Source organism: Alteromonas sp. CNT1-28, assembly GCF_022348345.1.
Taxonomy (GTDB): domain Bacteria; phylum Pseudomonadota; class Gammaproteobacteria; order Enterobacterales; family Alteromonadaceae; genus Alteromonas; species Alteromonas macleodii.
Genome location: NZ_JAKREZ010000015.1, coordinates 1 through 57,671, shown reverse-complemented (window position 1 = coordinate 57,671; position 57,671 = coordinate 1). Strand labels below are relative to the sequence as shown.

Genomic DNA, 57,671 nt, shown 5'->3' with positions numbered 1-57,671 from the left:
AAACCTGAAATAGTAGACAGTTACGATTTAGGTATTAAATACCAAAGCGCGAACTTCCTGTTCTCAGGTGCCATTTTCACCTACGAATACAGCGATTATCAGCAAAGCTTTACCGACGCAGAAACCTTACAGTCTATTACTGTAACGGTAGGCGACTCGACCATGTCGGGTATTGAAGGCATGGCGACCTATAACTACAGCGAGACGCTGACGCTAACAGCAAGCCTTGGTTTCCTTGATGCTGAATTTGCAGACAATATTGCTGATGGATCTGAGTTCCAATACGGTGGCAATAAGTTCCGCTTAGCGCCAGAAGTTAGCGGCGCGATAAACATCAACAAAGTATTCAATATGGACAGTTTTGACATTGATGTTAACTGGCTTACCAGCTTCCAGTCAGAAGTGTTTTTTGAAAGCAGCAATTACCCTGGTCTTTCTCAAGATACTTACTCACTGACTGATGTATCGGTGAAGCTGCTTCAAGACAACAGCGAGTTTGCCTATGAGTTTTACGTGAACAACCTGTTTGATAAAGAATTCTTGATTGATGCTGGGAATACGGGCGGTGGATTGGGTATTCCTACCTTCGTACGCGGGATGCCACGCATTGCTGGTGTGCGTGTTTATTACGAGTTTTAAGGTTGGCAAGGAGTAAACGCGCTGCATTCAATTAAGCGCGTTTACTTATTTAATTAAAAAATGACTTCATAAAGTAAAGCCGCAAGCATGCGGCTTATTCCGTCTTAATAAATAGCCTTTATCAAGCGTTTATCTCAAAGCTATGCGTGTTAACCACCTTTCCAGCCTTGGTTAAAATTGCATCCACATAGTGCCAAGTGGCTTTTGCGCTATCTTGGCTAACGGTTAAAGTCATGAACCCGCGCTGGTGGAGGTTACAGTACTGCAAATCTTCTATAAGAAGCGGTAGGTCGTCTGCAAGGGTTTTAGCTTTTTCATCCCCCATGCTTAGGTAATGTTCCATACCGGGTGACGTCACGCCTGGTGTGGCAAGTTCAACCCCTACCTCTGTACCATCTTTAAGGGTTAATTTGTTGTGCCAAGCATTATGTGTATCACCTGCAAGGGCAATAACTGGCTTGCCGATGGACTTAAGCTGCGTCAGCACCTGTTCCCGTTCAATAGGGTAGCCGTCCCATGCGTCTAAGTTGTAAGGCATTACAGTATTGATAAGCGCAAGCTCTTGCTCACTAAGTGCACCACCTTGCTTTTGTTTGCGTTTGATATTCGCGAGCCTATGTACATGATCAGGTATTGCTTTGCGTTCAACGCCGTTAAAAATCGATACAGGGAAAAGCATGCGGCCTATTAATAGCTGTTGCCCTAACACCTGCCATTTAGTCTGGCTTTGCTGCATAGACGAATGGAGCCAGTTGCGTTGAGTTTCACCGAGTAAACCGCGGTTCGGGTTGCCGATGTCTTTCATAAAGCGTGCTTGGTCAAACGCTTTAGTTTCAGCATCGCGATAGTTGGCGTATTCAAGCTGTTTGTCGCGGGCAAGAACGCGGGTGTCGAGCATATATAAGTCAAGAAGTTTACCAAAGGTAAACTGACGATAAATTTCTAAGCGCTCGGTGCCAAAAGGTGGGCGAATGGGTAGCCACTCATAATAAGCTTGTACGGCCGCTGCACGGCGTGCATAAAAATCTCCTTCATCCGCTTGGTGATTCTCAGCGCCGTCTTTATAGGTGTCGTTAGTAATTTCATGATCGTCCCATACAACAATAAACGGCTTATTTTGATGTAACGACAGCAAGCCTTCATCCGTACGATACAGCGCATAGCGGTTGCGATAGTCAGTGAGAGTGTAAAGCTCGGTGTCGTTATCAGGCGCATAGGTCCTGCCAATTTCCTTGGCGTGCTCAGTTGCGTAACCTTCGCCATCGTACTCATAAATGTAGTCACCAAGGTGTAATACATAGTCAATGTTGTCGTCTTTCGCTGCTTCCATGTAGGGTGTGAAAAAGCCAGCGGGGTAGTTGGAACAAGAAAATATGCCGAACGTGACGTTAGAAACATCGACTTCAGGTAGCGTACGGGTTTCTCCCACAGGACTTGTATTATTAGCGCTTTTGAAGCGGTAAAAATAACGACGAGCTGGACTTAGACCTGCTACGTCCACTTTTACTGTGAAATCATGGATTGCTTTGGCTTCAACAATACCGCTACTTATCACATTGGCAAAATCCGCATCGCTTGCCATTTCCCATAAAATATCGGCCTTGGCTAAAGCTGACTTTGAGCCCGTACCTGAGCCCAAATTTGCAGTGGGCACGGCGCGCGTCCAAATAATCACGGCGTCTTTTAATGGGTCTCCACTCGCCACACCATGGGTAAAGGTTGCGTTGGTTTGCGGTTGGCTGTTTGCTGAAGTGCTAACGGTACAGCCTGCTAGCCCTGTAGACACTGCTACGCTCGCGCCTGCGAGTGACGACAGCTTTATAAACGATCTTCTATCCATATGCCTGCTCTTTATAAGGTTTGTAAGGTATCCGATGATGTATTGTTTTGTTGAACGCTCATGCAACAAAAACGAAAACCCATTTTTATACTGAGTGTTTGTGACATACAGATGTCAGGCTGAGAATCCATAATAACAGTCAATGTTTTACTGCAAATACTGTTATACTGTGCAGCAAATAACCACATGAACCAAAAATGGTTTGTGTGTCTAAACAATCATATTTATGTTTTCTACAGGGCTTTGAAGAACTAAGCCACAAACGAAAACACGTTGAACAAAATACGAAAGGTAAATTTAAAATACATGAGTGATGATCCGCATTATCAGCGCGAGAAAGAGAAGTACGAAAATCCGGTAGCCAGCCGCGAATATTTAATGAGTTTATTAAAAGAGCACGACAAGCCGTTGTCGTTTCTTGATATCTGTAACTTGGTGAACGCCTTCGACGAAGAAGCGCGAATTGGAATTCAGCGCCGACTACGTGCCATGGAGCGCGAAGGTCAGGTGCAATTTACCAAGCAGAAAAAATACATTCTCCAAAACCGTGATGAACTCATTAAAGGCAGAATTATTGGTCACCGTGATGGCTACGGCTTTTTGCGTCCTGAAGATAAAAGCGGTGATTTATTTATCAGTGCTGGGCAAATGAACCTGTTCCTTCACGACGATGTGGTAGAAGCGCGCATTAGCGGAACCGATCGCCGTGGAAGAAAAGAAGCGTTTGTTACGCAAGTCATTGAGCCACGCAGCGAGCCCATTGTTGGCCGCTACTTTGTTGAGCAAGGTTTTGGCATGGTTGTGCCAGATGACAGCCGGTTGCAGCACGAAATTGTTATTCCACCAGAGAGCACACACGGTGCTCGAATGGGGCAGGTGGTTGTGGTAGAGCTTACCCAGCGTCCACGCCGTAAAATGAGTCCGGTGGGCAAAATTGTTGAAGTACTTGGTGAACATATGGCGCCAGGTATGGAAATAGAAATGGCACTTCGCACGTTTGATATTCCGCACCAATGGCCAAATGGCGTAACCAAGCAAGTGGAAAAGCTTACCGATCAGGTGCCCGATGAAGCCAAAGAAGGTCGCATCGATTTACGCCAGCTTCCGCTGGTCACCATCGATGGTGAAGACGCCCGCGACTTCGATGACGCAGTATATTGTGAACCGCTAGACGATGGTGGCTGGCAGCTGTGGGTAGCCATTGCTGATGTAAGTCATTATGTAAGAACAGGCTCAGCCCTTGATGATGAAGCGCAGCAGCGCGGTAACTCGGTTTACTTCCCTGACCAAGTAATTCCTATGCTACCGGAAGTGCTGTCAAACGGCTTGTGTTCATTAAACCCTGAAGTCGACCGCCTATGTATGGTGTGTGAAATGACCATCAGTGCAAATGGTAAACTGGAAGAATTCCAGTTTTACGAAGCAGTCATGAACTCACACGCCCGTTTAACCTACACCAAAGTGTGGAATATTCTTCAGGGCGACAAAGAGCTTCATCAGCGTTACGAGCCTCATGTACCTCATTTACGTAATCTTCACGACTTGTACCGTGCGCTCAAAAAAGCCCGTGCCAAGCGCGGGGCGATTGAATTTGAAACCCAAGAAGTGAAGTTTGTTTTCAACGCCCAGCGCAAGATTGAAAATATTGTGCCGCTGGTGCGTAACGACGCGCACAAGCTTATTGAAGAGTGCATGATCATGGCAAACGTAAGTGCGGCTCTTATGCTTGAAAAGCATGAGGCGCCTGCGCTATACCGAGTACACGATAAGCCAGATGCCGACAGACTTACCGCTTTTACCAGCTACTTAAGTGAAATCGGCATCCCGCATGGCATTGTTGAAGACGCGGAGCCTGCCGCATTTACCGATGTAGTGCTTAAAACCCGCGGTCGAGTTGACGAAGAACTAATTCAAACCATGCTGCTGCGCTCAATGAAGCAAGCGGTTTACGACGGTGACAACGTAGGTCACTTTGGGTTGGCGCTAGAAGCTTACGCGCACTTCACGTCACCTATCCGTCGCTACCCAGACTTGGTCGTGCACCGTGCGCTAAAAGGCATTATTGCTAAACAGCAGGGCAAAAAAGCAGTCAGTGGCGCGAAAAACTACACCGTTGAAGAAATTGAACAGCTAGGCGAGCAGTGTTCAATGACAGAGCGCCGCGCCGATGATGCCACCCGTGACGTGGCTGACTGGCTTAAGTGCGAGTTTATGCTCGACCACGTCGGCGACACCTTTGAAGGTGTGGTCAGCTCGGTCACTAACTTTGGTTTATTTATACGCCTTACCGAATACCACATCGACGGCCTAGTACACATTACATCGCTAGATGATGACTATTATCACTATGACGACGTAAAACAAGCGCTGGTTGGTGAGTCGGGCCATCGCCAGTTCAGGTTGGGTGATACGGTTCAAGTAACCGTAGCAGCGGTCAACCTTGATGAAAGAAAGATTGATTTATTACTCGATAAGTCTATGCTGCGCGGCACTAAGGGTAAGAAGGTAAAAGTGAGGTCTGCGAAAAAGGCTTCAGATAAACCTACTCGTTTTGATAACAAATCACGCTCTGATAAAGGCTCGCGTTCTGATAAAAAAGGGAACAAAGGCAAAGGCGGATCAAGCTCGTCTAGTCGTAGCGGTGGAAAATCGTCAAGTCGCGGCAGCGCCAAAGGCGGTAGTAGCGGCAAAACACTGTCATTGAATAAAAGAGGTAAGCGTTAAATGGCGCAGCAAGAATGGTTATACGGTTTACATGCCATGCAGTCGGTACTTGAAAAAGAACCCGAGCGTGTAATGGAAGTGTTAGTGTTAAAAGGTCGCAATGACGAGCGCCTAACCAACATTGTTAACCAAGCCCGTCGTTTCGGTATTTCCGTTCAGTTTTGTCAGCGCAAAGCGCTAGATGACAAAGTAAGCGGTGAGCAACACCAAGGCGTGGTAGCAAGAGCAAAACCAGCCCGCGTGCTAGATGAAGCTGACTTAGACAAAATTTTAGAAAGCGAAACGCAGCCTTTAATTTTGGTACTAGACGGTGTTACCGACCCGCATAATCTAGGTGCGTGCCTGCGTACTGCAGATGGAGCAGGGGTGCACGCGGTAGTAGTACCGAAAGATAAATCAGCAAGCTTAAACGGCACAGTAAGAAAGGTGGCCTGTGGTGCAGCTGAAGTGGTTCCACTTATTCAAATCACGAACCTGGCCAGAACCTTGAAGCACCTTCAAGATAAAGGCCTTTGGATTGTTGGCACAGCCGGTGAAACCGATAAGACCCTTTATGATGTAGACCTGAAAGGCCCAACTGCATTAGTAATGGGGGCTGAAGGTAAGGGCATGCGTAGGCTTACCAAAGAAACGTGCGATGAGTTAGTGAAGCTTCCTATGGCTGGCAGTGTGACAAGTTTAAACGTGTCGGTAGCAACCGGCGTGTGCTTATACGAGATCGTAAGACAGCGCAGTTTATGAGACTAAGTTGCTAGAATTGAGCCTCTAATGAGTTTTCAATTGGTTTTTAAAAAAGCGTGTACCTTTGGGTACACGCTTTTTTTATATTTAAGTAAAACTTATAAAGAGTTTAATATTTTGTTACATTTGAATTTGTGAAATTAATGTTAATTATAGTTTTTTATTCCTACCATGAATCTGCTCGTAATACACATTTGGCGCGCTCTTCATAAGTTGTGTTGTTTTTTTGTGCATTTTTAAAGGTATTAAAATGCTCACCAGGGTTAAGGCAACATACTCAACAGCCTGATTCGCCGCCTAATATGAGCTCTGTAAATAATTGGTAATACCGTTTATTTGCATACCTGACAAACGGGTAGGTCGTTGCAACGCAGTTGCGTCGGTTGTCATGGATGAGCTTTTCGTATGAGGTAATGGTTATACCTGTATGTCATTTAATAACAAATAGCTTCCAAAGCACGGAATAAAACAGTGTTGAAGTTAATAAGACAGATAAAACAGGAAATAAATTTTGAACTCAAAATTAAATAAGAAACACACATGTCTAACAGCAGCTGCTCTAGCTGTATCACTTGGCTTAATGGGTAATTCTGCAATGGCAGCAGGCGAAGGTCTGGTAAAAGTTAAAGAAAAGCCTCAAACCCTAAAACAAGCACTAGGTAAGCGATTGACTGTCGATCGTCTTGTCACCACTGACCAAGAGCGTTACATCATCAAGTTCAAAGATGAGATGACCAGTGAAACGGTTGAAGTGAGTGCATTAAAAGGTAAAGGTCAAATCTCAAGTGCCAAAGTAAAAGGTAAAAAGCCTTTCGATATCGCGTCTGCTAAATCAGAAGTAAGAAAAGCAGGTGGTGCAATTAAGAAAGAGCTTAAGAAGCATAAAATGGTAGCAGCTACAATGAGTAAGTCTGCGCTGAACAAGCTTCGTAAAAATCCAAATGTAGAAAGCATTGAAGTGGACGTTCGTCGTAAGCCTATGGCGCAGACCACGCCTTACGGCTACACCATGGTTCAGGCTAATCAATTTGCACAGTCAGATACTACGGCTCGCAAAGTATGTATCATCGATACAGGTTACAACCTGGGTCACCCAGATTTGCCTGGAACAAACGATGGCGTTACAGGTCAGGCAAACAATAGTGCTGTAGGTAACTGGTATAACGATGGTAACGGTCACGGTACCCACGTAGCGGGCACCATTGCAGCATACGATAATAACGAAGGTGTAGTTGGTGTGTATCCTGGCGTGGATATGCATATCGTTAAAATCTTTAACGACAATGGCCAATGGACTTACGCATCTGACCTTATCGATGCTATCACCCAATGTCAGGATGCCGGCTCGAACGTTGTTAACATGAGCTTAGGTGGCGGCAGTTCGTCAACTACCGAGCGAAATGCAATGCAGAGCTTCACAGATGCAGGCATGCTGTTAGTTGCGGCGGCAGGAAACGATGGTAACAGTGCGAAGTCTTACCCAGCGTCATATGATGCAGTAATGTCAGTTGCGGCAGTAGACTCAAACGAAAACCGTGCAAGCTACAGCCAATATAACGATCAGGTTGAAATTGCCGCGCCAGGTAGTGCAGTACAGTCTACCTATCCAACAAATACCTACGCTTCACTCAGCGGTACATCTATGGCAACGCCACACGTAGCTGGTGGTGCAGCACTAGTATGGAGTTACTTCCCGCAGTGTTCAAACAACCAAATTCGTAGTGCACTTAATGCAACGGCAGAAGATAAAGGCAGTGCGGGTCGTGATAACTTCTACGGTTATGGTTTAATGCAGCTTGCTGACGCCTACAACTACCTTAATACCAACGGTTGTGCCGGTGGCGGTACTGGTGGCGGTGGCGGCTCTGAGCCTGGCGTAGAACCAGTATCAGGTCAGCTAACCGGCCTTTCAGGTACGCGCAGAAACTGGGACCGCTACACTTGGACGATTCCTGAAGGTGTAACGCAGATGACTATTCGTACCTCTGGTGGTTCAGGCGATGCCGATCTATACGTGAAGTTTGGCTCACAGCCAGAAACGAATAGCTATGATTGTCGTCCTTATCAAAATGGCAACAGCGAAGTATGTACATTCGATGCGCCTGCGTCAGGCACATGGCACATTGGTATTCGCGCTTACTCTTCATACAGCGGTGTAACGCTATCATACTCGTATGAGTAAATAACCCGTTGTTCTAAAGTACAGTGAAAGCCTGCTTATGCAGGCTTTTTTTGTTTCAGTTTTGTCCGCGGTTTGCTTTCGTTTGTTCGAACACCAATGCCCTCTATCAGTATTTTTCGAAGCTTGAATGTCAAGTTTCCATAAAGAAAGGTCAGCTTTGCAAAGTTGACGTAAAGCTGCGAACTAAGCCCTATTCACATAGCCATATCGCTGTATTGTGCGTGCCAAGATCAGCACTCTTTACATGTGCCTATTTGCTTTAACGCAGGCTTTATCCAACCAAGAATAACTTCAAAGGACATTCAATTTATGCAATTGACCTCTCAATCTTTGCTTCGTGGAACATGGTTCCAAGCAGTGGCAATTGGGCTTATTGCACTGCTTGGGCTTACCGCTTGTGGTGGCTCAGGCAGCAGTAGCTCAGATTATTCGTATGCTTACATTCAGTTTTACAACGCTTCGCCTAACGGTGCCAATGTAGAAATGCGTGAAGTTGATGGCGATAGCTTTGGCTCTGCTCAATTTGGTGACACTACGTCAATGTACTCTATGGAAGATGGGGAATTAGAACTCGAGTTCATTCGAACTGATTCAGACGACCAAGAAGTTTTTATTGACGAAATTACCGTTAACTTAAAAACCGGTTATAAGACCATTGTTGTGATGAGTGGTGACTTTAGTAACCCCGTTTTTAACACCTATTCTTATCAGCGCGAAACATTGGAAGATCACTTCCGCCTATTCGCTTTATCGGTAGCAGTAGATGAATCTTCTTATGATTTCTACATGAGTGAGTCTGGCGACCCGTTTGAAGCAGCTAACTTCCTTGGCACGGCCACAACGGGTGACATGATTGAATTTGACTTCTGGGATGCAGATGATGACAGTGAATACTTCGACGAGGGCGAGTACACGATTTATTTGACCGAGCCAGGAAGTGACGATGTTGTATTTGAATCACAAACCATCGATTTTGTATACGAAACTGAGTATCTGATGACGCTGCGCGATGTCAGTGGCGCCATTCAAGAAGGACTAGTTGTAGACACTATTCTTAACTCTTCATCAGTAACGGCGCTTACAGATGTAGAAGCAGATTCACAATATCGTATTTACAATTCTACGAATCTAGATGCAGAGCTTCAGGTTACCTTTGGTGGAAATACTGATGAAGAGGACGTTAGTTTTACACTCGCGGCGGGCGAGTTGTCTGAATTTAGTACTATCCGCTATGGCGATTATCGCGTTACCGTAACCGACCCATCAGGTACAGTGACGTCACTGAGCAACAAGCTAATTACGCTTAATCAGGGTGAGAGTAAGGCTATTCTTATCTACAACACCAACAATAAATTAGGCGCAGCAACCTTTGTAGAAAGTGGTTTGCCTCAGGCCTACGACAAGACAGTAAACTTCATCAACTTAGTTAGCGACTTTGATGACGTAGACTTCTACTTGGTAAGAAATGACGAAACCATTGATACTGCTGAGTACGATATACAGAATCTTGAATTTGCTGAAAGTACCAGTGAAGTGCTGCCGTCAGACTACTATGAAGTGATTGCCGTATACGAAGATGACAACGAGGAGCAGGTGCTGCTTGATAGAACCGCGCTGTTTGGATTTACAGAGGAAGAAAACTACATAGTTACTGTTGAGCCAGCGGATACGTCAACGGGATATGAAATTAACGTGCTTTATTAATCGGTTAGTACATTTATTATACTAATTGATGAGGGTGAAAACTTTCATCTGCGTATATTTCACGTAAGTTTAAAAGGTCAACGCTAAAAACGTTGGCCTTTTTACTTGCTGTCCGGGAGGGCGAAAATCCTCATGAGTATCATTAAAGATCTACAAACCATATCAAATGACAAAGCGCTTTCATTTGATAAAAAACTCGAGAGCTTGCTAAGCATAGGAACGGAAATACTCGGGTTGGAAACAGGGATTGTAAGTAACATTCAAGGCGATAATTACCGTGTGCTTAGCGTTATTACGCCCGACAATGACATACCATTAAATGCGACCTTCGCATTACCAGACACTTACTGTGCAGACGTGGTGAACAGTGATGCTGTTGTGGCTTATCACGATATAGATACTGTGCCAGGTGCCTCGCATCCGTGTTTTGAAAAATACACCTTAAAGAGTTATCTCGCTTCTCCAGTGCGAGTACACGGTGAATTTTTTGGTACAGTAAACTTCTCGTCTCTTGGTTCACGGGATACTCCCTTTACGCCTGTAGAGATGGACTATTTACTTTTACTTGCTTCGTGGATAGGCAACGAATTAGAGCGCCAACAAGCAATAAGTAGCCTCAATGCACAAAAAGCCATATTAGAAGAGAGAAACTCGTTATTACACCAAGTGACTAACCTCGCCGGTGTGGGTACATGGGAATTAAATATTGATACCGGAGCATTGAACTGGTCGAGTGCTTTAAAGAGGATGCTGCATGTTCATAGTGAAAAGGTGGTAAAACCAAATGATGTTATTAAGTTCTTGGTCGATGAAGGCCAACGAGCTGAATACATCGAACAATTCAAGCAGATGATTAAAGATGGTGAAGATTGTTCCTATGAACTTGAAGTTCGCACCGATGCGGGAGAAATCCGTTGGTTACTAAGTCGCGCTCATCCCGTAATGGAAAACGACCGATGCGTTAAGGTAATTGGTGCTACAGTCGACATAACGCAGCAACACTTGGACAAAGCTATCTTGCAGCAAAAAACGGATATGGCAGAAAGCGCGTTGAAAGCACGAGGTGAATTCCTTGCGAATATGAGTCATGAAATTAGGACACCTATTCATGGCGTACAGGGCATGCTTGAGGCGCTTATAAGTACGTCACTCAACGCTAAACAATACGAGTATGCGAGTGTTGCAATGAGAAGTGCCGAATCACTGCTTAATATTGTCAACGACATATTGGATTTCTCTAAAATTGATTCTGGCAACATGTCTTTCGAGGAGTCGCCCATCAACCTTGCCGATGCAATTGAAGAGCAGATTCCGATGTTCTCAAAGTTGGCCCTAGAAAAAGGTATCGAACTTTCAGTAAGCACAAAGGGCGTTGAGGGTAAAACTTTTATAGCGGACAAACTAAGAGTTGGGCAGATTTTGATTAACCTATTGAATAACGCCCTCAAATTTACAAAAGAAGGAAAGGTGACGGTTGAAACTAAGTGCACGCGCTACGGGAGTGGGCGGTTTAGCGTTAAATTGATAGTGACCGATTCAGGGATAGGTATTACCGAGCAGCAGCAAAAATTCATATTTTCACCATTTATTCAAGCAGAGAGCTCTACACAGCGAAGATATGGAGGCACAGGCTTAGGCTTGTCAATAGTCAATCAAATAGCGAAGCATTATGATGGTAAAATTGAAGTGTCTAGCGATTTGGGTGTAGGAGCGCGATTTATCGTAACGCTTATGTTAGATGATGCCAACGCTGGTGCTGTTGCGGAAAAAGCATGTAGCGATAACTGTGTTTACATCCCTTCTAAACAGGAATTGAGCGCGTTTAAGGCACTAATAGTAGAAGACAATGAAATAAATCAGCTTGTCATTAAAGAGCAGCTAAAAGAGATAGGTATTACAGCCGATTTAGCAGAAAACGGTGAAGAGGCGGTAGAAAAAGTTAAAGGCTCAATAAAGGGACAGTCACCCTACGCTATCATTTTGATGGACTGTCATATGCCTGCAATGGATGGATTAGAGGCGACGAAGCTAATTAGGTCAATGGGAGACAAGGCACGGGACATCCCAATAATTGCATTAACCGCAAATGCGCTAACCGGCGACAAAGAAAAATGCTTGAAATCCGGCATGGATGACTTCATATCAAAACCTGTTGGTGTAAGCCGGTTGAAAGAGTGCCTTTACAGGCACTTGAGTAAGCAGCTTGTGAGTAATGAAAATCGCCTAAAAGATCCTGCTTGATAACCTATGACGTGGTTATCAGCCCCGACTTTTAGTCGGGGCTTTTTTATTGCTCACATAGTTTAAAAATAATTCAATTTACCGCTATCACTTCCAAATGTTTTCTGTTATTATTTCGCGCCCTTTTTATGGGGGTATGTACATAAAAGCAACGACATCCAGTTGTTTTTAGCAGCACTAACGACTCGGGAGAGTCTTAATTTAAGAGCGGAGCACTAACATGATCCAAATGCAAACTAACCTGGACGTTGCAGACAACAGCGGCGCTCGCAGGGTTCAGTGTATTAAGGTTCTTGGTGGCTCGCATCGCCGTTATGCAGGTATCGGTGACATCATCAAAGTTACTGTTAAGGAAGCAATTCCTCGCGGTAAAGTTAAAAAAGGTGACGTACTGAATGCAGTGGTGGTGCGTACTAGAAAAGGCGTTCGTCGTGCAGATGGTTCTACCATTCGTTTTGACGGTAACGCGGCTGTTATGCTTAATGCTAACAAGCAACCAATTGGTACGCGTATCTTTGGCCCGGTTACCCGTGAGTTGAGAAGTGAAAACTTCATGAAAATCATCTCATTGGCCCCAGAGGTACTATAAGGAGTCACGATAATGGCTAATAAAATTCGTCGTGATGATGAAGTAGTCGTATTAGCGGGTAAAGACAAAGGCAAACAAGGCAAAGTCCTTAAAGTGCTTATTGCTGATAACCGTGTAATTGTAGAAGGCGTTAATCTCGTTAAGAAGCACACTAAGCCAAACCCACAATTGGGCGTAGCTGGTGGCATCGTTGAGAAAGAAGCTTCTATTCACGTTTCTAATGTTGCGATTGTTAACCCGGCAACGGGCAAAGCAGATCGCGTTGGTTTCCGTTTCGAAGATGAGAAGAAAGTACGTTTCTTCAAGTCTAACGGCGAACTTGTTTAATTATATTGGAGAGTACGATGGCGAAACTGCATGATTTCTATAAAGAAACAGTAGTAGCTGAACTTGCTAAGCAGTTCGGATACAAAAGCGTCATGCAAGTCCCTCGGATTGAAAAAATCACTCTAAACATGGGTTTAGGTGAAGCAGTTGCTGACAAAAAGGTACTTGAGAATGCTCAAGCTGACATGACGGCTATCGCCGGTCAGAAGCCTGTTGTTACAGTTGCTAGAAAATCAGTAGCGGGTTTTAAAATCCGTGAAGGTTATCCGATTGGCTGTAAAGTAACCCTACGCGGCGAGCGTATGTGGGAATTCCTAGAGCGTTTGATTTCAATCGCTATCCCACGTGTTCGCGACTTCCGTGGTTTGAATCCTAAATCATTCGACGGACGTGGTAACTACAGCATGGGCGTGCGTGAGCAAATCATTTTCCCTGAAATCGATTTCGATAAAGTGGATAAGGTTCGCGGTATGGATATCACTATCACTACCAGTGCGAATACAAATGAAGAAGCACGTGCTCTGCTGGACGCGTTTAACTTCCCATTCAAAAAGTAGGGGTGTAGGGTTATGGCAAAAGAATCAATGAAGGCACGTGAAGCTAAGCGTACTAAGCTAGTAGCTAAGTATGCTGAAAAGCGCGCCGCACTTAAAGCGATTATCAGCGATGTTAACGCTTCTGAAGATGAGCGTTGGGACGCTGTTCTGAAGCTACAACAACTGCCACGTGACTCTAGTAAGTCTCGTCAACGTAACCGTTGTCGTGTTACTGGTCGTCCACATGGTTACCTACGCAAATTCGGTCTTAGCCGTATTAAGCTTCGCGAAGCAGCGATGCGCGGTGAAGTCCCTGGCCTTAAGAAAGCCAGCTGGTAAGGAGTAGCTGATAATGAGCATGCAAGATCCTATCGCGGATATGTTTACCCGCATCCGTAACGGCCAGATGGCACAGAAAGTTTCTGTAACTATGCCTTCTTCAAAACTTCGCGTTGCAATCTGTGAAGTATTGAAAGCTGAAGGTTATATTACTGACTTCGCTGCTACTGGTGACGTTAAGCCTGTTTTAGAAGTTACGCTTAAGTACTTCGAAGGCAAGCAAGTAATTGACACTATCGAACGTGTAAGCCGTCCTGGTCTGCGCATCTATAAGAAAAAAGATGAGCTTCCAAAGGTTATGGGTGGTTTAGGCGTAGCTATCGTGTCGACTTCTAAAGGTGTGATGACTGACCGTGCAGCGCGTAACGCTGGCATGGGCGGTGAGATCATCGGTTATGTAGCATAACGGAGGAGTTGAAATGTCACGTATAGCAAAAGCCCCAGTAGACGTTGTATCAGGTGTAGAAGTTTCTATCTCTGGTCAAGAAGTTACTGTTAAAGGTAGTAAAGGCACTTTGACCCGCGTTTTCAACGACGCTGTAGAAGTTGCACAGGAAGAGAACCAACTTAAAGCACTTCCACGTGAAGGTTTTGTTGACGGTTGGGCACAGGCTGGTACTGCGCGCTCTATCCTTAACGCAATGGTTCAAGGTGTTTCAGAAGGTTTTGAGAAAAAACTTCAGTTGTTAGGTGTTGGTTACCGTGCACAAGCACAAGGTAACAAACTAAACCTTACACTAGGTTTCTCTCACCCTGTAGCATACGAAATGCCTGAAGGCATTACGGTTGAAACTCCTAGCCAAACTGAAATCGTCGTTAAAGGCGCCGATAAGCAGGTGGTTGGTCAGGTTGCGGCGAACATTCGTGGTTACCGTCCACCAGAGCCTTACAAAGGTAAAGGTGTACGTTACGCTGACGAACACGTACGTCGTAAAGAAGCTAAGAAAAAGTAGGTGGGTGATACGATGGATAAGAAAACAGCTCGCATTCGTCGCGCTACTCGCGCACGAGCAAAAATTCGTGAACTGGCCGCGCATCGCTTGGTAGTTAACCGTACACCTCGCCACATCTACGCTCAGCTAATCGCTCCATGCGGTTCTGAAGTGTTGGCAGCGGCTTCAACTGTTGAGAAAGATCTTGCAAAAGATCTTAAGTCTACAGGTAACGCTGAAGCAGCGACGGTAGTCGGTAAAGCAATCGCAGAGCGCGCGCTTGAGAAAGGCATTAAAACAGTGGCTTTCGATCGCAGTGGTTTCCAATACCACGGTCGCGTTAAAGCATTAGCTGATGCAGCTCGCGAAGCTGGTCTTCAGTTCTAGGAGTTTATAATGGCTAAACAAGACGTTCAAAATGGTGAATTTCTAGAGAAATTGATCGCCGTAAACCGCGTATCTAAAGTGGTTAAAGGTGGTCGTATCTTTAGTTTCACTGCATTGACAGTAGTGGGTGACGGTAACGGTCGCGTTGGTTTTGGTTACGGTAAGGCACGTGAAGTACCTGCTGCAATCCAAAAAGCAATGGAAAAGGCACGTCGCAACATGGTTGACGTAGACCTTAACGGTCACACGTTACAGCACCCGATTAAAGGTCGTCACTCTGGCTCTAAAGTTTACATGCAGCCAGCATCTGAAGGTACCGGTATTATTGCCGGTGGTGCGATGCGTGCAGTACTTGAAGTAGCTGGTGTACAAAACGTACTTTCAAAATGTTACGGCTCTACAAACCCAATCAACGTTGTTCGTGCAACAATCAACGCGCTGACAGAAATGAACAGCCCGGCGAAAGTTGCTGCGAAGCGTGGATTGTCTGTAGAAGAAATTTTGGGGTAATCAGACATGGCAACGATTAAAGTAAAGCAAACTAAAAGTGCAATTGGCCGTCTGCCAAAGCACAAAGCTACGCTTAAAGGTTTAGGCCTTCGTAAAATCAACCATGTTCGTGAACTGGAAGATACCCCAGCCGTTCGTGGCATGATCAACCGTGTATATTACATGGTTGAGATAGTGGAGGAGTAAGACATGCGTTTAAATACAATTTCTCCAGCCGAAGGTTCAAAGCCTACTGGTAAGCGTTCTGGTCGTGGTATCGGCTCAGGTCTTGGTAAAACGAGTGGCCACGGTCACAAAGGTCAAAAAAGCCGTTCAGGTGGCCGCGTTAAGCCAGGATTCGAAGGTGGTCAGATGCCTATCCAGCGTCGTCTTCCTAAGTTCGGTTTCACTTCACGCAAGAGCTTTGTTACTGATCAAGTAACTCTTGCTGAAATCGCGAAGGTTGATGGTGATACTGCGTCTCTTGAGACTTTAAAAGCAGCTGGTATCGTTAAGAAAGAAATCCAGTTCGTTAAAGTTGTTAAGAGCGGTGAAGTTTCACGCGCTGTTACAGTAAGCGGGTTAAAGGTTACTAAAGGCGCTAAAGAAGCGATTGAAGCTGCTGGCGGTAAAGTAGAGGAATAAGCTAGATGGCTAAACCAGGATTGGATTCAGGCGCTAAAAGCGGCTTGAGTGAGCTTAAGGCAAGATTGTTGTTCGTACTTGGTGCGATTGTTGTATTCAGACTAGGTTCTTACGTTCCTATCCCTGGCATCGATCCAGCTGTACTTGCTGACTTGTTCGAGCAACAAAAAGGCACCATTGTAGAAATGTTTAACATGTTCTCTGGTGGTGCGCTTGAGCGTGCATCCGTTCTGGCTTTGGGCATTATGCCATACATTACTGCATCCATTATCATGCAGTTGCTCTCGGTGGTTCACCCACCGATGGTGGAGCTTAAAAAAGAAGGCGAAGCAGGCCGTCGTAAAATTAGTCAGTACACGCGTTATCTAACGCTTGTATTGGCTATCTTCCAATCTATTGGAATTTCGACTGGTTTGCCTAACCTGATTAATGGATTGGTGATAAACCCTGGCTTCGGATTCTACTTTACGGCAGTAGTGAGCCTAGTCACAGGAACTATGTTCCTTATGTGGTTGGGTGAGCAAATTACCGAACGAGGTATTGGTAACGGTATCTCTATATTGATTTTTGCTGGTATTGTTGCCGGTCTGCCAACAGCGATAGGTCAGACTGCGGAACAAGCAAGGCAGGGCGACATTAACTTGTTGTTCCTACTGTTGATTGGCGTGATTGTTATCGCTCTTACATACCTAGTTGTATTTGTAGAGCGCGGACAGCGCAGAATTGTGGTAAACTACGCGAAACGTCAGCAAGGCCGTCAGGTTTTTGCTGCGCAAAGCACCCATTTACCGCTGAAAGTCAACATTGCTGGTGTAATTCCACCAATCTTTGCTTCTAGCATTATTCTGTTCCCGGGTACCATCGCAGGATGGTTCGGACAGAATGAATCAACAGCGTGGTTGCAAGATGTAGCGCTTATGCTATCTCCTGGTCAACCGCTGTACGTGATGTTATATGCAGCTGCGATTATCTTCTTCTGCTTCTTCTACACGGCGTTGGTTTTCAACCCGCGTGATACAGCAGATAACTTGAAGAAATCTGGCGCGTTCATCCCAGGCATCCGCCCGGGTGAGCAAACGTCACGATACATTGATAAGGTAATGACTCGCCTTACACTGGCTGGCGCACTGTACATAACCTTTATTTGTTTAGTGCCTGAATTCATGCTAATTGCTTGGAATGTGCCGTTCTACTTCGGTGGTACGTCGCTTCTCATTATCGTAGTAGTTATCATGGACTTTATGGCACAAGTACAGACACATTTGATGTCTAGTCAATATGAGTCTGTGCTGAAGAAAGCTAACCTTAAAGGCTACGGCCGATAAGTTAGCCCCTTAATATTGATAGAAAGGGGAAAGATGTAATGAAAGTTCGTGCATCAGTAAAAAAGATTTGCCGTAACTGTAAAGTTATCAAGCGCAACGGTGTTGTGCGTGTAATTTGCAGTTCTGACCCAAAGCATAAGCAGCGTCAGGGCTAATCTAAGCGGAACAAGATATTCGCAAAGCTAAGTAAGCAGAACCTAGATAGTACTTGTCTGGTTCTGCTAGTTTTGTTTTAAAGTATTTTGAACCTTAATTTGCAATTTAGTCGACGGGTAAGTATCCTATCGGGCTTTTTAGGTCGTCGACAAATAAACAAGAGGAGTGCTGTTAATGGCCCGTATCGCTGGCATTAACATTCCTGAGCACAAGCATGCTGTAATCGCTATCCAAGCGATCTATGGCGTTGGTCCCACACGTGCGAAAAGCATTTGTGCGGGTGCTGGTGTTGCAGAAAATACAAAAATCAAAGAGCTAGACGAAGCTACTATTGATAAGCTTCGTGACGAAGTGGCTAAATTCACCGTTGAAGGTGACCTACGCCGTGAAGTCTCTATGAGCATCAAACGTTTGATGGACCTGGGTTGCTTCCGTGGTATTCGCCACCGTCGTAGCTTGCCTCTACGTGGTCAGCGCACTAAAACTAATGCGCGTACCCGTAAAGGTCCTCGTAAGCCAATTAAGAAGTAAACGGGGAGTAAGTTATGGCTAAAGCACCAGCTCGTAGCACGCGTAAGCGCGCTAAACGTCAGGTTGCAGACGGTATGGCTCATATCCATGCGTCTTTCAACAACACAATTGTGACTATTACAGACCGTTCAGGCAATGCACTAGCATGGGCGACATCTGGTGGTTCAGGTTTCCGTGGTTCACGTAAATCTACCCCATTTGCTGCACAGGTAGCTGCTGAGCGTGCAGGTGTTGCTGCACAAGAATACGGTCTTAAGAACCTTGAAGTTTTCGTTAAAGGTCCAGGTCCAGGCCGTGAGTCTGCGATCCGTGCTCTTAACGCTACAGGTTATAAGATCACAAACATTACCGATGTGACCCCTATTCCTCACAACGGTTGTCGTCCACCGAAAAAACGTCGCGTTTAATCGACGGACAGTTGGAGAAAGATCATGGCAAGATATTTGGGTCCAAAACTCAAACTTAGCCGTCGCGAAGGAACTGACCTGTTCCTAAAGAGCGGCGTTCGCGCAATCGATTCTAAATGTAAGATCGATACAGCGCCTGGTCAGCACGGTGCCCGTCGTGGCCGTCTGTCTGACTACGGTGTTCAGCTGCGTGAAAAACAAAAAGTTCGTCGTATGTACGGCGTTCTGGAAAAGCAATTCCGCAACTACTATAAAGAAGCTGCACGTCTAAAAGGCAACACAGGTGAAAACTTGCTACAGCTTTTAGAACAGCGTCTTGATAACGTAGTTTACCGTATGGGTTTCGCTAGCACTCGTGCAGAAGCACGTCAGCTAGTTAGCCACAAGGCGATCATGGTAAATGGTCAAGTTGTGAACATCCCATCGTTTAACGTTTCTGCCGAAGACGTGGTTTCTGTTCGTGAAAAGGCTAAGAAGCAAGCGCGTATCGTTGCTGCTTTGGAACTGGCTGACCAACGTGAGAAGCCAACCTGGATTGAAGTAGACAGCAGCAAAATGGAAGGCACTTTCAAGCGCGTTCCTGAAAGAACTGACCTGTCTGCGGAAATTAACGAACAGTTGATCGTCGAACTTTACTCTAAGTAAAGCTAACTAAAGAGGAAGCATTGTGGGTTCTGTGACTGAATTCCTAAAACCGAGATTAGTTGAGATCGAAAACGTTTCTCCTACTCGTGCCAAAGTAACTTTGGAACCACTAGAGCGTGGCTTTGGCCATACTCTAGGTAACGCCCTACGTCGTATTTTACTGTCATCTATGCCAGGATGTGCAGTTACCGAGGTAGAAATTGACGGCGTTCTTCACGAGTACAGCACCAAAGAAGGTGTTCAGGAAGACGTAATTGAAATCTTGCTAAATCTTAAAGGTTTAGCGGTTCGCCTTGAAGGTAAAACTGAGGCGACCCTAACTCTAGTGAAATCTGGCGCTGGCCCTGTTGTTGCTGGTGATATTCAGCATGATGGCGACGTAGAAATTACAAACCCTGACCACGTTATTTGTACTTTAACTGGCGAAGCTGAAATCAGCATGCGCATTAAAGTAGAAATGGGTCGCGGTTATGTACCAGCTTCTACCCGTCGCTCCTCTGAAGAAGATGATCGTCCAATTGGTCGTTTGTTAGTAGACGCTTCATACAGCCCAGTTGAACGTATTGCTTACAGTGTAGAGTCTGCTCGTGTTGAACAACGCACAGACCTAGACAAACTAATCATCGACATGGAGACGAACGGTACTTTGGATCCTGAAGAAGCGATCCGCCGTTCTGCTACTATCCTAGCTGAACAGCTAGATGCATTCGTAGACCTACGTGATGTGTCTGAGCCAGAAGCGAAAGAAGAGAAGCCAGAATTCGATCCGATTCTGCTTCGTCCAGTAGATGACCTAGAGCTGACAGTACGTTCTGCAAACTGTTTGAAAGCAGAAGCTATCCAGTACATTGGTGACCTGGTACAGCGCACTGAGGTTGAGCTACTTAAAACGCCAAACCTTGGTAAGAAATCGCTAACTGAAATCAAAGATGTTCTAGCATCTCGTGGTCTTTCTCTAGGTATGCGCCTAGAAAACTGGCCGCCAGAGAGCATCGCTGAAAAAGATTAATCAGGTTTTTATCAAACTGATTTGTAGAGAAGGATAAAACTATGCGCCATCGTAAGAGTGGTCGTCAGTTGAATCGCAACAGCAGCCATCGTCAAGCTATGTTCAAAAACATGGCCGGTTCTTTGGTCAAGCACGAAGTGATCAAAACTACGTTACCAAAAGCGAAAGAATTACGTCGCGTAATCGAGCCTCTAATCACTATGGCTAAAGAAGACAGCGTTGCAAACCGCCGTCTAGCTTTCGCCCGCACTGGTGACAAAGAGGTTGTAGGTAAACTATTCAACGAGCTTGGTCCTCGTTACGAAGCTCGTCCAGGCGGCTACACTCGCATTCTTAAATGCGGTTTCCGTGCTGGCGACAATGCCCCAATGGCATATGTTGAGCTAGTTGACCGTCCAGTTGTAGAAGCTGAAGAAGAAGCAGTAGAAGCAACTGAAGAGTAATTAATACTCGATTAGAAAAAGGGGCCTGAGTGAAAACTCAGGCCCCTTTTTTTGCGGCCGAAGTACGATGGGGGCAGAGTGGAAATTGAGGTGGCATATATATTACTTCTTGGAAGCTATGTTTTCATAAGTAATAAGAAAAGTTGGAAAAACACATGAGGCAGGTTAAGATCCCGAAATTGAGAATTAAAACGATTAGTTACTACTTTCTGTAGTATATGTCAGATCTGAATACGGACACAGCGAAATAAATATATGAAGACTTTCATTGTTGATAGTAGCAATCCAATGTTTGCTACCAGCGAGCCTCTTCCTTCCAATTTTCAATTGCTAACCTTTGAAAGTAATATACTAGCGGTACTCGAAGCTGAAGTGTCGGATGTATGCTGTATAGTCTACCCATCGTTAAGTCGCCTACTTGCAAACTCAATAGATGTAACCGGCCAAGTTGCACTTGCTGAGCATAGACTATTAGATGCGATTGAACAAATAATCAACTTTTATAAGCGTAATAGGAAGCGCTGCACACTTTTGTATTTATCTGATCAGAATTTAGCTTCGCTAAACTTTGATCACCGTGAAACGTTAACGAAATTGATTTCTCAAACATCTGCAAAGCCTAGTGGCGTAATGGAATTTATTGCAGCTAGTACTATGTTGGCTAACAGAGAGTTCGGTAAACGTTTAGCTGAGCTAGAGTCATGCAGTTGTGGTGATATAACTTTCGAGTTGCAAGTCAACTCCCAGTATGGTGTTGATGCTGTTCTTAAATTAAAAAATGAAAATGAGAAAAAATTAACAGATGCTGTAATCAAAAATGCGCATATCAGAGACGCTATTGCCACAGAAGAACAAGCAAAACGCGCAGAACTAGAACAAGAAAATGAACAAGTAATTAAACAATTGCATAGCCTACAGGAGTTGTTTGAAGAGAATCTAGAACAGTTTAATCTTACAAAACATAAACTAGGGGTTGCTAAAAAAGAAGTTGCGGATATTAAGATTGCCCTTACTAGTGAAAAGCAAGCAGTTCAGCAATTAAAGGAAACTGAACAAAAAGCCGCACAGGAAAAGCATAAACTATTGCAACAACAGTTGATCGAAAAAGAACAAGAAAATGAACAATTGATGGAACAACTTCATTATACCCAAGAGCTAATTGAGCTGGAATACGAAAATAAAGCCCAGCAACAAAAGCATTTTAAAGCTGTAAGTCAAGAAAGGTCTGCGTTACTTAAAAACCTTGAAGAAGCTAAGGTAGTCCAAGTATGGTTACGTAGCGCTTTAACTGAAGCTAACCAGCGGTTATGGACAAAAAGTCGTAAATTCAGAAGCGAAATTAAACGCCAGGCAAAAGTACTGCAAGAGTCGGCTGAATTTGTTGAAAGGCAGTATTTAGAAATGTACCCCGATATAAAAAATTCTTCGTTAGAACCAGCCGTTCATTATTTAGTGTTTGGAGCGATAGAAGCGAGAAATCCTTCGAATACGTTTAATAGCCTAAGGTATATTCAAAAGTACTCTGATGTAGCAGAATCGGGTTTGAATCCTTTGCTACATTATGAAAGGCATGGTCAGTATGAAGGTCGGCAACCTAATCCAATGCTAGTACAGCTACCTACTCCCAAAGACTAATGAGCTAGAATATAAAGCCTTAAAAATTTATAGTTTGCTATTGTGTTATTGCGGTTTATTAAAAGAAACATTTAGTGAAATCTATAAATCTCGATTAATGTGAGGCTAGAATAACTATTGTCTAATAGCAGGAAGGCAAGAAGGAAGAAGTTCGTGATCGATTTAAAAACTATAGATTTTAAAAATATTGACGCAGTGATTTATTTAGGGTGCGGAGATTTACAAAGATTGCCTGATTTTCCAAACGATACGTACGTAGTCTTACTAGACGCAGACTCTGCTATTATCGATTTGTTAGAAATACAGTTCAGCAACCAGCCTAAAATTAACTGTCTGCACCGAGTTGTTTCGGTAGATGGAAGTGAAAGTCAATTTAATTATTTTAACTTGAATTCCTTCAATGGTTTTTCCGAAGAAAAGGTGATAAAAGCGCTATATCCTGGAATTAAATTACGAAATTCTGAAGTGGTGAAGACATCTGACATTACAGAAGTCATTAAAGAACTGAATATAGTCTGTAATTCGAGAAATGTTTTGTTGATCGATATACCAAGTTTAAATGCTCAGTTATTACAAAAATTAAAAGAATCTGGACAACTTTATCACTTTCGATTAATTGTGGCCTGTCAGCAAGTCGAAAATTTTTTTCAAGATGAAAATTCTGCATCAGAGTTGGGAACTTGGTTTTCAGATAATGGCTTTCTAGTCCTACAACAACCTACAGCAGACCCTGATTTCGCTTTAATAACTGCACAATCTAACCTTCCATATTCATTCGATAAAGTCCTACAGAACGAAGTAAAAAATAAAGAAAAAAATGAGCCCGACCAAAAATCTGATCAAACAACAGAAAACTTACAACTAGAACTGGGGAATTCTGATTTACACAAGATAATTGAAGAAAAAGACAAAAAATTAGCAAAGCTTGCGCTTGAGATATCTAAAATCACGTCTGAGAGAGACTCTGCGAAAGACGAAAGAGATAGTCAAAGCGAACAGATGAGTCAATTAGCAAAACAGATAGAGCAAACAAATAATTTATTGAACAATAAATTATCACAATTGAGTTTTCTACAAAAGCAGTTAGTGGAACTAGAAATTGAAAACAATAGAGTTTCTTCGGAAAACGCTATTCATCAAAAAGCTCTGTCTAAAACGCGTGCTCAGTTAGACGTAATCAAAGAACTGCTAACTAATCCAAAAGTACAGCAATGAAATACATGGAAGACATAGAACTAGCCTGGAAGATAGGTGATTGGAATTTATTGTCAGGTTTAAACCTCCAAGACTTAAAATCCTCCAATTTTGAGGCGACTAAATTGCAGTCTATTGCATTAAAAAAAGCAGTGGCGCATTTTCAATTAAGTCAAATTAAGGACGCGGTTGCGTCTATACAATTCGCTGAGAAGGAAGGTGCGAACAATAGTCTTTTAGTAAAATATCTTTTGTCGGGTGTATATCACACTCTCGCAGGACATGATGTTGAGCTTCAATACAACGAATCCGCAGTAGCTAATCTGAATGCCATACATACTATCTTGAATGCACGAAATGATAGGATAGATCAACCGAAATGGTTAACAGAAGCACAAATTTCCTATAGACATTGGGAAAATAACGTTTCCAGTAAAGTCGAAGCTGTAGTTACGCAAATAATCGACTTAGGTGAAGCTTGGGCAGGAAATAGTATTAATACTGTAATATTCCGTCATCAAGGTGTATTTAGTTATAATGGATTTCAATACACTGCTTTTTATATCGATCAAGAAACGTTACGAATTATCAAACGAAGCCTAAAAAACAATAAGATTGAAAAATATGATATTAAAGGAAATTATAACCTAAAGGATGCGCATAACAGCATTAGTCTTGGTATAGACAGGCTAGGTCGTTTACATATATCTTACGATCATCATGGAAATAGGCTTAATTATCGTCGGAGCGAGAGGGCTGAGAACATTTCTGACTGGAGCGATCTTTTACCTATGACAGGTTGTAATGAAGAGCGCGTCACTTACCCAGCATTTATTTTACCAACTGAACACACGCCCTTAATGATGCTTTATCGTGATGGTAATTGGAAAAAGGGAACTGCTTATATAAAGTATTTTGATGAAAGTTTAAATCAATGGTTTGATTATCCAAAACCAATTTTAAGTGGTGCGGATAACAAACCGTGGACTAGCAACGCATATTGGAATCACCCCGTATTAGATAAATATGGTGTCCTGCATCTTTCTTATACTTGGCGAACTGATTACTTTAGTGAAGAGCAGTTAATTAACAACATCAATATTGATTATGCTAAGAGCTTTGACTCAGGGTTGAATTGGGCGACGTCGAAAAATCATCCATATAGGTTGCCAATAACCCCATCGAATACCGAAACCGTATGGCCCGTTTCTCCAGGCTCTAACCTCATAAACCAAACCAGTATGGCTCTTGATTCAAAAGGTTATCCACATATTGTTTTTTACGCCAATGACTCAGAAGAAGTTCCGCAATATCAACATATCTGGTTCGACGGCAAGTGTTGGCGGCAAACTTACGTTACGCAGCGGATTCACCCATTCAATTTGTCTGGAGGTGGAACGTTAGAGATTCCCATTAGCCGGCCTGAAATTGTAATTGACAAAGATGATACCGTTTTTATTATTTATCGCGCTTTAGAATCGGAGCAGAAATTGATTGCCAGTTATCAAACTGCTCCGAACTATCAATATCAACCAGGACATACTGTAACGCTTTGGGAAGAGCCAGTAGGGCATGCCGAACCTATTATTGACCGAGTAAGATGGCAGCAAGATAAAATTCTAACATTGTTAGTCCAATATAATGAGCAGCCGGATGGTGATTTACAACATCAAAGTATTGAGAGCAATATTCGTTTAATCGACATTCAATTTAAAAAATAATTATAAACTTCATTATGGATATATTATGAGTTACTTAAAAAAGGCCAATGAGGCTTTTAGAAAAGCTAATTACAAAAAAGCTATTGATTACTATCGATTGGCACAAGAAAAATATCCCCAACTTTTGAGTGTAATTGAATTTAATATTAAGAAGTCAATTGAAGCCTTAGATAAAGGTGCCACTTATAATGGTATGTCTTCTAATAATTTGAATTTAAGAAAAGAAAATACTGTGCAAAAGGTTAATTTAGAGAAGATTGTGAATCTAAAACTCGCAACTTCTCAATTTGAAGGAAAATGTGAATTATTCAACGAAGGCGTTTTGAAAGGTTGGGCTGTTAAAAAAGGTCACCCAGCACTAATAATTGAATTAGATATTTATGTTAATGGAAAATTTTTTTCTAAGTTAAAAAACGATCAGAGTCGGGGCGATCTAAAGCGGCACAATAAATCTGATGGGCGTGGTGGTTTTTCAATACTTTTACCCAAAGAAATATTTTCTGAGGATGAAAATAAAATCGAGCTAGTTCTCCCGGATAAAAGTATTCTCGCAGAAGTTTTTATCCCTAAAAAATGCAATAAAATCAATTTGCATTCTAATGTAAGAGTGCCAGTTGATGAAAAAGTGTCTGTGATTGTACCTATTTACAATGCTCCAGATGATCTAGAAGTTTGCATAAAAAGGCTTTTGGACTATACAAGTAAAGAAGTGGATATTATTTTAATCGATGATGCGAGCACAGACTCTAAAATTAAAAATATTCTGGGGAGCGCAGAAAAATATGAGAATGTTAGAACCTTCAGAAATGAGTCAAACTTAGGTTTTACTAGGACTGTTAACAAAGGGATTGAGTTAGCAGGCACAAATGATGTTGTGTTCCTGAACTCTGATGCACGTGTTACCCCCAGATGGTTAGAGGGGTTAAAAGCGGCTCTATCAACGGATGCCAAAATTGCAACTGTCACACCTATGTCAGATAGGGCGGGAGCATTCTCAGCACCCAACATAGGTAACGAAAATGATTTACCAGAAGGGGTAAGAGAAGAAGACTATGCGATTGCTTTTCGTCGCCGTTCCTTTGGCTTTTATCCAACAGTTCCTACTGGGAATGGGTTTTGTTTATACGTAAGAAGAAAGTGTATAGATGATATAGGCCCATTGGACGCAGAAGCTTTTCCGCGTGGTTATGGTGAGGAGAATGATTTCTGTATGCGCGCACGCGCAGCTGGATGGAGAAATGTGATTGATGACCGTACTTATATTTTTCATGATAGAAATAAAAGTTTTGGCGAGGCCAAAACTGACCTGATGGCGGCTGGACGTAAAATTGTCGATAAAAGATTTCCAGACTATAAAAAGTCAACTTCCATATTCACGAAAAGTGTTCAAATCAATTTAGCAAGATTTAGGGCTAGAATGGCGTTAAATGACGTAGAAGCAAAAGTCCTTCCAAGAGGCCTGTTTGTAATTTCGACACTTACAGGCGGAACACCTCAAACGAATAGAGATTTGATGTTAGCGGTGAGTTACGAAATAGAGCCTTGGTTATTGCACTGTGATAGTAGGGTTATATCACTTTATAAAATTCACACTGATAGAGATGATGAGTTAATTGAACAGTGCTTCCTAAACGAACAGATAGATCCATTAACTCACGTATCTGCCGAATATGACCAGGTAGTTTCAAGTTGGTTGATAAATTTTGATTTTGAGTTAGTGCACATAAGGCACCTTGCATGGCATTCATTAAATCTCCCCAAGTTGGCAAAGAAAGCAGGTGCAAGAGTCATAAAGTCTTTTCATGATTACTACGCAGTCTGCCCAACTGTCAAACTTTTAGATAACGATCGTAAATTTTGTGGTGGTCAATGCACTTTAACGTGTGGTGAGTGCCCACCTGAATTATGGGAAAAAGATTCATTCCCTTATCTTAAAGATAATTGGGTACATACTTGGCGCCGGATGTTCACAGAAGCCGTAAAGCATTGTGATGCATACATAACCACACACCAAAGTGCTAAAAATATTATCCTAGAGCAGTTAGATATTGAGGCGGAAAAGTTCCATGTGATACCTCATGGTCGAGATTTTGAAAATTTCTATCAACTATCTGCGCCATTTAAAGATGGTGATGTTTTGAGAATTCTTGTCCCGGGAAATATAAATGAAGCAAAAGGTAGTGAGATTATTGCAAACATTCTAACTCAAGATAAAAAAGGGCTATTAGAGTTTCACATTCTCGGCCGAGTGAGCGCTTCTTTAAATCAGTTTAAGCACCCACGCTTAATCATCCATGGCGAATATAAAAGAGAAGATTTTGCAAAGCGTGTCAAAGAAATTAACCCACATATTGGTGCAGTTTTATCGATATGGAATGAGACATGGTGCCATACACTAACCGAATTGTGGTCTGTTGGGTTACCTGTAGTCGTTACCGATTATCGAACTCTATCTCAGCGTGTCACAGAATGCGATGGAGGGTGGGTCTTAGAAAACAATGATTCTAATTGTTTGGATTTTATCAACGCCACCCAGATAGTTGAAAAGGCCACCAATGTGTATAGTTTTCAAAGGGAAATTCAAAAGTCTAATAACAAAAAAATGGCAGATAAATATAAATCTGTTTACTTTGGGTTGGTGAGGTGACTTATGAGAGGCAATCTAGAGTTAGTGAATAACTTGTGTATTAAGGGTTGGTGTGTTGAAGAGGGAGTTAGTATACCTGAAGTCGTTATTTTAGTTAACGGCGAATTCTTTAGGAAAGTTTCTTGCCATATAAGACGGCTAGACGTCATAAAGGCAACTAACGTTGATAATGTATTTAATGCTTTTTATGTAGACGTTAATTTAAAAAAAGGGGACGTAGTAAGCTGCGTAACTTCAAAAGGTAATACCGAGTTGACACGTTCGCCAAGAAAAGTACTGACTGAAATTGTAGAAGGCAATGAGTTTGGTATTTCTCAAATAGAAAAACTATATGAAGGTTGTCGTCTAATCAAGAATGAAAAAATTGATACTATTAACGAACGCTCAAAAGGAACAATACCCTTTCACATTTATGAAATTGAAAACGCATACATAAACCATGAGGGAATAATTTATGTAAACGGTATGGTTGTAAGAGAAACGCTTTCGCTTTTTCACTCAAGGGATAATACATCAAGACGTAGTGAACAAAAAGTAGCCAGTGTTTATTCTGAGATTTCCAATTATGATTATGCAACATCCATAGCTTCTTTTGGTGTTCATAACTACTATCACTTTATATTCGATTTTTTATTCCGTTATATTGCATATAAAGAGTTTGAGTTTACTGGTAAATTTCTTCATACAAATTTACAGTCCGATTTTCAAAGCAAAATCTTAAAGGTTTTTAATGTAGAGGGTGGCGAATGCTTGAATGCTGGTGTTCTGCGTTATTATAAAAAGTTATATTATATAAAACCTATAAGAAATATGTTTGTCTATAATAAATATTTTATGGATTTATTTTTATCCAAAGCGCGCTCATTTAGGTTTGACCATAGCTTTAACCTTAAAAAAATTTATCTAAGTAGACTTGGAAACCCAAATAGGTCATTAGAGAATGAGAAAGATGTTATAGATTTTTTGAGAAGTAAAGGTTTTGACATTATAAGCCCTGAAACCTTTTCCATTGAAGAACAGATATCAATGTTTTCTGACGTTGACTTTGTTATTGCACCAAGTGGCGCTGCGCTTACTAATATGATATTCAACAAAAGTCCAGATAAAGTTAAAGTCATAGAGATTTGCCCAGATAGTATCAAATTTGATGGTAGTAATATGAACGAGTTTTGGAGCTCTTTCATGAGTTGCCTTAATGTAAATCATAAGAGAATTTACAGCGAGTCCTTGAGTAAGTGTGATGAGAACATTCATAAACAGAAGTACTTTTTAAATTTGGAAGACTTAAACACTTCAATAAAAGAAATGGAGGGGATGTGAAGTTTATTGATTTTAAACCGTTAGGTGATGATAGAGGATCTCTAGTAGCTTTAGAGAGTGAAAGGTCTATTCCATTCAAGATCGAACGTGTTTATTATATTTTCGGTACGAAAGATGGCGTTTCCCGAGGCTACCATGCGCATAGAAATTTAAAACAGGTAGCAGTTTGCGTGACAGGAAGTTGCCGCTTTATTTTAGATGATGGGTTTGAACGGCAAGAAGTAGTTCTTGATAGTTCAACCAAAGGGCTGCTAATTGAAGGACTAATTTGGCGAGAAATGCACGATTTTACGCCAGACTGCGTATTAATGGTTTTAGCGAGCGACTATTATGACGAAGATGATTACATTCGCGACTATCATAAATTTGTAAAGGAAGCACGTGAGCAACATTAAGATCCATTCACTAGCCGATGTGCAAACAGATTTAATCGGTGATGGTACAACCATCTGGCAATTTAGTGTAATATTAAAGCAAGCGAAAATTGGAGCAAACTGCAATATTAATGCGCTGACGCTTATCGAAAACGATGTGGTCATTGGAGATAATGTAACGGTCAAATCTGGTGTCCAAATATGGGATGGCTTGAGAATTGAGGACAATGTTTTCATCGGACCGAATGTGACTTTTACCAATGACTTTACCCCCCGGTCGAAGCATCGGCCGCCAGAATTTCTGAGAACTACTATTAAGAATCATGCTTCTATTGGTGCAAACGCTACGATTCTGGGAGGTATTTCGATTGGCGAGTATGCACTTATCGGGGCAGGCAGTGTGGTCACTAGAGATATTCCACCACATGCTTTGGTCTACGGTAACCCTGCCAAGCAACATGGCTGGGTGTGCGAGTGTGGATCTAAGCTAGAAGACTTTAGTTGCGCTTCGTGTCACCTTGATTTCGAGATTGTTAACAATAAATTTATTAAGAAAGATATATGATTCCATTTTTAGATTTAAAAGCCATTAATAGCCAGTACAGAGACGATCTTATCAAAGCTGCGACTGATGTTATTGATTCCGGCTGGTATGTTCAAGGGCAACAAGTCAGTGCTTTTGAAGAAGAGTTTGCAAACTACTGTGGTACCAAGCACGCTATTGGGGTTGCAAATGGCTTGGATGCACTAATTCTTATATTAAGAGCTTATAAAGAACTAGGTAAGCTCAAAGAAGGTGACGAAATAATTGTGCCAGCGAATACTTATATCGCTAGCATTCTCGCCATTACAGAAAACCGTTTAAAGCCCATTTTGGTTGAACCACATGAGTCTACCTACAATTTAGACTCAAACTTGATAGAACGCTCTATTACACCAAAAACAAAAGCGGTCTTGGCCGTTCATTTATATGGTCAGCTTGCAGATATGCCAACAATTAACGCTATATCTCAAAAGCATAATTTGTTAGTGATTGAAGATTCTGCACAATCCCACGGCGCTCAAGTAGATGGTCGAAGAGCTGGTAACTGGGGGGACGCCTCTGGTTTCAGTTTTTACCCTGGTAAAAACTTAGGAGCATTAGGCGATGCGGGCGCGGTAACCACAAATGACGACGATTTGGCGCAAGCGATTCGTGCGTTAGGAAACTATGGAAGCCACAAAAAATATGAAAATTTATATCAAGGCGTAAACAGTCGATTAGATGAAATGCAAGCCGCATTGTTAAGAGTTAAACTCAAAAACTTGGACTATGAAACAAGACGGCGTCAAGAAATCGCAACTATGTATATTAATGGGATTAAAAACGATGCGATCGTTTTACCTTTGCAGCCAAATATGACACCTCTTTCACGGCACGATTGTGTGTGGCATTTGTTCGTGATACGAACTAAAGTACGTGAAAAGTTGCAGGCCTATTTGACTGAACGGAGCGTCCAAACCCTAATTCACTACCCCATTGCACCACATCATCAAAAAGCCTACAAAAATTGGCAGCCTCAAAGCTATCCGATTACTGAAGCCATTCACGATGAAGTATTAAGTTTACCTATCAGCCCAGTGCTGGACGATGAGTCTGTTAATCGCGTCATTTCGATAATTAATGACTTTAAATAACATCACGGTTCTCTAAGCAGGAATAATTTTTCTGTAAACGAGTCAATCGTATCTGCAATTGTCCACTTCCCCTTCAGTGAGACAGTGCTGAATCAAAGTTTCTAGTTTTTCTCGGTAAGTGGCAGTTGGCCGGTTACCGAGATTTTCAAATGTTCTTTCTTCGTTTTGGTCCAGACGCCAGCGCCGAGCTATGTCTTCACCAGGCTAAGATTTCGAATTAAGAAGACATCTTAGAACGCTCGTAAGCGTCCGGCAATTCCACCTAGCGCTTAGCAAACTGCCATGGTAGCAGTTGCTCGATTTCGACGTCGGGTTGACTAAGCACATCAAGGCAAGACATTACATACTCGAACACATTGAGGTCGTTGGCCTTTGCTGTTTCGATGATGCTGTAGAGCACCGCACTGGCGTTCGCACCTGTGGCGGTTTGGCTAAACAACCAGTTTTTTCTGCCTATCACGAACGGTTTAATCGCGCGCTCAGCGCGATTATTATCAATCTTTAGTTGGCCGTCGAGTATATAACGTACAAGCTTTTCCCATTGGTTCAAGCAGTATTGTATCGCCTCACCTAATTTGGTTTTCGGTAGCACTTGTTGAGCTGATTTCATTAGCCATGCGTGAAGCTGATTGAGTAACGGCAGGCTCTTTTCTTGTCTGGTAAGGTAGCGCACCTCTACCGTTTTATCTTTTAACTGAGTTTCGATGCGGTAGAGCTTTTGGATATGATTGAGTGCCCAATCTGCTTTGCCACTGCCTTTCTTACCCGCACCTTTTTTGGCTTCCATAAACTTACGACGTGCATGGGCCCAGCAACCGATAAGGGTCGCTTGCGTTTGCTCATAGCCTTGATAGCCGTCTACTTGCAGGTAGCCGTTATAGCCTTGCAGGAAGTCTACTGCGCATTGCCCAGCCCGACTATTGTGATAATCGTACAGCACGATATTAGGTGTCTTTGTGCCAGGTACATTCCCAGCAGGCGAGTCAGCGCCACTGGCATACAGCCACATGTAGCTGTTCGCTTTTTCAGATTCAACGACTTTCAGCATGGTTTCATCCGCTGCGATAACAGGCTGCTTTAACAGATGTTGATGAAGCTGCCCATAAAGCGGTTTAAACGGCTCAGCGCAGCGGATTATCCAGTCCGCCATCGTCTTACGGCTTAATTCGATACCATGTTGTTTGAACATAGATTCTTGGCGATAAAGCGGTAAACCATATTGGTATTTACTGGTAATGATTTGCGCTAATAAGCTTGGAGTTGCGTAGCCTTTTGGAATCACGCTGTGAGGCACAGGCGCTTGTTTCACCTTATTGCTGATACCGTCTTTCTCACAAGTACGGCACGCATATTTAGGGCGGACATGCTCAATCACTTTTACCTGAGCAGGGATAAACTGAAGCTTCTCTGACTTATCTTCACCTATGCGATGTAACTCACTGGCACAACAGTCACAGACTTTATCTTCATCGCTGATATCGTGAACAATAACTTCGCGAGGCAGGTCTTTCGGTAGCGGTTTACGTGTGGGCTTTTTACGAGTGTAGCTAATCGCTTCTTCAGCCGTTTCAGCTTCAGCCTCAACAACCAACTCTTCCGCTTCATTAAACAACTCACCTTGTCCAGGGTGGCCTTCGGTGCTTTTTCCGAACTGCTTGTGCTGGGCAACACGGAACTGTTCTTCTAAATAGGCAATCCGCGCGCTCTTCTCTTCAAGAAGCGCTTCAAGTTCAGCGATGCGGGATTGGTATTCTTTCTCATTCATACCGCTATTATCCCGTATTAAGCTGCTGATTACCTTACATTATTAAGACTATTTCGTGATCGTTAATCGCTACTTATGATCACAGGTTATAAGCCGGATGCGTTGTAGTGCAACGGCTGATGCCCTATGACATCGTAGCCCGATAACAGCCATTGTAGCTGTTGTTCACTCATATGCATCTGTTTTAAGTTCGCATCGACAGGCCATTTAAAGCGATGCTTCTCGAGGCGTTTATACCAGAGTGCGAAGCCCGTTTTATCCCAATAGAGTATTTTGACCTTATCGCGCTTTTTGTTGCAGAAGACAAACAGCGCATCGCGAAACGGATTCAGGTTCATGTCCTGCTCAACCACGACAATTAAGCCATTAATCGATTTGCGGAAGTCGACGATATCCATGTACAGGTAAATGTCAGCAGGCTCAACGAACATCTTCATTCGTTTAATGCCTTCATCACAGCGGCAACCCAGTGAGGGCAGATATTGGTTGGCACGCTAAGTTGAGCGTTTCCCAATTTCAGGAGGAGGTCGCCACCCGTTGCTTCGGTGTAGGATTCAACTTTCGTGACTTCACGCTTCACCTGAACAAACTTGCTACTTGTTCGTTGAAGCCGAATATCGCGACGTCGGGTATAGTAAGTTTGAACGTTAATCTGCTGCTGACGACAAAACTCTACCGCAGTGAGTCCGCTCTGTTTTTGTTGCTCAAATAGATTGAGCCAGTCTTGCACTTCTCTTCGTTGATGTTGCTGCATGGTCACTCCCCTTAACAAAGAGAACACCATGCCGTAGCTAACTCATGAATTAAATGTGGGGATTACCGGACGGACACGAACGCTCTGTGGAATGAACCGTTAAAGCGCTCAATAATGCCATTTTTTGTGGCTTACCTGACAGGATATATCCTAGCTCAATATTATTGGTTTTCTCTTTATAGATGGCGAGTGTGCACCTAAATTCAATAATCCGCAATTTTCCTAATAATTTGCATGATATCTTCAATACTACCCGTGTTAAAAGAGTTATTCGTAGTGCTAGGGAGTACGCCATTCGCAAGCTTATCAGCAATTATATCTTTAATAGACACTGAAGTTGATGGGGCTTTAACCAGAAATCTGGCGTTGGATTGAGCTACCAAATATTTGGGAGCAAGTTTGGCTAAAACTTGTAGGTCTATACTTCCGGCTGTATGAAAAAATACTACTTTGTAAAAGACTCGACTAAGATAATTAAACATCGAATAAGATGAAGAAGAGCCGAAGAGTAACAGAGTCTCATATACCAATGCGTCGTTATTGTACATGAACATCGTCCGACCAAAATTTGGTAGGCCATTATCATAAACAAGATTATTTCTATAGTTGAAATTTGTTAGAATCTCTTCTAAATACGTCTGTGGTGGAAACAGCTTATTTCCTAAATCACCTCCAACCTCTTTTTCCTTATATGAGTCTTTTGAAAACAGCTCTAGTAAGGATTTCCGGCTAATACCTAAACTTACACAAAGCTCGATGCTCGCAAGCATTGCTCCGTGGGAGTTCCAATGAGTATCGCAAACTCTAAATGTATTTTTCGGTGAGCGTTTTAGCGTGTCTGTAAGGGATAATAAATTAAATTCAGGGGGGGATATTTTTTCAATTTGCTGTAGCGGAGTATTTTTGAGCGTTTTAATTGGGTACTTATCCCGCAGTACATACTCTTTTGAAGGCGCTACCAGAAAAACTGACAATAGGTTTTGGGTTTGCGAAATAGACTGGAAGCTTTTCATATACTCAATCCAAGCTTTCTTTGTGTGTTTTGAAAGCTTCACCTTCCCTCGAAATTGATCGACACTTTTATTTGTATCATTATCTAGGAAAAGCCAGTTATCCTCGCCTTTAATTACTTCAAAAGAGCCCTTGATATGGCCTTTATAAAGAGGCGTAAAAGTACTTTCTGAAACTAGTGCTATTGTAAATGTATTTGATTTAAGCTCTATAGCATGCTTAAAACCATAATGTTGCCGCTTCTCCAGCTTATCATTCTTTTGGACTATTTTTTTCTCTACATCAGGCCTACACTCATTTCTTGTTAAGTTATCTACTTGGTCACCGTGCAAGATTACTAGTTCGCCATTTATACTTTTATGATTAACTAACCAGCCGCTAAACTCTAAACAACGGTTATTTAAGTTTTTATAGTCAAACCTTAAATCATTGCTGGGACGATCAAGGCACCACTGGAAACGATCGGATAGCTCGTTTGACAGTGGCTCAACAGATAAGGAATATTGTGACATACAGTGTTTTCTTTAAAGTAGTTGTTACTAATTCATATTTCGGTTCTAAGAATTGCTCAAAAGATCTCAGAGAAAATAGAATTTTATTTTGCTGGCCTGTATTCATTTACAGTAGCCAGAACGCTATTAATCATATCATTTAGAAGAGCTATATGTCGTTTAAAAGCATGTTCAGTGCTTATAAAGTCATTCTTGTGCAACGGTAAATCTCTCAACAGGACCATTAAATTTAATCTAGAACGTTGTATTGTTATCTTCAATTGCGCGAGATATTTTCTATCTTTTTACCGTTACTATCTAATCGTGATTTATATTAACGAGCTGACTAAGTTGAGCGATGTTTCTCCGCATCGTGCGAGCCATTTGCGGAGTTTTTTCTAGTGGACGCCTGGCCTGGACATTAAATTTTGCTGTTGGTTAATCAATTATCCACTTCATAGCCTAAATTATCTTCTTCGATTGGCAATCTATGTTAGAAGCAAATGATGATTACTGAAAAGTTAGTTCTTTTATGGCATCATAGGAAAATAATGGAGTTAGGGTAAAAGATGGTACTAAAAGCGTTCAAACGAAAACTTGCAGGCATATACAGAAGGTCGATCATCGAACCACAACTTTTAAGTGCGCTTGAGCGAGAAAAGTTGTTAGAAAGAGACTGGTATCTTCAAGAAAATCCAGATGTAGCAGCGTCCAAGGTATCGGCAGATTTGCATTTTATACGTTTCGGAATTCTTGAAGGAAGGCTTCCTAATCGATATTTTGATGCAAAAAATGTCGCCGAGCAAATAGAAAATTCTAGTCCCAAACTAGCCCGGTTTTTGAGAGATAATCTTGGTTCTTTCCCATCCTCATACCGTAATGTGACACTAAACGACTTTTCCCATTTTTCGATATATGAACAACTTCAATATCCGAAAGTTGACGTTGTACGAGCAATTAACGAGCGATACCTTAATGTGCATGTTTCAATAATTGTTCCAGTTTACAATGCATTTTTAGAAACAAGAAAGTGCTTAGAATCCATTTTGCTAGCTGAAACACCGAACACTAGTGTTTTCGTTATAAATGACGCAAGCTCTGAAGCAGGGTTTGAAAGACTGGCAAGTGAATACGAAAGTGATAAATTCATTTTTTTAGAAAATACTCAAAACCTCGGCTTCAGTGGAACAATTAATAAAGGTATCAACTACGCACGTAACCTTCGTCCTGATAGCGATATTCTTATATTAAACTCTGATACTATTGTGAGTCGTTGGTGGCTTAAGGAATTAAAACTTGTAGCGAAGAGTAGCGACGAGGTTGGGACAGTTACGGCGGTATCCAATGCAGCAGGCCCTTTTAGTGTACATACATTTTCTTCACCCCCATCTTTGAGCGAAATTAACGTTGTCGCCGATGTTTTACGAGAGAATGCACCTTTGGTTAGCCCACCTTTACCTACGGGGCATGGGTTCTGTATGTATATTAAAGGTGAACTTATAGATGATATAGGTGTTTTCGACAGTCATTCGTTTCCAAAGGGGTATGGTGAAGAAAATGACTTCTGTATGAGAGCGGTTAAGAAAGGGTGGAAAAACACGTTTGCAGCCAGAAGCTTTGTCTACCACAAACAAAATGCGAGCTTCAAAGAACAAAAGGCTAAGTTAATTTCCACAGGGAGAGCAAAAGTAGATTCACTTCATCCTGAGTATAGTGAGTTGCTAGATCGAACCTTTAATGCTAATGCATATAAATCTTTCACATCATATTTAGACTCCGTTATTCAAGTAAATGCAACAACGTCTCAGCCATTGCCTAAAATACTCTACGTTATTTCGACAGAAACTGGAGGGACTCCCCAAACGAATTTGGATTTAATGAAACAGGTATCAGAGAAGTATGAATGTTACTTGCTCGTCTCTAACTCTAAAACTGTGAAATTGTTTGTGCTCGAAGAGAACAACTTAAAGTTGATCCAACTACATGAGTTACATGAAAAGATCCACCCTTCTACTCATGTAAGCGCAGAGTACGACGTTGTGGTATCAAATTGGATTGGGGTGTTAAATATTAGTTTGCTGCACATTCGCCATATTGGTTGGCATAGCTTCGGTCTTATTGAATATTCACGTAACTATGGAACACCTATTGTTTTCAGCTTTCATGACTTTTATACGGTGTGCCCTACGGTAAAGCTTTTAGATGGTGACAAGCAGTATTGTGGCGGTGTGTGCAGTAAAACAAGCAATCAATGTGTTCCTGAATTATGGCCAGCAAAGCAGCTTTCTAACTTGAATGATTTCGAAGTGTATACATGGCAACGTAGATTTAGAAAGTATTTATGCTATATCTCAAGCTTCGTTACTACAAGCGAGTCGACAAAAGAAGTACTTTCTAATGTATATCCGATGATTTCTCCTGATACTTTTCACGTTATTCCGCATGGGCGAGACTTTATTGAGTTTAGTCAACTAGCGAAATACCCAGAGAAAAATAAAAAGTTTAGGCTAGTGTGCCCCGGAAATATAAATGTTGCCAAGGGGTTGGCATTTATAAATGAACTCGCAGAGGTAGCCTCAGATATATTAGAGATTCATATTGTCGGAAAAGTATCTAATGAAGTGCGGCTTTCTTCAAAGCTGATTCTTCATGGAGAATACGAACGTGATCAGTTGAAAGATATTATTGCTAATATCGAACCTTCTTTCGGTGGTGTTTTCTCTATTTGGCCAGAAACTTGGTGTCATACAGTAACAGAATTACTTTCATGCGGCGTTCCTTTATTTACGTTTGGAATGGGTGCTATTGAAGAAAGAGTACGAAGCGGAAATTTCGGGTGGATATTACGGAGCAACAAGCCAATTGAACTAGCCAGTAAATTATCTGATACTTCATTTAGTATAGAGTGGGAAGATAAAGTATTTAATGTCTTGAAATGGCAAAATGGAGAAGGTTTGACTTTGACCTCTCACAATATGGCTTCCCAGTATTTAAATATCTACAAAAATTTAATTTGAATAGACTTAAGGTATTATTTTGAGAAAAGGAATTATTTTGGCTGGTGGCTCCGGCACTAGATTGCACCCGCTAACGAAAGTGGTTAGTAAACAGTTGATGCCTGTTTATGATAAACCAATGATTTTTTATCCGCTAACGACTTTGATGATGTCGGGTATTCGTGATGTTCTTATTATTACTACTCCTGAAGAACAGCAGCGCTTTATTGACCTTATAGGCGATGGCTCCGCGTTAGGAATGAACATTCAGTATGCGGTACAGCCATCACCCGATGGCTTAGCTCAAGCATTTTTAATCGGTGAAAACTTCATTGGCAACGATAGCTGCTCTTTAGTTTTAGGTGATAATATCTACTATGGTCATGACTTGAAATTATCTTTGCAAAGTGCTTATAAGCAAGAGTACGGCGCAACTGTTTTTGGTTATCATGTTAATGACCCTGAACGTTACGGCGTTGTGGACTTTGATGATGAGTGGAATGCACTCTCAATCGAAGAAAAACCTTTGAAACCTAAATCTAATTACGCTGTTACAGGTTTATATTACTATGACAACCGTGTCGTTGACTTAGCCAAGGAAGTTAAGCCTTCGCCTCGTGGCGAGTTAGAAATTACAGATTTAAACAATCTCTATCTGCAAGACGGTTCCCTTAAAGTTGAACTGATGGGACGTGGCTCTGCATGGTTAGATACAGGAACATTAGATTCATTGCTAGATGCGGCAAATTTCGTGGCCGCTATTGAGAAACGGCAGGGCCTAAAGGTATGTTGTCCAGAAGAAGTTGCCTTTAGAATGGGCTACATAAATGCTGAACAGCTAGAAAAGCTAGCAGAGCCGCTTAGAAAAAGTGGGTATGGTGATTACCTGCTTAAAGTAATTAATGACCGCGTAAAGTAGGTTACAGAACGGATATAATATTTATATGCAAGCTGTTAGTACAGAAATACCAGACGTAAAGATAATCGAGTCTAAAGTATTTGGCGATGAGCGCGGCTTCTTCCTAGAAACCTTTCGCACCGACTGGTTTAAGAAAGAGTGCGCGGATGTAGATTTTGTTCAGGACAACCATTCCAAGTCTAGTCAAGGTATCCTTCGCGGCCTTCATTATCAAATGGAGCAAACCCAAGGAAAATTAGTGCGCGTAGTCAGCGGTGAAGTGTACGATGTAGCCGTAGATATGCGCAAAGACTCACCTACATATGGTAAGTGGGTCGGGGTGACGTTATCAGCTGAGAACAAGCGCCAGTTATGGGTACCTGCCGGCTTTGCTCATGGCTTTTACGTAACCAGCGAATCTGCCGAGTTTGTGTATAAGTGCACAGACTATTACCACCCAGAATCTGAAATATCAGTTAAGTACGACGACCCTACCTTAAATATTGACTGGCCATTAGTAAATGGTGAGAAGCCTTCTCTATCAGGTAAAGATGAGGTAGGCCTGGCATTTGTAGACGCACCTACGTTTTAATTGTTATCGGTTTTTTACGGACTTTTTATAGAGTACTAGCGATTAATGAATATTGTAATTATAGGTAAGTCTGGGCAATTAGCTTTTGAGCTTTCTCGTGAACTAGAAAGTAGCGAGCACCAAGTTACGTTTTTAGGGCGCAATGATATAGATATTACGATCGCCTCTAATGTTGAAGAAACACTATCGCCTTTATCGGTTGATGTTTTAATAAACGCATCCGCCTATACAGCTGTTGATAAGGCAGAAGAAGATATAGAAGCGTGTAATGCCATCAATGTACTTGCTGTCGAGAATCTAGCAAAATTCTGTAAAGCAAACGGCGCTTTTATGGTTCATGTGTCTACCGACTATGTATTTAACGGCCACAAAGGTTCGCCTTATCTCACGGATGACCCTATCGAGCCGCAAGGCGCTTACGGCAAATCGAAAGCAGAAGGCGAAAAAGCGCTGCTTGAAATACTACCTGATGCAAGTTGCCTAATTCGTACTGCTTGGGTTTACTCTTCGCATGGTAATAACTTTGTGAACACCATGCTACGTTTGATGGCAGATAAACCTCAGTTGGGCGTAATAGACGACCAAATTGGCACGCCTACATGGGCTAAAGGTTTGGCTGAAGCTTGTGTTTCTGCCGCTTTTAATAAAACCAGTGGCGTGTATCACTGGACTGATGAAGGCGTAGCCAGTTGGTACGATTTTGCGCTGGCTATTCAAGAGCTAGGTGTTGAGAAAGGTTTGCTAGATAAATCGATTCCAGTATTACCTATCCCGTCAAGCCAATACCCTACGCCTGCTAAGCGCCCGCATTACAGTGTATTAGACAAACAAACCGCACGCGAAGCGTTTGCGTCGTATAAGCCTACCCACTGGCGTAAGCAATTAGCCAGCATGCTAGACGAATTGAAAGCGTAAGCGACAAGAACAAGGTTATACTTTTGGTAAAAAGAAAATGAGTAAAACAATTTTAGTAACAGGTGGCGCGGGCTTCATTGGCTCAGCAGTAGTTCGCCATCTTATAAACGACACAGACCACACTGTGGTTAATTTAGATAAGCTGACCTACGCGGGTAACTTAGAGTCATTAACACCCGTTTCAGACAGCGACCGCTATAGCTTTGAACAAGTTGATATTTGTGATGCTGAAGAAGTAAAGCGTGTTTTCAATACGCACCAGCCAGATATTATTATGCACTTAGCGGCAGAATCTCATGTAGACCGCTCTATTGATGGTCCAGGTGAGTTTATTCAAACTAACGTTGTGGGCACATACACGTTGCTTGAACAAGCAAGAGCATATTGGTCAGCACTCGAGGGCGATAAAAAAGCAGGGTTTAAGTTCCATCATATTTCAACCGATGAAGTATACGGCGACCTTCCTCACCCAGATGAAGTTGAGCCGGGAACGGAGCTTCCGCTCTTTACGGAAACAACCCCGTATGCGCCAAGCTCACCATACTCAGCAAGTAAAGCAAGTTCAGATCAGCTAGTGCGTTCGTGGCTTCGCACATACAAGCTACCAACCCTTGTAACTAACTGCTCTAACAATTATGGCCCGTACCACTTCCCGGAAAAGCTTATTCCGTTGGTTATTCTAAATGCCCTAGCTGGAAAGCCGCTACCTGTATATGGTAAAGGTAATCAAATTCGCGATTGGTTGTATGTTGAAGACCATGCACGAGCATTAGTTGTGGTTGCACTAAACGGTGAAATTGGTGAAACCTATAACATTGGTGGCCACAACGAAAAGCAGAATATTGAAGTGGTGCAAACTATTTGCTCAATTCTGGACGAAGTTAAGCCAAAAGATAGCAAATACGCTGATCAAATTACCTACGTACAAGACCGCCCAGGCCACGATATGCGCTATGCCATCGATGCTAGCAAAATTGAGCGTGAATTAGGGTGGAAGCCACAAGAAACTTTCGAAAGCGGTATTCGTAAAACCGTTGAATGGTATTTAGCGAACGAAGGGTGGTGGAATGCGGTTCTTGACGGCAGTTACCAAGGCGAGCGTTTAGGTACCGGAAGCTGATACCCATACAAACCTACAAGTGTTAGACTAGAAAGCCGCTTTAAATAAAGCGGCTTTCGTTATTTTTAAGGCCCTAAATAGTCTACATGAAAAAAATTGTTATGCGGTCAGTGCGTGCCGCCCTTCAACTTATTCCTAAAAACTTAAAAGACAAGCTTAAACAAAACGAACGTTTAACTGGCTTGTATGTCAGGTCGGTAAGAAAGTCTGGGCTATTTTTCGATGCTCCAACGCCTAAACAAACGCAGGCGTTATACAATTATTGGCTTGAAGTAAATGAATCTGCTTTTTCAAAGTCAGCAGGCAAGATCGATGGATGGCAAGCTATAGTATTTGGCACCGATGGCCAAGGCGTAACTAAAGAAAAGCTTAAGGCGCTTGGTGTTAAAACTTGCTTTATTACGAGCGATATAGATAAAAGCACGTTAGAAGAGAATATTGCTAGACTGGATGACCAAGTTCCTACGTTATTACTTAACGGTGGTGATTCATTACAGGAAGTTGCTATTGGCCACCTATGTGATGCTTTGCAAGAAAGCGACTTAGTATATTGTGACACGGATGAACTTGATATTAATGGGGCTAAATCATCACCAAGATTCTTACCCGATTGGAACCCTGAGCTTCAATTCTCTACCGCTTATATCAATACTGGGGTAATGATTAAAACTGCGTTGCTAAAGTCGCTACACATTACTAATCAAACAACAATTGCAGAGATAGTTGCAGAGCTTTCCCTCACTATAAAAAGTTTGGCTGTTAATCATTTGCCGCTGCCCTTGGTGCACGAATCAACAGCTAAAAAAGATGAATCAAATACGCTAGAGCACGTAAAAAAAGTAATAGAACAGTACGCAAAAGCGAAAGTCGAAGCAAACGAGCAATTTAGCGTAAACCGGGTATGCTGGCCTAATAGTAATCCCTTGGTAAGCTTGATCATTCCTACAAAAAACGGGAAAGCCTTGGTTAAAGCATGCATCGAGTCAATCCTGGAGAAAACAGCCTACCTAAATTACGAAATATTGCTGATTGATAACGGCTCTGATGAAAAGGAAAGTATTGAGTATTTTAGTTATTTAGACACATTGGAAAAAGTAAGGGTTCTTCAATACCCGGCGCCATTTAATTACTCTGCAATTAATAACTTCGGTGTTGAGCATGCAAAAGGTTCCATTCTTGGTTTAGTAAATAATGATATTGAGGTTATATCGCCTGATTGGCTAACATATATGGTTGGTCACGTTGAGCGGGAAAGCGTTGGCTGTGTTGGTGCAAAGTTGCTTTATTCCGATACGCGTATCCAGCACGCTGGTGTTGTTTTAGGCTACGGCGGTGGTGCTGGGCATGCTCACAAAAACTTTCCGCGCTTTCATAGTGGTTACTTAAAAAGGATTGTTGCTACAAACAACTACAGTGCGGTAACCGCAGCGTGCTTATTAGTTAAACGCGCGCATTTTAATGCCGTAAACGGTTTGAATGAAAAAGACCTTTCTGTTGCCTTTAACGATGTAGATTTTTGTTTAAAGGTTAAGGGCTTAGGCGTTAATAATGTTTACTGTGCAGAAGCAGAGCTTTTCCATCATGAATCGGTTAGTCGAGGCTTAGATATTTCACCTGAAAAAGCAGCCCGTTTTAATCGCGAATTAGCTTACCTTCAAACAACGTGGAGCGACTTCATAGCAAATGATCCAGCTTACAATCCGAATCTAACGCTAAAGCGTGAGAACTTTTCGATAAGGAGCGCAGTAGAATTGAAAGAGTGTCACATAAGGCATGATTGATGCATAGTGCATCAAACAGAGCTTTGATACACTATTCAAAGAATTAGGCGAGTTAGCCGTAGTATTCATCATTGTTTAAAATTACTATGCAATGATAGTAATGAAGCTTTCGTAAATTATTTGTACAAAACTGGAGAGAATTTAAATGGATAGTACTATGCAGAAGCTCAAGATAGCTGTAGCAGGCACAGGCTATGTAGGGCTTTCAAATGCAGTGCTACTTGCACAACACAATGAAGTGAAAGCGGTCGACTTGGTAGCTGAAAAAGTCGAGATGCTTAACAATAAAAAGTCTCCAATTGAAGACAAAGAGATAGCCGAATACCTAACAACAAAAGAGTTAAACCTAAAAGCAACTTTGGATGCGCAAGAAGCATATAAAGATGCTGACTATGTGGTAATTGCAACACCTACAGATTACGACCCGCAAACGAATTACTTCAATACGGGTAGTGTGGAAGCGGTTATAAAGACGGTGATGGAAATTAACCCTGATGCGGTAATGATTGTAAAATCGACTGTACCAGTAGGGTTTACTAAAGACGCAAAAGCACGATTCGGTTCTGAAAATATTATTTTCTCCCCAGAGTTTTTGCGTGAAGGCAAAGCCCTTTACGACAACCTTTACCCAAGCCGCATCATCGTTGGAGAGCGAACTGAGCGAGCAGAAGTTTTCGCTAAACTGCTTCAGCAAGGTGCAATTAAAGAAGACATTGATGTGTTGTTTACCGATAGCACTGAAGCCGAGGCGATTAAACTTTTCGCCAACACCTATTTAGCAATGCGTGTAGCTTACTTTAACGAATTAGACAGCTATGCAGAAAGCCATGGCTTAGATTCAAAGCAAATCATCGAAGGGGTTAGCTTAGATCCACGCATCGGAAATCATTACAACAATCCAAGCTTTGGCTACGGCGGTTACTGTTTACCTAAGGATACGAAGCAGCTTCTAGCTAACTACAGCGATGTTCCTAACAACATGATCCAAGCAATTGTAGATGCTAACCGTACGCGTAAAGATTTTATCGCCGATTCAATTGTAAGCCGTGGCCCCAAAATTGTGGGTATCTATCGCCTTATCATGAAGTCTGGTTCTGATAACTTCCGAGCAAGTGCTATTCAAGGCATCATGAAACGTATTAAGGCTAAAGGTATTGAAGTTGTAGTTTACGAACCAGTACTTAAGGAAGAGGAGTTCTTCCGTTCTCGTGTGGTAAATGACTTAGACGAATTTAAGAAAATCTCTGACGTAATCGTAGCAAACCGAGTTACGGGCGATATCGAAGATGTACTAGATAAAGTATACAGCCGCGACTTGTTCAACGCTGATTAACCCAAGTTTGGGGTCAGAGTACATTTTTCCGTGTAAATTAAAAAAGCCAGGTTCATAACCTGGCTTTTCTTAGTTAGACAAACTGCCTTACACTGCGTTTATTTATCAGAACGCCCATATCTATCTGAGAAACGAACGATATCGTCTTCCCCTAGGTAAGCTCCAGATTGTACTTCAATTAGTTCTAGTGGAATCTTTCCTGGGTTTTCTAATGCATGAACCGCCCCAATAGGAATATAAACAGACTCATTCTCCGTTAGCATTTGCGTTTCATCGCCTATTGTCACATTAGCTGTACCTGATACTACAACCCAGTGTTCAGCTCTATGATGATGCATTTGAACTGATAGTTTTTCACCTGGCTTCACGGTAATACGCTTAACTTTAAAGCGTCCACCATTGTCTATTGAATCGTAACTTCCCCAAGGTCTGTAAACTTCGCGGTGAAACTCAAATTCAGGGCGCTTTTCAGCTTTCAAACGGTTCACAACGGTTTTGATGTGTTCTGCGTTTTTCTTATTCGCCACCATAACAGCATCTTTGGTTTCAACTACAACCACGTCTTCCAGACCAATAACTGCAACCAAGCTGTGCTCGGCGTTCACATAGCTGTTGGTGGTGCCTTCTAATAAGGTGTCGCCAGTAGTTACATTGCCATTCGCGTCCTTCTCTCCCGTCTCCCAGAGAGACGACCAACTGCCTACATCAGACCAACCTGCATCTAGTGTTACCATCGCAGCTTCGGAAGTTTTTTCCATCACTGCATAATCGATAGAATCACTTGGGCATGAAGCAAAAATGTCTTTGTCTACACGAACAAAGTCGAGATCTTTTTCGGTTTTTTCAATCGCCTTTTTACATACCGAATATATGTCAGGTGCGTGCACTTCCAGCGCCTTTAAAAATGCACTGGCTTTAAACATAAACATGCCGCTATTCCAAAAATACTCACCTGAACTTACGTATTGTGTTGCGGTAGGCATATCTGGCTTTTCAACAAATTCACTTACATCGAAGCCAATATTCAGCTTGTTTCCGGCTTTTATATAGCCGTAACCAGTATGAGGCTGAGTGGGGACAATACCGAAAGTAACTAACTTACCTTGTTCAGCTAGAGCCTGGGCTTCTTTAATTTTGGTACGAAACGTATCGCTATCTTTTATTAAGTGATCGGCGGCTAATACCAAAAGAACAGGATCTTCCCCGTTTTCGCTAGCTTGAAATGCAGCAAGTGCAATAGCAGGAGCCGTATTTCGACCAACTGGCTCTAAAAGAATGTCGCTGTTATCGACACCTATCTGTCGCATTTGCTCGGCAACAAGAAATCGATGTTCTTCGTTACAGATAATAGAAGGTGGCAAAGACTCTATGCCATTGAGTCTTAGTACAGTGTCTTGAATCATCGTTTTGTCAGAAGTAAGAGACAGGAACTGTTTTGGTAAAGCGGCGCGAGACTTTGGCCATAAGCGGCTTCCGGTACCACCTGCAAGAATGACTGGCTTCATTTGAATTCCCTAGTTTTCAAATACATTTTATGCATCCAGTATACTGAGTTATGGGCGAGATAAAAATATTTCGACGTGGCTTTAATCGTTAGCCAAAAAAAGAGCATTTAATTTTCTAGTAGTTATCTTAATTATTGCTTAACAATAGGTTATATTCAGCCAGATAAATTCGAAGCCTCATAGTAAATAACTCTAAATACAAGGACGTTCAAAATGAACAAAAGCATTATTGCTATTGCCGTTAGTTCAACTCTTCTTGCTGCCTGTGGCGGTTCCGACGACAACAACCAACTACCAGTGCTGGTCGCTGACTCCGCGGTTACACTCAATGGTGACGCAGTATCTATTGATGTACTTGCGAATGATACCGATCCTGACGGTGATGCTTTAACGATATCAGCAGTCGGAGCGCCAGATGTTGGTGAAGCAGCTATCATCAATAATGAGATAGTGTACACACCTACAGCGTTGGCGATGGGCGAAGTCAGTTTTTCATACGATGTAACTGACGGTGAAAACACAGTAAGTTCAACGATTACAATCACGAATCAACAGTCTGTCTCTATTTCGAGTATTGCAACCGATGCGCCTTTAGCGAATGCAGAGGTGAGCGCGCTCGATGCAGGTGGAAATGTAATTGCTTCCGTGCAGGCCGGCGCGGATGGTCGATTCACGCTTCCTATTACTGTAAGTGCTGCGCCCGGCGATTTAATTCTTAATGCAGTGGGCACGGAAGAACAAGCCCATGTAACGCTATCATCACGAGTCGGTGACTTCACTACGATGCGTAACATTAGCATCGAAAATAATACTGATGAACTTAACAGCGATCTATTTCCTGCAGGCAAAATAACTCATTTAAGTACGGCTATGGATGTACTCTATTCGGAGTATAAAGAGAACGGCGGCGAGGGAAGCTTCGATACGTTTGCAAGTGAAGTGGACTTCGAAAAGGTTTTAGGATTGGCCAGCTTCATAAAAGTTCTTGCTGATAATAGCGAGTTCTCGGTTCCTGAAGGTATGAGCACCTTGTCGTTTTTTACTGGAAGCCTAGTCGATGCGCTAAGCACCATCCGAAAGTATGTTGATAGCATGGGACTGTTAAACGAAGACGGAACTTATGACGAGGCTTATGTAGAAGCAATTAATGCTGCCCGAGCAGAAACTCTCGAAGATGAATCGTTACAGCAAAATTACGTAGATACCGACATTGCGGGTGCGGTTTTTGCGACTTACTACCATTCAGAACAGCAAGCTGGCAAGGGCATGACAGCGTATACGTTCAACGCGGACGGTAGCGGAGAAAAAACGTCTGCGGAAATTGCATTTAATATTTATTCAGATGAATTTAACTGGAGTGTTGTAGACGGAAATCTAGTTATTGACGAGCTTGACTACACGCGAAACGCAAACTTGGTATTTCTTGATGAAGAAATCTATAGTCGGTATGAGCAAGGCGTAGTCAATGAAATTGGTAGTTATGCCCGTGAATATGACATCATATATTGGGAAACCGAAAGAACGACAATAAACGAACGTATGGAATTGCTAACACAATCCGGCGGTCATGCACTTGCTGTGTTAACAACTACCATTGAGCTTTCCATCACACCGATGGATAACATACAAGATAAACCAACTTTTACTACCACCTACGAAACTACCAGCGACGTAAAGTACACCGACACCACAGCATCTACGTTTGCCGTAACCGAGGAAGACCTGCTTGCATCACCTTGGGTATTTGCTTATCAGGGAAGTTATACGTATGACAAAGACTACTTAAATGAAGATGAGCGTACTGAAGTTGGTATTTTAAACGACCAGTTCACATTTAAAGATGATAATACCTTTACGTCTCTTGTTTTTGATGTGCAAGGAACATGGCAGCTAAATGATGGTGTTATAGACATTGAATTGGAAGATATGTCTTTCACAGTTACGCCTTTTAAAGCGCAGAATAATTTCGTGCTGGCGCTTTATGAATTTGACAATGATGGCGTAGCGATTAAATACACTGGCGATATGCACGCCATGGACTATGAGTTGGCCGAAGACTTCAGCATAGAGAGCTCATTACCTAATGTTTGGATGTCTTCTTACAATGAAGCACGTTTCGTAGATGGTGTACCGTTACCTGACGACTTATTTGCTTATTACTTTGAATCTGACGGTACAGCAGGAAGAGTCTATTCACCTAGTGAAGAGTCTTACTTTGTAGGAGATCGTGAACTTTATAACTTCCAATGGACCGCAGACGGCAATGAGGTCAACATCATTGGGTTACGCGAAAATAGCGCGTTTACTTTCAACAGAGAATACACTTGGAAACTACTGGGCTCAAAGCGAGAAGGTGTTGTTACAATACTTGAAATGCAGTCCAACAAAGTAGATTACACAGATGATAGCGATAATCTTGTGTTTAACATTCTTCCTCGTTTAAGTTTTACATTTACAATAAACCTAGAAGAACAATATCCTGAATTTTGGGAAAATACAGACGTAGGTAGTTTAAGCGCGCCTGAAAGCCCATCTGACATTGCTCTGTCGTTTTCTTCGGAGCTGATAGCTCGATAGTTCAGTGAAGTAATGGCGCTAGTGCATTAAAGCTAGCGCCAACGCTTTTCAGTTACCGGAAACACCGACACAACTATCACTTTAAAGCGTCAATCAATCTAACCCCGTAAGCGGGAAAGTGTTCGTCTTTCGTTAGTATTTGCAATCCTTCAGCTTGAGCTTGAGCAATCAGCATTCTGTCAAATGGATCGCGGTGGTGCATTGGCAACCTCCCCGCTTGCTGGCCGTGAAATAAATTGATAGGTAAGGCACTAAAACCTAACTCTTCGATAACCGACTCAATATCATCTGGTGCCGTAAGTTTTCCCAATTGCTGCTTTATCGACATTTCCCAAACAGACGCGGCGCTGATATAAATGTCGTTTTCAGTATTAGAGATATGCTTTTGAGCGTTATGACCTAATTGCTCATCTCCACTCATCCACCAAACTAAAACGTGGGTATCTAGTAAGATTCTTTTCATTACAAACCGAACATATTTGCTATATCTTCGTTAACCTCTTTTGAGTCGAAGTCTTCAGTAGCATGAACTTGGCCTTTGAATTGCCCAAAAGTTCGTTTTTTTGCTGTTTTATACGGCACTAGCTTCACTGCTGGTTTTCCCGACTTGGCAATAACTACTTCTTCACCGGCCTCTGCCCGTTCGACAAGTTGGGATAACTTACTTTTTGCTTCATGCATATTGGCTTGCATTTAAAATTCCTTATGGACTTAGCTAAACTTAGCTATAATAATAGTTTGAAAAATCAACAGTTGCAATCGCGTCTTCTACTCAGCTCAAATCTAACGCTTGTAGCTCCAAAATCTGACAAGCAGCCAAAGCAAATACCTACCGTGTCAATGCTACGGTTCCCTTGAGCATTAAAGATCATTCACAAAAAACTTCCCAAATCCCAAAATCCAAAATAGAATCCGCACCAATTCAACCCCTGCCATTAAGCCTCAAGCTTACGCACACCCGGCGGGGAAGAAGCATGCTTTAAAATATTGGGGTCAGAGTACATTTCTTCCTCCAGTACGATCTGTCAATTTGGTTGCCAAAATCAATAATCAGAATGTTGAGTTCATGCTACCTATTACATTACACCAGCATGAACATGTATTTGTTTTAGTTTGCTTTTACTAGCGGAGTCGTTATGAATAGGCTGCGTGAGCTGTCCAGCCAAGTGATGGATGTTTACCAATCTCTTTCCCAAGAATTCAGTGCATATCAATCTAGCCAGTCACTAAACTGTGTTGAGAAATGTGGTGCATGTTGCAATAACCCCGACATTGAAGTGTCGCCATTGGAGATGCTGCCTTTAGCACTTCATCTGTTTGATACAGGACGGGCTGAACAGGAGTTTGACGAGCTAGACAACTACAGCGGCTTCGCGTGTAAACAATATCAACGCTTAAGTTTGGACGGTAAAGAAGGCTACTGCGGAATTTACGAATACCGACCTGGCATTTGCCGTATGTTCGGTGCAGCAGGTTATAAAACCAAATCTGGCGAAGCCACACTTTCGGTGTGTAAACCAATTAAGCAAGCTGTACCAGAGAAGTATGCGGCCGCGCTGATTGCTATACAGCCACAGCATTTAGATATCTTTGAAAAGCCATCAATGGATGATATTGCCGCAAATAGTGAGGTTCGATTTACATCGACAAAGCCGCCAATGATCGCAGAAGGCAGACAAAAACTTGCTCAATTAGATTATGAATTGGGGGAAAGACTTATGCCTATTAATGACGCACTACGTTTTGTGTTAGAAAAAATTCTAACACTGAGTTTTTATGCTCAAGATATAGATGGTGGTGTTGCAGCTTAAATTAAGTGGGGGCAGAAAATGTACTCTGACCCCACCATTAAGTGCACTACGCTAGAATTCCGCGAGCGGCTTCTACGATTGCCTCACTAATAGTGTAGTCAGCACGGCTTTTGCCAGTAATGGCATAGTATCTCTCATTTAGTGTACTTGCGTTACCAATACAGTGCACGCCATATTGCTCTTCTACGTGCTTTGAAATTGCCGATGGTGCGCAGAAAGCACCGAAGTCTTCGCTGCCAAAAAGTTTAAGCAAAGCAGTATCGTCAAATTCGGCTACAACTTTGGGGTACAGCTGTTCTGTCTCAAGCCAACTTGTAAGTGCTTGCCGTATTCCTGAAGTATTACCCTGAATTAGCAATGGCATTTGATTTAAACATTCTGGAAAAGTCTGTTCTTCAGTAAGCGGTGCTTTAGCAAAGAAGCTCAACGAACTTTCGCCTAAGAAAAAACTATTGGCGCTTATTTGTGTACCAGGGGCTATGCCTCTGTCTGCTAGAATGAAATCGATGGCGTTAATGGCGAGCTCTTTCAACAAACCGTCGAAGCTATCCTCTTTTATCACGTATTTAACCTGTGAAAACCTACGCATGGTGGCATGCACAAAGTCGTAAAAAAGCACTTTCGGAATACCATTAGTAATACCTATCACAAATTCTTTCGTATTCACTTCATCGCTATTGTTAAGTATTTCAGCTAGTTGATTACCTTTATGAAATATTTCGCTGGCATACTGATAACTTACTTTACCTCGCGCGTTCAGGTATAGGCGCTTATTTATTCTATCAAAGAGAGAATAACCTAGCTGATTTTCGAAGGTGCTTAGTTGCCCGCTTACGGTTTGCGGGGTAACGTGGAGTAATTTAGCGGCTTTCGCAATGCTACCCTCACGGGCAACAAGATAGAAATAATATAAATGATGGTAGTTTAGGTGATGCATACTTTAACAAGCTACTCGACTATTAAGGTATTAGGGGCAAGAAATGTACTCTGACCCCATTTTTTTCGATGAACTATTAAGAATATAACAGATTTATTCTAACTAACTATTGCAATACACTATCTAGCGTTGTTTTTGTACGATTAGAAGCAGCGCGTCACTGATTTTTAAGCTAGCGGTATATTGAAGACATAACTATGGCTAAACCAATTGATTTACGTAAAACGCGAAAGACCTTATTTTCGCTATTGAAACCAGAAGCTGGCTTTTTTTGGGTTGCTATCGCATACGGTGTAGCAATTAGTTTAATGACCCTTGCCGTACCTGTAGCGGTTCAAACGCTGATTAACAGTATCGCCAATATCGGTTCAACTCGGGCAGTTATCATATTGGCCGTCATTCTATTTCTTACTTTATTTATATCTGGCGTATTTAGCGCGCTTCGTATGCGAGTGATGGAGTTCTACGAGCGTAAAGTTTACGCCCGCCTCACCGCAGACTTAGGGCTAAAAACTATTCTCGCGCCCCACAGTTTTTTTGAAGGTCGACAAAACGTTAGCATTACACAGCGCTACTTCGACATAATGACTTTTCAAAAGAATATGCCGTCTTTAATGATTGATGGTTTCGCGCTAGTACTACAGATGTTGGTAGGTTTCACTCTAGTATCATTCTACCACCCAGCGCTTTTCGCGTTTAATGTGGTGCTTTTACTTACCATGTATGCGGTTTGGAAAATTTGGGGGCGTGGTGCTAAGCGCACGGCTATTGAATTGTCTAACGCGAAATACGATTCTGCAAAGTGGCTACACGATATTGCAATTGCTCACGAATTCTTTAAGTCAGCTGATCATGTTGAATACGCAGGGCGCAGCACCGAAGGTTATATCAGTAACTATGTGAAAAAGCACAAAAGCCACTTTCACTACACCTTTTCGCAGGTGGTTATGTTTCTATTGATGTATGCCGTGGCGAGTGCTTCGCTACTTGGTATCGGTGGTGTTCTGGTTGTACAAGGCGAGCTTTCTATCGGTCAGCTAGTGGCTGCTGAGCTTGTGATGTCTGCTGTTTTCTTTGGGCTGTCTCGCTTTACCCAATATTTAAAACTTTACTATGAGTTATATGGCGCTGCCGAGAAGCTGGGTGGCGCTCTTGACATGCCGCAGGAAGAGCTCAATACGTCGGAACATATACCAGCTTCTTCTAAATTGGTGTTTAACGATGTTGAACTTAAACATGGTAATGATGCGTGCCACCTCAATGTTATCTTCGAACCTGGCACTAAGTATTTTGTTACTACTGATAAAAGTTGGGTGCAGAAGCAGCTGCTAGGATTGCTGAAGCAATATGACCGCGTTAAATCGGGCGACATCTTGTTAGGAGAACTTAGTCTAAACGATTACGACACCCATGAGTTACGGCAGGCCGTTACCATTCTAGATCGTTCTTTAATTATCGAAGTTTCTGTAGAGCGCTACTTAAAGTTGGCACATCCTCAGGCAACCATCGCGGATATTCGCGCTGCGCTTGAGGAAGTAGAAATGACCAAAGTGATAGATAGCTTACCAGAGGGTTTGCAGACTAAAGTATCCGTATTAGGGGCACCGCTGCAGCCATTGGAGTTTTTGTTGCTTAAACTTGCCGCCGCAATTATTGGTAAACCTAAGCTGCTCATTTTGAATCAGCACTTCGACGCAATACCGGTAGAGTTGAGGGCGCGACTTCTGCGACGCTTAAGTAAATATGATTTTACCGTCATGTATTTTACCAATATGCCACTGCCAGATTGTTTCGAAGGTGTGTTGCATCTGCACGATAACGCAACGGCAATGTTAAATGAGTATTCAAATGGTGAGTCACCGATTAGTGCTGCTAACGCAAGTGAGAGCAGCACGGCTTTAAAGAACAATAAGGAGGGTGAGTAAGTGAATCACGCAGAACGTCGCTTTTTAGATAACATCACTTCATTGCCTTCATTGAAAGTGCCAAAGCTTCATCGTGTAATTACCGGAGTTATCATCTTCTTGGTGTTGGCAGCTGGATTAATTTTGTATTTCACACCATGGATCCAAACGGCTTATGGCACCGGTATGGTCGACTCGCTCGATCCTAAAGACAGAACTCAACCAATAAATGCGTTAGTTGATGGACAAGTAAAGCAGTGGCACGTAAGGGAAGGCCAACAAATAAAAGCCGGCGAGCCAATCGTTACGTTAATCGATATTGATGCGCAGCGACTTGAGAAGCTGCGATCTCAGCTTTCAGCAGCGAACTTAAAGAATCAAGCTAATGAAACAGCAGTAAGAAATGCTGAGAACAACCTGGCGCGTCAACAGTCTCTGCAAGAGCAAGGGCTGGTTTCACGCAAAGAAGTAGAACAGGCCGAGATAAAAGTGCAGGAACTGCGAGCAAAAGCTGCCGCCTCTGTTTCGGAAATTAATGAAGTAAGCATGATTTTATCTCGCCAATCGACGCAAACTAAATATGCACCCGTTGACGGTACGGTTGTTCGGTTGCTATCAGGCGGTGTGTCTACGTTCGTAAAGTCGGGCGATATTCTTGGGCAGTTTATTCCAGCAGATGCAAAACGCAGCGTTCGCGTTACCGTGAGAGGGTTAGACGCACCGCTGGTTAAGCCTGGTGCAAAGGCGCGTTTGCAATTTGATGGCTGGCCCGTTTTTCAGTTTAGTGGATGGCCGGGTAGTGCAATAGGTACCTTTGGTGGTGAAGTTGTGTATGTAGAGCCTGTTGCTAATGCTACTGGCGATTTTAACGTGTGGATTAGACCTGACGAGTCTGATATTCCATGGCCAGCTGAAAGCTCTGCGCGTTTGGGAAGCCGGGTTAAAGCGTGGGTGCTATTAGAAGAGGTGCGTCTAGGTTACGAGATGTGGCGACAGTTGAACAACTTCCCGCCATTGCCAACGCAAGAGCCTACTACCGGTGGAGCCAAGGGGGCTGGGGCATCAATATGGTAATTCGAAGATTTACATTAGCAGTGCTTGCAACTGTTGCGGTTATTAGCACTCATGTTTCTGATGCAGTAGCGCAAAACAAAAATACTAGGCAAGCACCATCAATCGATGCACTTATCCAGAGTATGGTGAACTATCATCCCTACGTTAGGGCGATAAATGAAGGAAACTATCAAGCTGCAGCCGAGTTAGAAATAGCAAGAAGCAGTTTTGATCCTTTTATAGAGCAGAAAACCAGTAGCCGCGTTAGCGGATATTACGATGGTACTAATTTAACGCAGCGCTTTTCTAATCCGTTCGAAGACTTTAATGGCTCAGTTTATACCGAGTATCGTATATCAGACGGTGATTTTCCAGTGTACGAAGCCGATTACGAAACCTTGTCTGGCGGCGAGGCTAGTGTGGGCATTGCCATCTCCCTACTTAAAAACAGAGAACTGGATAAGCGTAGAACGGAGTTAGCCAATGCAGGGCTAGCGACTTCACAATGGCAAGCGTTAGCGACAAGTTTAATTAATGACTTTGTTTACAAAGGGGTTAGTGAATATGTTGCGTGGTACGAAAGCGCATTGCAGGTTAATGCCGTTACAGAGTTGCTTAACACCGCAACACAACGTGAAAGAGCGTTGGTGACCCGCGTAGAGAAAGGAGATTTAGCCAATGTTGTGCTGACAGAATTTAAAGCCAACATTTTGCAACAGCGCCTTTTGCTTGCCGAGCTTAAGCAAAAGCGAGACGCACATGCTCAAATGCTTTCTTTTTATTGGCGTTCACCTAAGGGAGATATGTTGATAGTAGATGAAGCGAATCCGCCTAAAGATATCAACTGGCCTTTCTGGGTTGGTAACGGTCAGCTTATGACTCTTCGCAATGCCCTTCGTAATCACCCTGAACTTGATGTGATGAAATTAGAACAGCAGGTGGTAAATAACAAGGCTGCGCTGGCTAGTAACGCGTTATTGCCGAAGTTAGATTTAAAAGCATCGGTTGCAAGAGATATCGGTTCTGGTCCGTCAAATTTAGACGGTACCGAAACAAAAGTAGGTCTGTCGTTTTCCTACCCTTTAGGAAACAGGAAGGCGAAAGCTGAACAAGCCCAATTACAGTCAAAGCAAAGAGAGCTAGAGCACAAGCTAACCTCTACTGAGCAAGCGATAACTCAGCGTTTTGAACAAGCGCTAGTTTATTGGGGGCAGGCGAAAGACATTGTTGCTCTTCAAAGTGAAAATGCGGCGCTAGCGAAAACCCTTTCTAAAGTAGAAAAAACACGTTTCGATGCAGGTGACAGTGATATGTTCGTGTTAAATGCGCGCGCACAAAATGAAATTAAGGCCCGAATAAAAGAGATAAAAGCGAAAGTGGACTTACTAAAGGCAGAACTAACCCTTTATAAAGAAGCCGCTATGTTGCACTCCCTTAACAACTGAGCTTTTTTGAAAACATCGAGTTTAATTGTGGAGTAGGCTTGGTTGCTATCGCTTGCTGCTTGTTGTTAAAAAGCAGGTATGGGTTGAAGATACTAGTACAGCTATAAACAAAAACGGCGTATTGAGTAAGTCAATACGCCGTTTTTTTAAAAATCAATTAGTAGGCGGTTAATTGCCCAGTGCACTATTAAAGTCGTCTTCGCTTAGTCCGGCAGACATAGCGTATTCTTTTAACTTATCCTGAGATACACCCGCGTGTTGCGCAGTATTTAAAATACGCATTACTTGTTCACGCTGCCGCGCAGACTCTCTCACTGCCGTTTCAACTACCGTTTCTGCTTCGCTAGGAAACACGGCCAGAAGCGCATCCACTACATACTCACCAACAAAAGGAACAGCATTCAATGCGCTTGTCATGATATCGACAATCTTATTTGGATGTTCTTGCGACAATGTCTGAACAATACTGTCTGCTGCGTCAGGTTGAGTAAGCACGGCAACGCGTACAATCTCATCTAGCTCTTCAGGTGTTGAAACCGCAGCAGCCTGCACAACAAAGTCGACATAAGTCGGCTCTGCTTTTATCGCTAACTGAACAATGTTAGGGCAGCTACTTACTTCTTTCTCAATAGCCAGCTGTACAATCTCTTCAGTAGACGCAGGTTGTGCAGAGATAGCAGCAAAAATGATCTCTCTGTATTTGTCTGGATAGGTATCTAAAGCAATATCCACAATAGACACAATCTCTTGCGGATAATGACCAGCGATTGAACTGATTGCTCGGCCAACCGACATAGTTTGGTTTACTTGACGTCTTAAGAAGGCGGTTTGAAAATGATTTGACTGATCAGCGCTTTCTACATTCGCTGACGCGGGTGGCTGAACAACATCATTTGAGGATACTTCTTGTGCCATTGCTGTATGACTAACATGAGTTGCTAGTATTGCCGCAGACAGCAGTGTAAGAGTTCGTAACATAAACCCACCTTTATAATTATTGCGTAGTCAATTTCTGACACCACCAGTATTAATACATTTATAAAGAACACAAAGCATAGGTCATTTACGCTTATATACATTCTTATACGTATTCCTTTACGCAAGCCTTAATATCTATCGCTAATATTAAGCATTAATATAATAACGGCAGGATCAAATACTACTTTAAGAACTACTACTTTATAGGATCTGAATTCCTATCCTATTAGTAATTAGTCCATATTGTCTACTAATTATCACATTTGAGCGAAAAATAGACGGTTAGTTCAGTTTTTTCAACTTTTTCAAAATAAGTGTTGACGTGAGCGCTCATTTCCCTAAAATGCGCATCCGCTTCGGGGGAAAAGCAAAACAGCAAGCCTCCTGAAGTAAGTCTCTACTACCT

General features: G+C 42.4%; 53 protein-coding genes (1 of these 53 running past the window's edge). 43 read left to right on the top strand and 10 right to left on the bottom strand.

Going from position 1 to position 57,671, the window contains the following annotated elements:
- On the top strand, positions 1-639 hold the 3' end of the coding sequence (locus MHN02_RS11070) for a TonB-dependent receptor (RefSeq protein ID WP_239246092.1). It extends 1,725 nt beyond the left edge of the window; only the last 639 of its 2,364 coding nucleotides appear in the window; its start codon lies off the left edge, out of view; the stop codon is at positions 637-639.
- Between the two features lie 121 nt (positions 640-760).
- Here the strand turns inward: MHN02_RS11070 and MHN02_RS11065 are convergent, their stop codons facing one another.
- Complete coding sequence (locus MHN02_RS11065) at positions 761-2,479, bottom strand: alkaline phosphatase D family protein (RefSeq protein WP_239246090.1); 1,719 nt, start codon at positions 2,477-2,479, stop codon at positions 761-763.
- 306 nt (positions 2,480-2,785) lie between these two features.
- On the opposite strand from MHN02_RS11065, the gene rnr reads away from it, so the two are divergent.
- The 30 genes from rnr (at position 2,786) to MHN02_RS10915 (ending at position 31,399) form a co-directional block, all read left to right on the top strand.
- On the top strand, positions 2,786-5,203 hold the full coding sequence (gene rnr / locus MHN02_RS11060) for a ribonuclease R (protein ID WP_239246087.1): 2,418 nt from the start codon (positions 2,786-2,788) through the stop codon (positions 5,201-5,203).
- On the top strand, positions 5,204-5,944 hold the full coding sequence (gene rlmB, locus MHN02_RS11055) for a 23S rRNA (guanosine(2251)-2'-O)-methyltransferase RlmB (RefSeq protein WP_239246084.1): 741 nt from the start codon (positions 5,204-5,206) through the stop codon (positions 5,942-5,944).
- A 511-nt stretch (positions 5,945-6,455) separates the two neighbouring features.
- Positions 6,456-8,126, top strand: coding sequence for a S8 family serine peptidase (locus MHN02_RS11050; protein ID WP_039226695.1), 1,671 nt, complete (start codon positions 6,456-6,458; stop codon positions 8,124-8,126).
- Between the two features lie 309 nt (positions 8,127-8,435).
- Positions 8,436-9,830, top strand: coding sequence for a DUF4397 domain-containing protein (locus MHN02_RS11045; protein ID WP_239246081.1), 1,395 nt, complete (start codon positions 8,436-8,438; stop codon positions 9,828-9,830).
- Between the two features lie 132 nt (positions 9,831-9,962).
- The gene (locus MHN02_RS11040) at positions 9,963-12,071 is read left to right on the top strand and encodes an ATP-binding protein (protein WP_239246078.1); all 2,109 of its coding nucleotides are present in this window, start codon (positions 9,963-9,965) and stop codon (positions 12,069-12,071) included.
- A gap of 220 nt (positions 12,072-12,291) precedes the next feature.
- Positions 12,292-12,660: a 50S ribosomal protein L14 gene (gene rplN / locus MHN02_RS11035; protein WP_012519228.1), complete on the top strand. Its 369-nt coding sequence runs from the start codon at positions 12,292-12,294 to the stop codon at positions 12,658-12,660.
- A gap of 12 nt (positions 12,661-12,672) precedes the next feature.
- On the top strand, positions 12,673-12,987 hold the full coding sequence (rplX, locus tag MHN02_RS11030; RefSeq protein WP_014950912.1) for a 50S ribosomal protein L24: 315 nt from the start codon (positions 12,673-12,675) through the stop codon (positions 12,985-12,987).
- A 17-nt stretch (positions 12,988-13,004) separates the two neighbouring features.
- On the top strand, positions 13,005-13,544 hold the full coding sequence (gene rplE / locus MHN02_RS11025) for a 50S ribosomal protein L5 (protein ID WP_014950911.1): 540 nt from the start codon (positions 13,005-13,007) through the stop codon (positions 13,542-13,544).
- 12 nt (positions 13,545-13,556) lie between these two features.
- Positions 13,557-13,862 (top strand): 30S ribosomal protein S14, encoded by a 306-nt coding sequence (rpsN, locus tag MHN02_RS11020; RefSeq protein ID WP_014950910.1) that lies wholly within the window; start codon positions 13,557-13,559, stop codon positions 13,860-13,862.
- A 13-nt stretch (positions 13,863-13,875) separates the two neighbouring features.
- Entirely contained in the window at positions 13,876-14,268 is a 393-nt protein-coding gene (rpsH, locus tag MHN02_RS11015) for a 30S ribosomal protein S8 (RefSeq protein ID WP_039217831.1), read from the top strand.
- Between the two features lie 13 nt (positions 14,269-14,281).
- Positions 14,282-14,815, top strand: coding sequence for a 50S ribosomal protein L6 (gene rplF, locus MHN02_RS11010; RefSeq protein WP_014950909.1), 534 nt, complete (start codon positions 14,282-14,284; stop codon positions 14,813-14,815).
- Between the two features lie 12 nt (positions 14,816-14,827).
- Positions 14,828-15,181 (top strand): 50S ribosomal protein L18, encoded by a 354-nt coding sequence (rplR, locus tag MHN02_RS11005; RefSeq protein WP_014950908.1) that lies wholly within the window; start codon positions 14,828-14,830, stop codon positions 15,179-15,181.
- A gap of 9 nt (positions 15,182-15,190) precedes the next feature.
- Complete coding sequence (gene rpsE, locus MHN02_RS11000; RefSeq protein ID WP_012519221.1) at positions 15,191-15,691, top strand: 30S ribosomal protein S5; 501 nt, start codon at positions 15,191-15,193, stop codon at positions 15,689-15,691.
- Between the two features lie 6 nt (positions 15,692-15,697).
- Entirely contained in the window at positions 15,698-15,877 is a 180-nt protein-coding gene (gene rpmD, locus MHN02_RS10995; protein WP_014950907.1) for a 50S ribosomal protein L30, read from the top strand.
- Between the two features lie 3 nt (positions 15,878-15,880).
- The gene (gene rplO, locus MHN02_RS10990) at positions 15,881-16,315 is read left to right on the top strand and encodes a 50S ribosomal protein L15 (RefSeq protein ID WP_014950906.1); all 435 of its coding nucleotides are present in this window, start codon (positions 15,881-15,883) and stop codon (positions 16,313-16,315) included.
- A gap of 5 nt (positions 16,316-16,320) precedes the next feature.
- Positions 16,321-17,640: a preprotein translocase subunit SecY gene (secY, locus tag MHN02_RS10985; protein ID WP_014977524.1), complete on the top strand. Its 1,320-nt coding sequence runs from the start codon at positions 16,321-16,323 to the stop codon at positions 17,638-17,640.
- A 38-nt stretch (positions 17,641-17,678) separates the two neighbouring features.
- Positions 17,679-17,795 (top strand): 50S ribosomal protein L36, encoded by a 117-nt coding sequence (gene rpmJ / locus MHN02_RS10980; RefSeq protein WP_012519217.1) that lies wholly within the window; start codon positions 17,679-17,681, stop codon positions 17,793-17,795.
- 175 nt (positions 17,796-17,970) lie between these two features.
- A complete protein-coding gene (gene rpsM / locus MHN02_RS10975; protein ID WP_012519216.1) occupies positions 17,971-18,327 on the top strand; it encodes a 30S ribosomal protein S13 in 357 nt (118 codons plus the stop codon).
- A gap of 14 nt (positions 18,328-18,341) precedes the next feature.
- Positions 18,342-18,734, top strand: a complete 393-nt coding sequence (gene rpsK / locus MHN02_RS10970) for a 30S ribosomal protein S11 (protein WP_012519215.1) — start codon at positions 18,342-18,344, stop codon at positions 18,732-18,734.
- A gap of 24 nt (positions 18,735-18,758) precedes the next feature.
- A complete protein-coding gene (gene rpsD, locus MHN02_RS10965) occupies positions 18,759-19,379 on the top strand; it encodes a 30S ribosomal protein S4 (RefSeq protein WP_012519214.1) in 621 nt (206 codons plus the stop codon).
- A 19-nt stretch (positions 19,380-19,398) separates the two neighbouring features.
- Positions 19,399-20,388 carry a DNA-directed RNA polymerase subunit alpha gene (gene rpoA / locus MHN02_RS10960; protein ID WP_039226687.1) on the top strand — a complete coding sequence of 330 codons (990 nt, stop codon included), beginning with the start codon at positions 19,399-19,401 and terminating at the stop codon, positions 20,386-20,388.
- A 41-nt stretch (positions 20,389-20,429) separates the two neighbouring features.
- A complete protein-coding gene (gene rplQ / locus MHN02_RS10955; protein ID WP_012519212.1) occupies positions 20,430-20,831 on the top strand; it encodes a 50S ribosomal protein L17 in 402 nt (133 codons plus the stop codon).
- A gap of 255 nt (positions 20,832-21,086) precedes the next feature.
- On the top strand, positions 21,087-22,466 hold the full coding sequence (locus MHN02_RS10950; RefSeq protein WP_239246074.1) for a hypothetical protein: 1,380 nt from the start codon (positions 21,087-21,089) through the stop codon (positions 22,464-22,466).
- Between the two features lie 153 nt (positions 22,467-22,619).
- Positions 22,620-23,681: a hypothetical protein gene (locus MHN02_RS10945; RefSeq protein ID WP_239246071.1), complete on the top strand. Its 1,062-nt coding sequence runs from the start codon at positions 22,620-22,622 to the stop codon at positions 23,679-23,681.
- Positions 23,678-25,381 (top strand): BNR repeat-containing protein, encoded by a 1,704-nt coding sequence (locus MHN02_RS10940; RefSeq protein ID WP_239246069.1) that lies wholly within the window; start codon positions 23,678-23,680, stop codon positions 25,379-25,381. The genes MHN02_RS10945 and MHN02_RS10940 overlap by 4 nt, the downstream gene beginning before the upstream one ends.
- A 25-nt stretch (positions 25,382-25,406) precedes the next feature.
- Positions 25,407-28,028 (top strand): glycosyltransferase, encoded by a 2,622-nt coding sequence (locus MHN02_RS10935; RefSeq protein ID WP_239246067.1) that lies wholly within the window; start codon positions 25,407-25,409, stop codon positions 28,026-28,028.
- 3 nt (positions 28,029-28,031) lie between these two features.
- The gene (locus tag MHN02_RS21815) at positions 28,032-29,348 is read left to right on the top strand and encodes a glycosyltransferase family 61 protein (protein WP_239246065.1); all 1,317 of its coding nucleotides are present in this window, start codon (positions 28,032-28,034) and stop codon (positions 29,346-29,348) included.
- Positions 29,345-29,743: an FdtA/QdtA family cupin domain-containing protein gene (locus MHN02_RS10925; RefSeq protein WP_239246063.1), complete on the top strand. Its 399-nt coding sequence runs from the start codon at positions 29,345-29,347 to the stop codon at positions 29,741-29,743. The genes MHN02_RS21815 and MHN02_RS10925 overlap by 4 nt, the downstream gene beginning before the upstream one ends.
- Entirely contained in the window at positions 29,730-30,287 is a 558-nt protein-coding gene (locus MHN02_RS21810; protein WP_239246061.1) for an acyltransferase, read from the top strand. Before MHN02_RS10925 ends, MHN02_RS21810 begins: the two co-directional genes overlap by 14 nt.
- A complete protein-coding gene (locus MHN02_RS10915; protein WP_239246059.1) occupies positions 30,284-31,399 on the top strand; it encodes a DegT/DnrJ/EryC1/StrS family aminotransferase in 1,116 nt (371 codons plus the stop codon). The genes MHN02_RS21810 and MHN02_RS10915 overlap by 4 nt, the downstream gene beginning before the upstream one ends.
- Positions 31,400-31,661: 262 nt before the next feature.
- On the opposite strand, the gene MHN02_RS10910 is transcribed toward MHN02_RS10915, so the two are convergent.
- The 4 genes from MHN02_RS10910 to MHN02_RS10895 all read right to left on the bottom strand — a co-directional run bounded on the left by MHN02_RS10910 (position 31,662) and on the right by MHN02_RS10895 (position 35,441).
- Entirely contained in the window at positions 31,662-33,164 is a 1,503-nt protein-coding gene (locus tag MHN02_RS10910) for an IS66 family transposase (RefSeq protein ID WP_239246057.1), read from the bottom strand.
- A gap of 86 nt (positions 33,165-33,250) precedes the next feature.
- Positions 33,251-33,601 carry an IS66 family insertion sequence element accessory protein TnpB gene (tnpB, locus tag MHN02_RS10905; protein WP_100971818.1) on the bottom strand — a complete coding sequence of 117 codons (351 nt, stop codon included), beginning with the start codon at positions 33,599-33,601 and terminating at the stop codon, positions 33,251-33,253.
- Positions 33,598-33,918: an IS66 family insertion sequence element accessory protein TnpB gene (locus MHN02_RS10900; protein WP_239246055.1), complete on the bottom strand. Its 321-nt coding sequence runs from the start codon at positions 33,916-33,918 to the stop codon at positions 33,598-33,600. The genes tnpB and MHN02_RS10900 overlap by 4 nt, the downstream gene beginning before the upstream one ends.
- Before the next feature lie 203 nt (positions 33,919-34,121).
- Entirely contained in the window at positions 34,122-35,441 is a 1,320-nt protein-coding gene (locus tag MHN02_RS10895) for a hypothetical protein (RefSeq protein ID WP_239246052.1), read from the bottom strand.
- Positions 35,442-35,989: 548 nt separating this feature from the next.
- Between MHN02_RS10895 and MHN02_RS10890 the strand changes: the two genes are divergently transcribed.
- From MHN02_RS10890 to MHN02_RS10860, 7 genes are all read left to right on the top strand, one after another.
- The gene (locus tag MHN02_RS10890) at positions 35,990-38,437 is read left to right on the top strand and encodes a glycosyltransferase (protein ID WP_239246050.1); all 2,448 of its coding nucleotides are present in this window, start codon (positions 35,990-35,992) and stop codon (positions 38,435-38,437) included.
- Positions 38,438-38,456: 19 nt separating this feature from the next.
- Positions 38,457-39,335 (top strand): glucose-1-phosphate thymidylyltransferase RfbA, encoded by an 879-nt coding sequence (gene rfbA, locus MHN02_RS10885; protein WP_239246048.1) that lies wholly within the window; start codon positions 38,457-38,459, stop codon positions 39,333-39,335.
- Between the two features lie 25 nt (positions 39,336-39,360).
- The gene (rfbC, locus tag MHN02_RS10880; protein WP_239246046.1) at positions 39,361-39,906 is read left to right on the top strand and encodes a dTDP-4-dehydrorhamnose 3,5-epimerase; all 546 of its coding nucleotides are present in this window, start codon (positions 39,361-39,363) and stop codon (positions 39,904-39,906) included.
- Between the two features lie 45 nt (positions 39,907-39,951).
- Positions 39,952-40,821, top strand: coding sequence for a dTDP-4-dehydrorhamnose reductase (gene rfbD, locus MHN02_RS10875; protein ID WP_239246044.1), 870 nt, complete (start codon positions 39,952-39,954; stop codon positions 40,819-40,821).
- A 37-nt stretch (positions 40,822-40,858) separates the two neighbouring features.
- On the top strand, positions 40,859-41,941 hold the full coding sequence (gene rfbB / locus MHN02_RS10870) for a dTDP-glucose 4,6-dehydratase (RefSeq protein WP_239246042.1): 1,083 nt from the start codon (positions 40,859-40,861) through the stop codon (positions 41,939-41,941).
- 86 nt (positions 41,942-42,027) lie between these two features.
- Entirely contained in the window at positions 42,028-43,722 is a 1,695-nt protein-coding gene (locus tag MHN02_RS10865) for a glycosyltransferase (RefSeq protein ID WP_239246040.1), read from the top strand.
- A 145-nt stretch (positions 43,723-43,867) separates the two neighbouring features.
- Positions 43,868-45,055, top strand: a complete 1,188-nt coding sequence (locus MHN02_RS10860; protein WP_239246038.1) for a nucleotide sugar dehydrogenase — start codon at positions 43,868-43,870, stop codon at positions 45,053-45,055.
- 98 nt (positions 45,056-45,153) lie between these two features.
- Here MHN02_RS10860 and MHN02_RS10855 read toward each other — a convergent pair whose 3' ends face one another.
- The gene (locus MHN02_RS10855) at positions 45,154-46,560 is read right to left on the bottom strand and encodes a mannose-1-phosphate guanylyltransferase/mannose-6-phosphate isomerase (protein WP_239246036.1); all 1,407 of its coding nucleotides are present in this window, start codon (positions 46,558-46,560) and stop codon (positions 45,154-45,156) included.
- Between the two features lie 213 nt (positions 46,561-46,773).
- Between MHN02_RS10855 and MHN02_RS10850 the strand changes: the two genes are divergently transcribed.
- A complete protein-coding gene (locus MHN02_RS10850; protein ID WP_239246033.1) occupies positions 46,774-49,137 on the top strand; it encodes an Ig-like domain-containing protein in 2,364 nt (787 codons plus the stop codon).
- A 76-nt stretch (positions 49,138-49,213) separates the two neighbouring features.
- On the opposite strand, the gene MHN02_RS10845 is transcribed toward MHN02_RS10850, so the two are convergent.
- A complete protein-coding gene (locus MHN02_RS10845; RefSeq protein WP_156078876.1) occupies positions 49,214-49,600 on the bottom strand; it encodes a type II toxin-antitoxin system VapC family toxin in 387 nt (128 codons plus the stop codon).
- Entirely contained in the window at positions 49,600-49,830 is a 231-nt protein-coding gene (locus MHN02_RS10840; RefSeq protein ID WP_156078875.1) for a type II toxin-antitoxin system prevent-host-death family antitoxin, read from the bottom strand. Before MHN02_RS10840 ends, MHN02_RS10845 begins: the two co-directional genes overlap by 1 nt.
- A 443-nt stretch (positions 49,831-50,273) precedes the next feature.
- Here MHN02_RS10840 and MHN02_RS10835 point away from each other — a divergent pair, with 443 nt between their 5' ends.
- Positions 50,274-50,948 (top strand): YkgJ family cysteine cluster protein, encoded by a 675-nt coding sequence (locus MHN02_RS10835; protein WP_239246030.1) that lies wholly within the window; start codon positions 50,274-50,276, stop codon positions 50,946-50,948.
- A gap of 46 nt (positions 50,949-50,994) precedes the next feature.
- On the opposite strand, the gene MHN02_RS10830 is transcribed toward MHN02_RS10835, so the two are convergent.
- Positions 50,995-51,885 (bottom strand): LysR family transcriptional regulator, encoded by an 891-nt coding sequence (locus tag MHN02_RS10830; protein ID WP_239246028.1) that lies wholly within the window; start codon positions 51,883-51,885, stop codon positions 50,995-50,997.
- A gap of 197 nt (positions 51,886-52,082) precedes the next feature.
- Here MHN02_RS10830 and MHN02_RS10825 point away from each other — a divergent pair, with 197 nt between their 5' ends.
- From MHN02_RS10825 to MHN02_RS10815, 3 genes are read left to right on the top strand one after another with little or no spacing between them, the layout of a single operon-like run.
- A complete protein-coding gene (locus MHN02_RS10825) occupies positions 52,083-53,810 on the top strand; it encodes an ABC transporter ATP-binding protein (protein ID WP_168534332.1) in 1,728 nt (575 codons plus the stop codon).
- Entirely contained in the window at positions 53,811-54,863 is a 1,053-nt protein-coding gene (locus MHN02_RS10820) for an HlyD family efflux transporter periplasmic adaptor subunit (RefSeq protein WP_014977505.1), read from the top strand.
- Complete coding sequence (locus MHN02_RS10815; protein WP_239246026.1) at positions 54,776-56,287, top strand: TolC family protein; 1,512 nt, start codon at positions 54,776-54,778, stop codon at positions 56,285-56,287. The genes MHN02_RS10820 and MHN02_RS10815 overlap by 88 nt, the downstream gene beginning before the upstream one ends.
- Before the next feature lie 168 nt (positions 56,288-56,455).
- Here the strand turns inward: MHN02_RS10815 and MHN02_RS10810 are convergent, their stop codons facing one another.
- Positions 56,456-57,265, bottom strand: a complete 810-nt coding sequence (locus MHN02_RS10810; RefSeq protein ID WP_168534334.1) for a hypothetical protein — start codon at positions 57,263-57,265, stop codon at positions 56,456-56,458.
- Positions 57,266-57,671 lie beyond the last annotated feature (406 nt).

What these genes read in the sequence shown, in the direction of transcription:
- MHN02_RS10825 (WP_168534332.1), top strand. Translation starts at nt 52,083, where the DNA reads ATGGCTAAACCAATTGATTTACGTAAAACGCGAAAGACCTTATTTTCG.
- rplO (WP_014950906.1), top strand. Translation starts at nt 15,881, where the DNA reads ATGCGTTTAAATACAATTTCTCCAGCCGAAGGTTCAAAGCCTACTGGT.
- rnr (WP_239246087.1), top strand. Translation starts at nt 2,786, where the DNA reads ATGAGTGATGATCCGCATTATCAGCGCGAGAAAGAGAAGTACGAAAAT.
- MHN02_RS10860 (WP_239246038.1), top strand. Translation starts at nt 43,868, where the DNA reads ATGGATAGTACTATGCAGAAGCTCAAGATAGCTGTAGCAGGCACAGGC.
- rplQ (WP_012519212.1), top strand. Translation starts at nt 20,430, where the DNA reads ATGCGCCATCGTAAGAGTGGTCGTCAGTTGAATCGCAACAGCAGCCAT.
- rfbB (WP_239246042.1), top strand. Translation starts at nt 40,859, where the DNA reads ATGAGTAAAACAATTTTAGTAACAGGTGGCGCGGGCTTCATTGGCTCA.
- MHN02_RS11045 (WP_239246081.1), top strand. Translation starts at nt 8,436, where the DNA reads ATGCAATTGACCTCTCAATCTTTGCTTCGTGGAACATGGTTCCAAGCA.
- MHN02_RS10900 (WP_239246055.1), bottom strand. Translation starts at nt 33,918, where the DNA reads ATGCAGCAACATCAACGAAGAGAAGTGCAAGACTGGCTCAATCTATTT.
- rpmD (WP_014950907.1), top strand. Translation starts at nt 15,698, where the DNA reads ATGGCAACGATTAAAGTAAAGCAAACTAAAAGTGCAATTGGCCGTCTG.
- MHN02_RS10865 (WP_239246040.1), top strand. Translation starts at nt 42,028, where the DNA reads ATGAAAAAAATTGTTATGCGGTCAGTGCGTGCCGCCCTTCAACTTATT.
- MHN02_RS10810 (WP_168534334.1), bottom strand. Translation starts at nt 57,265, where the DNA reads ATGTTACGAACTCTTACACTGCTGTCTGCGGCAATACTAGCAACTCAT.
- rpsN (WP_014950910.1), top strand. Translation starts at nt 13,557, where the DNA reads ATGGCAAAAGAATCAATGAAGGCACGTGAAGCTAAGCGTACTAAGCTA.
- rlmB (WP_239246084.1), top strand. Translation starts at nt 5,204, where the DNA reads ATGGCGCAGCAAGAATGGTTATACGGTTTACATGCCATGCAGTCGGTA.
- MHN02_RS10915 (WP_239246059.1), top strand. Translation starts at nt 30,284, where the DNA reads ATGATTCCATTTTTAGATTTAAAAGCCATTAATAGCCAGTACAGAGAC.
- rplE (WP_014950911.1), top strand. Translation starts at nt 13,005, where the DNA reads ATGGCGAAACTGCATGATTTCTATAAAGAAACAGTAGTAGCTGAACTT.
- MHN02_RS10855 (WP_239246036.1), bottom strand. Translation starts at nt 46,560, where the DNA reads ATGAAGCCAGTCATTCTTGCAGGTGGTACCGGAAGCCGCTTATGGCCA.
- MHN02_RS10830 (WP_239246028.1), bottom strand. Translation starts at nt 51,885, where the DNA reads ATGCATCACCTAAACTACCATCATTTATATTATTTCTATCTTGTTGCC.
- rplR (WP_014950908.1), top strand. Translation starts at nt 14,828, where the DNA reads ATGGATAAGAAAACAGCTCGCATTCGTCGCGCTACTCGCGCACGAGCA.
- MHN02_RS10935 (WP_239246067.1), top strand. Translation starts at nt 25,407, where the DNA reads ATGAGTTACTTAAAAAAGGCCAATGAGGCTTTTAGAAAAGCTAATTAC.
- MHN02_RS10895 (WP_239246052.1), bottom strand. Translation starts at nt 35,441, where the DNA reads ATGTCACAATATTCCTTATCTGTTGAGCCACTGTCAAACGAGCTATCC.
- rfbD (WP_239246044.1), top strand. Translation starts at nt 39,952, where the DNA reads ATGAATATTGTAATTATAGGTAAGTCTGGGCAATTAGCTTTTGAGCTT.
- rpsK (WP_012519215.1), top strand. Translation starts at nt 18,342, where the DNA reads ATGGCTAAAGCACCAGCTCGTAGCACGCGTAAGCGCGCTAAACGTCAG.
- MHN02_RS11065 (WP_239246090.1), bottom strand. Translation starts at nt 2,479, where the DNA reads ATGGATAGAAGATCGTTTATAAAGCTGTCGTCACTCGCAGGCGCGAGC.
- rpsD (WP_012519214.1), top strand. Translation starts at nt 18,759, where the DNA reads ATGGCAAGATATTTGGGTCCAAAACTCAAACTTAGCCGTCGCGAAGGA.
- rplF (WP_014950909.1), top strand. Translation starts at nt 14,282, where the DNA reads ATGTCACGTATAGCAAAAGCCCCAGTAGACGTTGTATCAGGTGTAGAA.
- MHN02_RS10840 (WP_156078875.1), bottom strand. Translation starts at nt 49,830, where the DNA reads ATGCAAGCCAATATGCATGAAGCAAAAAGTAAGTTATCCCAACTTGTC.
- rpsE (WP_012519221.1), top strand. Translation starts at nt 15,191, where the DNA reads ATGGCTAAACAAGACGTTCAAAATGGTGAATTTCTAGAGAAATTGATC.
- rpmJ (WP_012519217.1), top strand. Translation starts at nt 17,679, where the DNA reads ATGAAAGTTCGTGCATCAGTAAAAAAGATTTGCCGTAACTGTAAAGTT.
- MHN02_RS10950 (WP_239246074.1), top strand. Translation starts at nt 21,087, where the DNA reads ATGAAGACTTTCATTGTTGATAGTAGCAATCCAATGTTTGCTACCAGC.
- tnpB (WP_100971818.1), bottom strand. Translation starts at nt 33,601, where the DNA reads ATGAAGATGTTCGTTGAGCCTGCTGACATTTACCTGTACATGGATATC.
- MHN02_RS10845 (WP_156078876.1), bottom strand. Translation starts at nt 49,600, where the DNA reads ATGAAAAGAATCTTACTAGATACCCACGTTTTAGTTTGGTGGATGAGT.
- rpsM (WP_012519216.1), top strand. Translation starts at nt 17,971, where the DNA reads ATGGCCCGTATCGCTGGCATTAACATTCCTGAGCACAAGCATGCTGTA.
- MHN02_RS10940 (WP_239246069.1), top strand. Translation starts at nt 23,678, where the DNA reads ATGAAATACATGGAAGACATAGAACTAGCCTGGAAGATAGGTGATTGG.
- rplN (WP_012519228.1), top strand. Translation starts at nt 12,292, where the DNA reads ATGATCCAAATGCAAACTAACCTGGACGTTGCAGACAACAGCGGCGCT.
- MHN02_RS11040 (WP_239246078.1), top strand. Translation starts at nt 9,963, where the DNA reads ATGAGTATCATTAAAGATCTACAAACCATATCAAATGACAAAGCGCTT.
- rpsH (WP_039217831.1), top strand. Translation starts at nt 13,876, where the DNA reads ATGAGCATGCAAGATCCTATCGCGGATATGTTTACCCGCATCCGTAAC.
- rplX (WP_014950912.1), top strand. Translation starts at nt 12,673, where the DNA reads ATGGCTAATAAAATTCGTCGTGATGATGAAGTAGTCGTATTAGCGGGT.
- MHN02_RS10850 (WP_239246033.1), top strand. Translation starts at nt 46,774, where the DNA reads ATGAACAAAAGCATTATTGCTATTGCCGTTAGTTCAACTCTTCTTGCT.
- MHN02_RS10910 (WP_239246057.1), bottom strand. Translation starts at nt 33,164, where the DNA reads ATGAATGAGAAAGAATACCAATCCCGCATCGCTGAACTTGAAGCGCTT.
- MHN02_RS10890 (WP_239246050.1), top strand. Translation starts at nt 35,990, where the DNA reads ATGGTACTAAAAGCGTTCAAACGAAAACTTGCAGGCATATACAGAAGG.
- MHN02_RS21815 (WP_239246065.1), top strand. Translation starts at nt 28,032, where the DNA reads ATGAGAGGCAATCTAGAGTTAGTGAATAACTTGTGTATTAAGGGTTGG.
- secY (WP_014977524.1), top strand. Translation starts at nt 16,321, where the DNA reads ATGGCTAAACCAGGATTGGATTCAGGCGCTAAAAGCGGCTTGAGTGAG.
- rfbC (WP_239246046.1), top strand. Translation starts at nt 39,361, where the DNA reads ATGCAAGCTGTTAGTACAGAAATACCAGACGTAAAGATAATCGAGTCT.
- MHN02_RS10835 (WP_239246030.1), top strand. Translation starts at nt 50,274, where the DNA reads ATGAATAGGCTGCGTGAGCTGTCCAGCCAAGTGATGGATGTTTACCAA.